The organism is Rathayibacter sp. AY1B8, assembly GCF_002932775.1.
Taxonomy (GTDB): domain Bacteria; phylum Actinomycetota; class Actinomycetes; order Actinomycetales; family Microbacteriaceae; genus Rathayibacter.
In genome coordinates this window covers 1-55,139 of the sequence record NZ_PSWJ01000003.1, presented here as the reverse complement: position 1 = coordinate 55,139, position 55,139 = coordinate 1, and the positions used below count along the sequence as shown (strand labels likewise).

Genomic DNA, 55,139 nt, shown 5'->3' with positions numbered 1-55,139 from the left:
TGACGCCGGATGTGGCGGAGGAGCGGTCCGCTTCGGGGCGCGACGTGGGCTCTCGGGCGTGTCCGGCCGGTCGATCGGGCGGACGACGGAGGACCCGTCGCCCGGCGGATGCGGTCTCGACGGGTCGGGTGCCAGGCTCGAGGGATGGACGACTCGACACGGAACTCCTCGGAAATGCCCTCTCCCACCACCCCGCCGGCCGTTGCGCCCCCCGGAGCCGGGCAGCCGCCCATCCCCGTCGCTCTCCTCCTCCTGCTGCGGCGGAGCGACGGGCGGCCCGCGGCTTCGTCGGGCGCTCTCGACACCGTCCTGGCCGCCTCCGTCCTCGCGGAGCTCTCCCTCCAGCGGCGCGTCGAGGTGGACGCCGGAGCCGTCGCCCTCGGGCCGGAGCGGTCCGCGCTCGGGGACGCCGTGCTCGACGGGGCACTCGGGTGGATCGCAGCGGAGCGAGCACCGCGCAGCGTGTCCTGGTGGATCGCCCGCCTCACTCGGAGGGAGCTGCATGCCGCCCTCCTCGAGCGGGTCGCCGCCGTGGAGCCGGCGGAGGACGAGCGGCTGCGGATCCGGGTCGCCGAGGTCCTCGCGGCTCGGACGGCGCCCCTTCCGTCGGACGCGGCGCTCATCGGCCTGCTCGACGCGGCCGGAGCGCTCTCGCCGAGGCCCGGCATTCCGGACCGGCAGGCGATCAGGTCGCTCGCGGCGCAGCACTGGGCAGGGCCGGCGGCCGCCGCCGTCCTCGCGGGAACCGCCGCGAGCGTCACGGGAGCCGCGGTGATCGCCGCGACGACGACGGTCACGATCACCGGCATGTGATCCGACGCGTGCGGCTCGCTGAAGCCGCGCGCCCCTACTCCGCCGGGTAGTCGGGCGCGACGAAGACGCAGAACGGGTGGCCGGCCGGATCGGCGAGGACGTGGAGCGCCTCCTCCGGGTCGTCGCTCCTGTCCTCGATCAGCTCGGCGCCGAGGGTGAGCGCCCGGGTCTTCTGCCGGTCGAGCTCGTCGGCGTCCGCGACCATGAAGTCGAGGTGCAGCTGCTGCGGGACGGGCCCCTCCGGCCCGGTCGCGCGCGGCAGGGCGGCCACCCGCTGGAACGTGAGCTTCGCGCCGTCGGCGGTGACGATCGCGACCCACTCCGCCTCGTCGTCGGAGCCGTCCGCGGGCGGCTCGTCGCCGGGGCGGTACTCGCCGCCGAGCAGGGCGAGGTAGAAGGCGGAGAGGGCGCGGGCGTCCTCCGTGTCGAGGACGACCTGGCGCAGGCGCATGCGGGCAGGGTACCGCCGGACGAGCACTGGAGGGGGATCACGTGCTGTGCGGAACGGCTGCGGCGGGCCGGGCGTCCGCGGGTCGCGCGCCGACGTCGGCTGAGAAGGGGCTCCCCGCCCCGACACGGCGGGCCGCCTCTCAGCGGAGGTCGGGCAGCTCTCTCGCTCCCGACCGCGCGGCCCTGCCACTCCGCGCCCGCTTCCTCAACCCCTCCCGGCTCCCGGCCTCGCGCCAGGGCCCGGCGCGTACTGTGGCCGCTGACTCACGACGGCTACGAGGGAGACACCATGACGGAGCAGATCGGAATCCCCGAGGCCGCGGCGCTGGGGAGCGAGCAGCGGAGCATCGCGATCCTCGGAGCGGGCGGCGACCTCACCGAGCGGCTGCTGCTGCCGGGCCTGGGCCGGGTGGCCGAGCTCGCGCGCGACCTCGAGCTCACGCTGATCGGGGCGGCGCGCACGCCCCAGACCGACGAGGAGTGGCAGGGCCTCGTCCGTCGCAGCCTCGAGGCGGCCGGAGTCGCCGCGCACACGGTCGAGGCGCTCGCGTCGCGCGCGCGCTTCGTCGCCACCGACGCCTCCGACCCGGAGCAGCTGAAGGCCCTCCTCGACGCCTGCCCGTCGACTCCGGTGCTCTACGTCGCCCTGCCGCCGGCGATGGGGCACAAGGTCGCCGCCTCGCTCGCCGAGCTCGACCTCCCCGAGGAGCTGGTCGTCGCCATCGAGAAGCCGTTCGGCGAGGACCTCGACGACGCGATCGCCCTCAACGCGGCGTTCGCGAAGGTCCTCCCCGAGAGCCGCCTCTGGCGCATCGACCACTTCCTCGGCAACGCGACCGTGCTGGGGATGCTGGGCCTGCGCTTCGGCAACAGCCTGCTCGAGGCGAGCTGGAGCGCCGAGTGGATCGAGAAGGTCGAGATCGTCTACGACGAGACGCTCGGCATCGAGGGCCGCGCCGCCTTCTACGAGAAGACCGGCGCGCTGCGCGACATGCTGCAGAGCCACCTCCTGATGGTGCTCGCGCTGACCACGATGGAGCGCCCCGACGAGGTCGCGCCCGACGAGGTCCACGCGCGCATGGCCGAGGTGCTCGGCGCCGTGCGGCTCTGGCGCGACGACCCCTCCTCCGCCCGCCGCGCCCGCTACACCGAGGGCCGCGTCGACGGCCGCTTCTTCCCCTCCTACGTCGACGAGCCCGACGTCGACCCCGAGACCGGCACCGAGACCCTCGCGCAGCTGCTGCTCCAGGTCGACACTCCGCGCTGGGCGGGCGTCCCCTTCGTCCTCCGCTCCGGCAAGGCGATCGGCGACCCGCGCCGGGAGGTGGCGATCCACTTCCGCGCCGCCACGCCCCCGCGCGGCCTGCAGGCGGCCGAGGGCGACGCCGGGACGGTCCTCCGGATCGGCCTCAAGGGCGGCGACGTCAGCCTCGACCTGGTCGTGAACAGCGCCGACGAGCTGACCGACCTCGAGCGAACCACCCTGACGGCGCAGCCCGGCGCGGCCACGCTCGACCCCTACGCGCAGGTCCTCGCCGGGATCCTGCAGGGCGACACCCTGCTCTCGGTCCCGGGCGACGTGGCCGAGCAGTGCTGGCGCATCATCACTCCGGTGCTCTCCGCCTGGGCCGCGGGCGACGCTCCGCTGGACGAGTACGAGGCGGGGAGCGCGGGGCCCGTGGGCTGGTGAGCGCGCGGTGAGGCGCAAGGGCTGAGGGGTCGGCGCCTGACGTGATGCGGGGTCGGGTCCGCCGACGCCGGTCGCGTCGCCTCCCGCCCGGCTCCGCTGCTAGCCGTCCCGCCGGTCGACCCGTCCCGCCGGTCGACCAGCGGGACGGTCGACCTTGCCGCCCATTGACCCTCCCGCTCGTTGACCCTCCCGCCGGGGGAGACGGGATGCTGGAGGCATGTTGGGCATCGGGGAGTACGCAGGCGTGACGGGTCTGAGCGTGAAGGCGCTCCGGCACTACGACGAGAAGGGCGTGCTGGTCCCGGCGGAGGTCGACGAGCGGTCGTCGTACCGCCGGTACGCCGACGCCCAGGTCCGGGTCGGAGTCGTGATCAGCGCCCTCCGGAGCGCGGGGGTGCCGCTGCCCGAGGTCGCGGCGGCGACTCGAGCCGGCACCGCGGCGGAGGCGCTGCAGGCGCACAGGGAGCGCGTGCTCGCGGAGCGGGAGCAGGAGGACCGGGCGTTCGAGGCCGCCGAGGTGGCGCTGCGGGCGCTCGCCGTGCCGGTCGAGGTCGCCGAGCGGACGATGCCGGCGCAGCCGTACGTCGGCCAGGTCCTCACGATCGCCCTGGACGAGGCCGACGGGCCGGGCGACGACGAGGCGAACGAGATCTTCGGCGCGCTCGCCACCCGAGTGCACGCGGCAGGGCTCGGGCCGACGGGACGTTTCTGGACGGCGCTCCGCGCGGGCGAGCCGGGTTCGGCGGAGCTCGTCTGCTGCTGGCCGACGTCGGCGGAGGCGGAGGGCGACCTCGCCGGTCTCGCCGCGATCCTCCCGGGGCGCACCGAGCTGGTCGCCACCTGGCGCCCCCGCGACGGGGAGGAACTGCCCGAGGGGACCCTGCATCCGGCGATCGTCGCGCTCTTCGACGCCGCCGGAGACCGCGGCCTCCGGCTCGACGCGGTCGAGGTGAGGCAGACGGTACTGGGGGAGGGGACGGAGGACGTGGCGGTCGAGGTGTCACTGACAGTCGCGGGGTGAGCGGAGGGCGGGGCGCGGGGGCGACCGCAGTCGCCCCCGCCTCCCGGTCCCGGTGCTGCTCAGTAGGCGAACTGCCACATGTAGCGGCGCCCCTCCAGCGCGTAGCCCCGGACCGCGGCCCAGTGGGCGGCGAGCCGGGAGACCAGCGTCGAGTACACGAGCGGTGCGACGAAGGCGCGCTGGGGCGCCGCGATGCCGGGCAGCTCGAGGTCGCGGGAGTCGACGTAGTGGGTCGTCCCGCTGTACTGGTCGAGGAAGTTCCGGGCGCGCTCGCCCATCGGCCGCGTCGCGTCCTCGGCGAGGAAGACGAGGCTCTGCGTCTCGCCGTCGAAGACCTCGAAGGGGCCCTGGAAGAACTCGTCCGTGTTGATCGTCGCGGCGTGCATCCACTGCATCTCCTGCAGGTAGCAGGTGGTGAAGGTCTGACCGGGGCCCATGAGCGACCCGGAGGTGACGAGGTAGGTCACAGGGACGTCCTTCATCGCGGCGGCCAGCTCCTCGGCCCTCGGCTCGAAGGCGGCGACCGTGGCGACCATCGCGGACGGCAGGGCGCGCAGCGCCTCGAGCCGATCCGTCACGTCCACCCCGTCGCGGCGAAGGACCGCGAGCGCGAGCAGCTGCAGCACGAGCTGCGTGCCCTGACCGGTCTGCGCGACGAAGGCGGCGTCGAGGGCGAGCGCGAGCGGTCCCTCCTGCTTGAGGGTCACTCCGACCACGGTGGCGCCGCGCTCCTGCGCCCACTCGCCGGCCCGCACGGTCTCGGGGGTCTCGCCGGTGCCCGAGAGCACGACGACGAGGGCGCCGGGGCCGACCGAGGCGGGCGCGCGGAAGAAGAACTCGTCCGAGTTGTAGGAGGCGGCGGGCGTGATCGCGGCCGTGTCGAGCAGGTACTGAGCGGCCTGGACGCCCATCAGCGATCCGCCCGCGCCGACCAGGAAGACGCGGTCGACCGCGGGGAGGGAGGCGACGTGGTCGTCGATCCGGCTCCTCCCCTGCCGGCCATCGGCACGGCGGACGTTGCCGGGGAGCGGAACCTCTGCGCCACTGACCGCGTCGGGGCGACCGGATGGATCGTCGGCTGCGCGGGAGTGTCGCGGCGCTCTCGGTGCCGAGGTCAGACGGGGCTCGGCTCGACCGCGCCGACGTCGCGGTCGTATGGCGCCACTCCGGGCATACGCGTATGCTGTCACGCATGATAGATGGAGTCGGGGCACAGCTTCGAAAGGGCGTAGCCGAGTTCTGCATCCTGGGGCTGCTCGACACCGTTCCCATGTACGGGTGGGAACTGTCCACGCGCTTGCAGGAGGTCGGTGTGATCGGGAGCATCGGCACCCTGTACCCACTCCTGGGTCGGCTGCGGGACCGAGGCTCGATCACCGCAGTCGTCGTCCCGAGTACGCAGGGTCCGGCTCGGAAGTACTACTCGTTGACCGACGTGGGGAAGGTCGAGCTCGGGCGGTTCAGGGCGGAGTGGCCGTCCTTCGTCGGGCAGGTGAACGAGACGATCGGAAGGGGAACGTCATGAGCACGACGACATCGCCGGCGGCGGCGCGCTACCTCGAGGAGCTGAGGATCGCATTGTCCGGCGTGCCCGCCGACCTCCGGAGTGAGATCTGGAGCGGGATCGGCGAAGAGCTGGACGGCCTCGACGACGATGCCGCCCGTGAGCGGATCGCTGAACTGGGAAGTCCCTCTCGGATCGCGCAGGCCGCCGGCGGATCGCTCGCTGGGGGCGGCGGGTCGATCTTCGACCGCCCCTGGTTCGCCGTCGTCGCCTCGCTGGTCTTCGCCTTCGGCTGGCTGGTGATTCCCGGATTCGGCTGGCTCCTCGGCGCCGTCGCGATTCTCCTCTGCTCGTCCTGGACCGTCTCGGAGAAGAGGGGGGCGCTGGTGATCCCCGTCGTCGCTGCCGTGGTGGTCGGCGGGGCGATCGGGCTCTACTACTGGCTGTCGGCGATGCCGAGTTCCGGTATGACGACGTGGACGGTCCTGGCTGGTGCGTGGCTGGTCGGGGGTGGCACCAGCCTTGTTCTCGGGACGCGACTGTGCGCCCGCTTCGTGAGGACGCGGCGGGCGCACAGCGCGTTGGAGTGAGCCGGATGAGCTCTGCTCGTCAGCTCCAGCTCACCGTCGCGGCTCCTCCGGAGACCGTCAGGCGCAACTCGAAGGTCGTGTTGTAGGGGACGCCGCACATCTGCGCGTTGATGAGCATCTGCGCGCGGTTGGCGAGCGGTCGGCCGAGGTAGTTGAGCGACGAGCCACAGGCTCCCCCGATCGTCCAGGCCGGGCCCCACGGGTTGGCGGTCACCGTGTTGCTCGACAGGTTGTAGGAGGTGTAGAAGCTCATGCTCACCAGTCCGACCCAGGTGTCGATCTTGCAGCCGTTCCGCGCGGACCCGCTCACGGAGCACTCGCTGATGCCGCGCGTCTTCACGTCGGCGCCTTCTCCTCCGATGCGGACGACACTGACGGATCCGTCCTCATAGGTGGAGATCGTGTAATCGCCATCAGGACGCTTCTCCTCGACCACCTTCCTTACCGTTATTTCCGTGGATCCGGGGCAGTTGTAGGCTCCGGAACGCGCCAGGGGTCCCGGGTATGGCTGACCGCCTTCAGCCGACTGATGGCACGCCGTGATTAGCCGCCCGGGACCCCGCAACGGCAGGACCGCTCATTGAGAAACGCGACCAGATCGCCCCGTAAGGACATGCCGGCAAGGTCGTTCACGGCGCACCGCACCCTCAACGGAAGGACCCTGCGTGCCCCAACTCTGGGCCGGTATCGACGCCGGCAAGACCGAACACCACTGCGTCGTCATCGACGCCAACGGAACCAAGCTGCTCTCCCAACGGTTCAAGAACCGAGAAACGGCGATCCTGACCCTGATGGGAGACGTCGCCTCCCTGCCAGGCGGCACCGACGTCGCCTGGGCAACGGACCTCAACCACGGCGGGACAGGGCTGCTGCAGACGCTCCTGCACTCGCATGCGCAGCCGCTGTTCTACATCTCAGGCCGCGTCGTGCATCACGCCTCGGGCGCCTACCGCGGCGAAGCCAAAACAGACGCGAAGGACGCGGTCATCATCGCCGACCAAGCGCGGACCCGGCGAGACGTGACGCTGATGCGCCAGGCCGACGAGGTCACGGCGGAACTGCGCCTGCTCTCGGCGCGACGAGAAGACCTGGTGCACGATCGCACCCGCGCCGTGAATCGCCTGCGCGCCATCCTGGTCCACTACTTTCCGTCGCTCGAGGGGGCATTCAACTACGCGACGACCAGGGGACCTCTGGTGCTGCTCACCCGGTACGCGACCCCCGGTGCGATCCGGCGCATGGGGGAGAGCCGGCTGGCGGCGTGGTTGAAGGGACAGGGCTGCTGGAAATCCGCGGCGGTCGCGAAGACGGCGGTGGAAGCCGCGCGCGAGCAGACATCGGTCGTCGTGGGGGAGGGGGCAGCGGCTCGGCTGGTGAGCCGGTCCGCGCGTGATCTCCTCCGCATCCGCGACGAGGTCGCCGAGCTCGACGGGGAGATCGAAGCCGCTTTGCAGGACAGCAGATCCGCGGATCTTCTGGTGTCGATTCCTGGGTTCGGGCGCAGGCTCGCCGCGGATTTCCTTGCCGCGACCGGTACTGACCTCGCCGCGTTCGAGACGCCCGACCGGTTGGCCAGCTTCGCGGGTCTCGCTCCCGTGCCGCGGGACTCCGGGAAGATCTCCGGCAACCATCACCGGCCACGTCGCTATGACCGGCGGCTGTTGAACGCCTGCTTCCAGGCGGCGTTCATCGCGTCGAGGAACTGCCCGGTCTCGCGCTCGTTCTACGATCGGAAACGCCAGGAGGGGAAGTCGCACAAGCAGGCTCTGATCGCTCTCGCCCGGCGCCGTATGAACGTCATCTGGGCGATCTTCCGTGACCAGACGACCTTCAACCCCACCCCGCCCCGGCCGAACGATCCCGTCACCCCGCTTCTGCAGCACGGTCCAGAGTCGCCATCGAGGAGCAGACCCACCATCGCCCTTGCGGCCGCCTGACGCGTCTAGGTGAGGAGTTCGGTCTGGATCCGGGCGGCGACGGCCTCGCGGAGGGGGCGGACGTTCTCGGTGCTCCAGTCGGTCGGGTCGGGGAACTTCCACTCCAGGAATCGGCCGGTCGGCGTTGCGGGGAGGGTGAGGCCGGGCTTCATGGTGATGACGATGTCCGCGTTCTCGAGGTCCTCGACGGTGACGGCGCGGGGGATGTGGTTCCTGATGTCGAGGCCGAGCTCGGCGACGGTCGCAGCGATCGCGGGGTTCACCGTCTCGGCGGGGGAGAGACCGGCGGAGGTGGCGGTGTAGCGGTCGCCGGCGAGGACTTCGAGCAGGCCTGCGCCGAGTTGGGAGCGGCCGGCGTTGTGCTGGCAGAGGAAGAGGACGGTGGGCTTCTCGGTCATGCGGGGATGCTGCTTCCGGTGGTGGTGCGGGTCCAGGTCTGGGTGGCGATCTGCACGGCGTCCCAGGGGGAGCCGAGCGGGGGTGTGTAGGAGAGGTCGAGGTCGGAGACCTGCTCGACGGTGAGCCCGGCGAACAGGGCGGTCGCGTACGTGTCGACGCGCTTGGCGGTCTCGGTGCCGAGGCGTCCGACGAGCTGCGCGCCGAGCAGACGTCCGTCGCGGGTGTCGCCGGTGATGCGGATCGTGATGGGCTGCGCGCCCGGGTAGTAGCGCTTGTGGTCGTCCGCGACCGCGCTCGTCGTCGCCGGCGCGAAGCCCGCGGCGAGGGCCTCGTGCTCGCGAAGGCCGGTGCGGGAGGCGACGAGGTCGAAGACCTTCACGACCTGCGTGCCGACCGAGCCGGCGAACCGGGCATCGCCGCCGAGAGCGTTCTCGCCGGCCACCCGTCCCTGCTTGTGGGCCGTGGTGCCCAGCGGCAGGTAGGTGCTGCCGAGCAGACGGTGGTGCGTGGTCACTCCGTCGCCTGCCGCGAACACGTGCGGCAGGCCCGTGCGCATCGCCTCGTCGACGACGACCGCGCGGCCGGCGCCGAGAGACGCTCCGGCGCGGGCGAGCAGGTCGGTGTTCGGCTTCACGCCGACGACGAGGAGGACGACGTCAGCGGTGCGGGTGAGAGGTGTGCCGTCGTGGTCGGCGTGCACGGCGAGGCCGGTGGCGGTCTTCTCGATCGAGGCGACGGTGGTGCGGGTGAGAACCTCGACGCCGCGCTCGGTCAGTTCGGTGTGGACGAGGGCGCCGAGTTCGGGGTCGAGGGTGGAGAGCACTTCCGGGCCGCGCTGGAGCTGGGTGACTCGGAGGCCGCGGACGGTGAGGGCTTCGGCCATCTCGAGGCCGACGTAGCCGGCGCCGACGATGATCGCGGTCTGCGGGTCTCGACTGTCGAGGAACCGCTCGAGCGCGAAGGTGTCGCCCATCGAGTGCAGCACGTGCACTCCGTCCTCCGGCCCCAGTGCGTCCACTCCCGCGATGCCGGCGGAGGAGGCGAGGGCGCCGGTGCCGACGATCAGCTCGTCGTACCCGATCCGGTCGAGCGAGCAGTCGGGGGTGCGGACGGTGAGCTGCTGCCCGGCGACGTCGATGTCCGTCGCGAAGGTGTCCAGGCGCAGGGTCATGCCGGTGGCTTCGAGATCGGCGTGGCTGCGGTGCGCAAGCGACTGCCATGGCTGCACCTCGCGGGAGAAGTAGTACGGGATCCCGCAGATGGAGAAGTTCGGGTACGAGTCGGCGACGACGACGGTCACGTCGACGGACGGGTCGAGCTCGCGGGCGCGCAGCGCGGCGGAGATCCCCGCGTCGCTGCCGCCGATAGCGACGAGATGCATCAGATGGGCCTTTCGAATCAGACGTGTGAAGAGGTCGAGGTGGCCGGGACCACAAGGTCCCCGGCGGCCCGGGCGGCGCCCGGGAAGAGGAACACGGCGATGCCGACGCCGATCGCGGCGCCGACGAGCTGCGCAGCGACGAACGGCAGGACGGAGGCGGGGGCGATGCCGGCGAAGGTGTCGGTGAAGACGCGGCCGAGAGTCACGGCGGGATTCGCGAACGAGGTCGAGGACGTGAACCAGTACGCGGCACCGATGTACGCGCCGACCGCGGCCGCCGCGAGCGGGCCTCGGTGCGTACGGGCGAGGGAGAGGATCACGAGGACCAGGCCCGCGGTGGCGACGACCTCCCCGAGCAGGTGCCCGGCAGTGACCCGCTCCGTCGTCGCGATCGAGGACGGGATTTCGAACATCGCATTCGCGAGGACCGCGCCGCCGATGCCTCCGAGCAGCTGCGCGCCCACGAACACCGCCAGCTCCCGCCCCAGCAGGCCGGTGCGGTCGCGACGACCGAGGACCGCGTCCACGGCGGAGACGAGCGGATTGAAGTGCGCCCCCGACACCGGGCCGAGAGTGAGGATCAGCACCGCCAGCCCCAGCGCGGTCGCGAGGGAGTTCTCCAGCAGTTGCAGACCGACGTCGTCCGGGGAGAGCGTCTGAGCGGCGATGCCGGAGCCGACGACGATCGCCACGAGCAGACCGGTGCCGAGGAACTCGGCCACGGCCCGACGAGCGAGCGGAGGAGGGGAAGTGGTGTCCATGTCGTCGGCCATCTTGACCGCTCACGATCACTCAGTCAAGATTGAGTCAATGAACACCGAGCGAACCGAACTCGAAGCGCGCGCCGCCCGGCACGCCGCCCTCAGCGACCCCGCGCGCCTGCGGATCACCGACCTGCTCACCCTCGGAGACCTCGCGCCGCGGGAGCTGCAGGACCGTCTTGGGATGCCCTCGAACCTCGTCGCGCACCACCTCGCCGTCCTCGAGCGCGAAGGCATGATCCTCCGTCGCCGCTCGGAGGCGGACCGGCGCCGCAGCTACGTCCATCTGATCCCCGGGGCGTTCGACCAGCTCGGGCCCTCGACCACCGCCGCAGCGCGGCGAGTGCTGTTCGTGTGCACCGCGAACTCCGCCCGCTCCAAGCTCGCCGCGCAGCTCTGGGCGCAGCGCAGCCCCATCCCCGTCGCCTCCGCCGGCACCCACCCGGCCGCCGCGGTGGCCGCCGGAGCGATTGCGACCGCCGAACGCCACGGCCTCCCGCTACCCGAAGGAGCCCCGCAGCAGCTCGCGGACGTCGCCGCCGACACAGACCTCGTGATCACCGTCTGCGACGCCGCGCACGAGGAACTCGGCTCGGACGCGCTGCACTGGTCGATCCCCGACCCGGTACCTGCCGGCACGGATGCCGCGTTCGATGCGGCCTACGACGAGCTCGCCGCGCGCGTCGACGCTCTCGCGGCGAGGGTCACGGCCGCCTGATCAGACGCGGGTGAGCATCCCGGCGAGGGAGTCGAGCGCGCCGGGGACGAGGGAGAAGTACGCCCACGTGCCGCGCTTCTCGCGGGCCAGGATCCCGGCGTCCACGAGGATCTTCAAGTGGTGCGACACGGTCGGCTGACTCAGCCCGACCGGCTCCGTGAAGTCGCACACGCACACCTCGCCCGAGCTGCTCGACGCCACGATCGACACCAGGCGGAGCCTCGCCGGATCCGCCATCGCCTTCAACGCTCGCGCCAGCAGCTCCGCGCCCTCGGCGCTCAGCGGCTCGCGCGCGAGCGGCGCGCAGCACGCGGCCGCCGCCGCGGTGAGAGTCAGCTCGGTCGTCGCCATGCCTCCACCCTCCCACACATTGACAGCCATCGATATGCCGGGGCAGACTCGATCCATCGATGACCGTCGATGTTGAGGAGTGCACCTGATGACCCTGCTGCTGACCGTCCCGCCCCGCACCGACGAGCGCCGCCTCACCGGCCTGCCCGTCGCCGTCATCGGCGCCGGCCCCGTGGGTCTCGCCGCCGCCGCGCAGCTGCTCGAGCGCGGCCTCGACGTCATCGTCTACGAGGCGGGTGAGAGCGCAGGTGCCGCTGTGCAGCAGTGGGGTCACACTCGCTTGTTCTCCCCGTGGGAGTTCCTGGTCGACGCGGCCGCCGGGCGCCTGCTCGACGCCGCCGGCTGGGAGGCCCCCGCAGCGAAGAAGCTGCCCACCGGGCACGAGTTCGTCCGCGACTACCTCGCTCCTCTCGCCGCGACCCCGGAGCTCGCCCCGGTCATCCGCTACCGCTCCCGTGTCACCGCCGTCTCTCGTGAGGGCATGGATCGCACCCGCTCCACCGGCCGCGCTGCGACCCCGTTCCTGCTGCGCCTGGACACTCCGGAGGGCGCCGTCGACGTCACCGCGCGCGCGGTCATCGACACCTCCGGCACCTACTCCACGCCCAACGCGCTCGCCTCCGCGGGCCTTGACCCAATCGGTGTCCTTGATGTCGCGGAGCACCTCAGCCACGCACTGCCGGACGTGCTCGGTGCGGACCGTGCCCGGTTCGCCGGGAAAAGCGTCCTCGTCGTCGGCGCCGGCCACTCCGCCGCGAACACCCTGATCAAGCTCGCTCGACTCGCCCGCGAGGAACCGGAGACGAGGATCACGTGGGCGATCCGCGGCACGAGCCCGGTGCGCGTCTTCGGCTCCGGCGACGACGAGCTCGAGGAGCGCGGCAAGCTCGGCGGCACCGTCCACCAGCTCGTCCGCGACGGCGCGATCACCCTCCTGGACCGCTTCGAAATCGACCGCCTCGAGAAGACCCCCTCCGGCGGCGTCACGGTGATGGGGCGCCGCCGGAAGGAGCGCGAGAGCGTGGAAGTCGATGTCGTGGTGCAGGCCACCGGGTTCCGGCCCGACCTCGACATGCTGCGCGAGATCCGCGTCTCCCTGGACGAGATCGTGGAAGCACCCCGCGCCCTCGCCTCGCTCATCGACCCGAACCTGCACTCCTGCGGCACCGTCGACCCCCACGGCGTCGCGGAACTCGCCCACCCCGAGCCGAACTTCTTCATCGCCGGGATGAAGTCGTACGGCCGTGCGCCGACCTTCCTGCTCGCCACCGGCTACGAGCAGGTCCGCTCCATCGCGGACGAACTCGCCGGCGATCACGCCGCCGCCCGGCGCGTCCAGCTCGTGCTCCCCGAAACCGGCGTCTGCTCCACCGACATCGGATCCGCCGGAGGGAGCTGCTGCTCATGACCGCGATCCGGCCGATGACCCCCGGAGACTGGGCGGCGGTCGAGACGATCTACCGCGAGGGGATCGCGACCGGGCACGCCACCTTCGAGGCCGAACCGCCCACGCGGGAGGCGTTCGACGCGGGGAAGCTCGACGTCGGGCGCCTGGTCGCCGTCGACGGAGAACAGATCCTCGGCTGGGCCGCGTTGTCGAAGGTCTCGGCCCGCCCCGTCTACCGGGGCGTGGTCGAGCACTCCGTCTACATCGCCGCCGCTGCACGTGGCCGCGGCGTCGGATCGAGGCTGCTGGCCGCGCTCATCGCCGCGGCGGACGACGCGGACCTGTGGACGATCCAGTCGAGCATCTTCCCCGAGAACACCGCCAGTCTCGCCCTCCACGACCGCGCTGGATTCCGGCGTGTGGGCATCCGGGAGCGCATCGCGCAGATGACGTACGGGCCGGAGGCTGGCCGCTGGCGCGACACGATCCTCATCGAGCGGCGGCGCCCGTGACGCCGTGACTCGTCCAGGATCCGCGTGTATCGTGATCGTCACAACGGGCCGGTTCCCGGAACGTTGCCAGCCGAAGACCCCGCCTAGCGGGGTCTTCGTTTTTAAGGCGTCCAGATCCGGTCGTGCGACGTCGACGCGTCGATCAGAGCGCCCAGGCGCGTCATCGTCGCCGCGGACTTCGGGTGCGTCTCCGTCACCGTCTGCCGACGCCGGTGCAGGTAGATCGCGAGGTCGGCCGCCTGCACCCCGGCGGCGTTCCTCGAGGACGCGAACTGGATCGGGGAGGAAATCAGGTTAAGGCGGCTCGTCAGGTAGCCCGGCGTGCCCAGTGACCGGTAGCTCTCGAACTGCCGCCGGTGCTCCTCCTGCGTCGCGATCTCGTCGGCGACGACGATCACCTCCTCGGTATCGAAGGAGAAGACGTCACGGCGGTACTCGTTCACCCGCTCGAGCAGGTGCTGCAGCACGATCTTGTGCGGCTGCTCCGGGTACCGGTACCGGGCGTTCAGGCGCTTCACGTCCACGCCCCGGAACAGGTAGCGGACTTCTGCCTCCTGCGCGATGCGCAGCGCGGCCGCGTAGATGCCCGCCGCCTCACGATGCTTCCCGCGCAGAGGAGCCCACTCGCCGGCGCCGCCCATCAGCTCGTGCCCGTGAAACTCGACATCCGCCGGCACCCCGTGATCCGCGGCGATCTGCTCCCGGAGAGCGGCGTAGCCGTGCTCGAGCTGCTCCCACTTCTCCTGTGTCGTCACGGCAGCGCCGATGAAGTAGAAGTCCTGTGTGTAGGACTCGTCCAGGTACGCGATCAGCACCCCGTCATCATGTCAGCGACCCCCGCCACCACTGGCGGCAGAACAGCCCGGACGGGCCGCTCCGGACAGCTCAAAGGCGCGAGCATGTCGCAGGAACACACATGCTCGGGGTGCATGGAGAGCACCCGATCGATCGGCTGTCACCGCTTGCGCGCGTCGGCGTCGAGGGTCTGCTGGAGAAGTCGGAGAGCCTTAGGTCCTACCCCATGGAGGGTCGCGAGGTGGTCCAGGCCCACCCGCCGCAGGTCGTCCGCATCGTGCACGCCCGCTTCCTCGAGCGCGCGGGAGGCCGGGGCGCCGATGGCGGGTAGCTGTCGAGACGGTTCCATAAGTCCGACCCTACGAACCGAACTGCTGCCCCGATAGCCGATGTCATCGCTCACCTCGGCACGCCTGCGCCAGGCTGCGGCGCTACTGCGGTCGTGTTCGTTCGCCTCATCCCACGGATCGCAGCGGATCGAACTGCCGTGAAGCCGTCGAAGGACAAGCGGGAACGCTTAGCCAGGGCGCCGGTATCCCGCTGCGTCGAGGACCGCCGGCGTCATTCAGGGCGGGTTGCGCACTTGAACGTCAGGAGCGGACGAGCCGCGCGATGGCGTCGGAGGCTTCTTGCAGCTTGATCTTCGCTTCGTCGCCGCCGGCTGCGGCGGCCTCGAGGACGCAGTGGTTCAGGTGGTCGTTCAGGAGACCGAGCGCGACGGACTCGAGGGCGCTGGTCATCGCGGAGATCTGGGTGAGGATCTTGATGCAGTACTGCTCGTCTTCAACCATGTTCTGCAGGCCGCGAGCCTGCCCCTCGATGCGGCGAAGGCGGCGGAGGTACTGGTCCTTGTCGGAGATGTAGCCGTGGGCGCCGGTGATGTCGGTCTGCTCGCTCGTCTGCTCGGTCACGGTGTCCTCATCCCCCGGGTGCTGGTGCAGCTCGTCCGCTGCTGCGCGGGGCGGACGGGTACGGAGGGGGTTTTCAGCCGCTCCGGCTGCTTTCTGCATACTCTAGGGGGGTATGCATGGGCGTCCCTTCTGATGCCCTCGGACGAGTGACGAGCAGTGTCGGAGGTGTGGATCATGAGCGACAGCGTCGTTTCTAAGCTGTCCGCGCCGCTGATGCGCGCGGTGGTCGTGGTGCTGACGTTGGCGGCTCTGCTGCTGGGCGTGTTCGCGATGCACTCGATGATGGGCAGCCATTCCGACGCGTCTGTGTCCGCAGGACACACGCATGCGCAGACCGATGCTCACGCCGACCCGGTAGCTGCGTCGACAGGCGGGATGGCTCTCGTGGCTGGCGCCGATCAGGGCGCGGTCGTGCCGATGGTGCCGTGTGATGACAGTTGCGCGATGGGGTGCGCTCTGATGGCGGCGACGTGCGTCATCGTCTTCTTCCTCGCGTCCCTGATCCTCCTGGCCCGGGTGCCGGCGCTGTTCGCGCGCGTGCTCGACGCGGGTCCGCGTCTTCTGCTGCTCGTTCCGCGCGCGAAGTTCCATGTGTATCTGCCGTCGTTGACGGTGTTGTCGATCAGTCGCACCTGATTCGCCTGTCGTCGCAGCGTCCGCTGCGACCTCATCACCCCGCCCGCAGGGCGCGGTTCCGGCGATTCCTGCTACCGACTGAACGGATACGACACTCATGAACAACAAGCGCACTCTTCTCGCCTCGACTCTCGCTCTGGCGACCGCAATTACTCTGGCCGCCTGCTCGGACAGCTCCGGCACGGGCGGCATGGAGGGGATGGACCACAGCAGCTCCTCCTCGTCCGCGTCCGCGTCGCCGTCTTCGACTGCTGCGGCGGAGGCGGACTTCAACGATCAGGACGTGATGTTCGCGCAGATGATGAAGCCCCACCACGAGCAGGCGGTGGAGATGGCCGACATGATCCTCGCGAAGGACGGCATCAGCACCGACGTCACCGACCTCGCGACCCAGATCAAGGAAGCGCAGGGTCCGGAGATCGCGCAGCTCGAGGAGTGGATCAGCGCGTGGGGCGCTGAGGACTCGATGTCGGGCATGGATCACAGCATGGACGGGATGATGTCCGACGAAGACATGTCCTCGCTGGAGAGCGCGACCGGCGCCGAGGCGGAGACGCTGTTCCTCGAGCAGATGATGATGCACCACGAGGGCGCCGTGGAGATGGCGCAGACCGAGGTCGACGAGGGCCAGAACGCGGACGCCATCGACATGGCGAACACGATCGTGCAGACCCAGACCGAGGAGATCGCAACCATGCAGGATCTCCTCGCGTCCCGCTGACCCGTCTTTCTGACGCCCCTTCCCCCTCCTGGGCAGGCGGAGCGCTGCTGCGTCGCGCCCGTGCGCGCTACCGCCGCGCCCCGGTGGGGGTCGCCGTACCTGGCGATCCCCACCCTCTACTTCTTCGCGCCCTCTGAGGGCGCTCGAACCAGAAACGTCCCCCTATGCACCGCCTTCCTCTTCACCCCCGTCCGCTTCGCTCGGGAGTCGCCCGGTGAGCGCCGCGTCGACGCCGACGAGCGACCCGCGCCGCCGCGACGTGCACCGCACCCGAACCCGCACCCGCGATGCCTCCCCGCGGCAGGCTGCGCTCACGCTCGGACGCCGGGTGACGTACACGGCGCCCTCGCGAGCCGACGCGCAGGCGTTGCAGCACGCCGCCCGCGTCGCGGCCCGCCCGCGCCCGGCCCCGCCGGGCACGGCCACGATGCGGCCGCGCCTGGCTGGGATGTCCGCGATGACTCTCGTCACGATGATCGCGGTGACCTCCTCCATGCCCGCGTTCGCCGTCGACGGCACCCCGACCAAGACCACGACCCTGGCCGTCAGCGAGGCGCAGCCGCAGACGTTCGTCGCGGCCGGCGCGGTGCAGCTCACCGTCACCCGGGACACGTTCGGCGCGGAAGCCAAACCCGAGGTGCTGGTGACCGCCGCCGTCGCCACGGAACTCGTGGACGACGCATCAGAAGAGTCCGCCGCATCCACTGAGGACAGCGAGGTCGCGTCCGCTACCTGGCGGGTGCCGGTCGCGGGGCGCATCTCGAGCACGTTCGGTCCTCGCCCGGATGCCCCGGTCGCGGGCGTGAGCGCGTTCCACAAGGGCACCGACCTCGCCGCCCCCTGCGGAACCCCGGTGGTCGCAGCGACTGGCGGCACGGTCGAGGAAGCCGGCTACGCCGGCAGCTACGGCAACTGGATCCTGCTGGCGAGCAGCGACGGCATCGAGACCGGCTACGCGCACAACAGCGACCTGCTCGTGGACGTGGGTGACACGGTCGCCGCCGGCGACCTGATCGCTCTCGTGGGCTCCACCGGCGCCTCCTCCGGCTGTCACCTGCACTTTGAAACGCGCGTGGACGGGAGCCCCGTGGACCCGGAAGGCTTCATGAGCGATCTGGGTGTCGGCCTTGGCTGAGCATTGCGGGCACCGCTCGCGCCGCACGCGGCGTCTCGCCGTCATCGTCGGCGCCGCCGTGACGGTGGCGCTGCTCACCGGCTGCGTTTCGTCAGGCCGCGTGGAGACGGGCGCGCTCGTGGCCGCGCCGGCAGGGTTGGAGCACGTGCACGGGCTGGGCTGGGATCCGGTGACCGGGCTCACCTACGCGGCTGCGCACTCGGGAGTGTGGGTGATCCCCACCGACACCCTCCCGGACACCTACCCGGCCAGCCCCACCCCGACCGACGACGAAGCGGGCGGAGGGCCGGTCGCCGGCCGGGCGCAGGACACGATGGGGTTCACGATCACCCCGGAGGGAGTGTTCTACGCCTCCGGGCATCCCGACCCCGCCGACAGGTCCGCGCCAGGACCCAACCTGGGTCTGATCCGCAGCATCGATGCGGCCGCGACCTGGGAGCCGGTGTCCCTGAGTGGGGAGACGGATTTCCACGACCTCGCGACCGTCGCTCTCACCGATGCGGCGACCCGCGTGTACGGGTACGACGCGAGCCGCGGCGTCATCCTCCGCAGCGACGACTCCGGCGCCGCATGGACCCCGTCTGCGCAACTGCCGCTGCGCGATCTGACCGTGGACCCTGAGCGTCCCGACCGGGTGTTCGCGACGACCGAGACGGGCTTACAGGTCAGCGAGGACGCCGCGGTCACGTTCCGGCCCGTCTCCGGCGCGCCCGCCCTGTTCCTCGTGGACGGCAGTGCCGGCGGGCAGCTGGTCGGTGTCGACGTCGACGGGACGTTGTGGACGGGAACTCTCGAGGGCTCCTGGCAGAGCCACGGAACCCTCGAGGGGCAGCCGGAGGCGTTCGCGCTCGTCGACGGCGAAGAACAGTGGGTCCTTGCCGCCGACGAGCGCGGAGTGGTCGCCTCCGGCGACTACGGGCGCACCTGGACGGTACTGCGGCCCTCCTCGTGACGGACTGGGCTGGTGTCGCGTTCGCGCGCGGCGCGGGTGCTGGCCTGCGGGGACAGCTCCAGGCGGCGCAGCAGCTGCGCGTTCACGGCGACGACGACCGTGGACGCGGACATCAGCAGAGCCCCGACCGACATCGGCAGCACGAACCCGATCGGCGCGAGCACTCCCGCGGCCAGGGGGACGGAGAGGAGGTTGTAGCCGGCCGCCCACCACAGGTTCTGCTTCATCTTCCGGTAGCTGGCCCGGGACAGCTCGATCACGGACAGCACCGACCGGGGGTCATCGGAGGCCAGGATCACCCCGGCGGATGCGATCGCGACATCGGTGCCTGCGCCGATCGCGATTCCCACGTCGGCCTGCGCGAGAGCGGGAGCGTCGTTGACGCCGTCACCGACCATCGCGACCCGTCGGCCCTCGCGCTGCAACTCGATGACCTTCGCGGCCTTGTCCTCCGGCTTCACGCCGGCGAACACCCGGTCGATGCCGAGCTCCTCGCCCACGGTGCGGGCGACCGCTTCCGCGTCGCCGGTGATCATGACCACCTGCACGCCGATCGCGTGCAGCGCGTCGACAGCCTGCCGGGACTCCTCCCGCACCTCATCCGCGAGCCCGAGAGCCCCGATGACCCGACCGCCGGCGAGGACGTGGAGGATGATCATCCCCTCCGCCTCCCACGCGCGCGTCTGCTCGAGCGCGGCAGCGTCGTGCGCGCGCAGCATCGACGGACCGCCCACGCTCACCGCACGCCCCTCGACCTGCGCCGTGACGCCGACAGCGGTCGACGCCTGGAAACCGGTCGCTGCCGGCACCCGCACGCCGCGGCTGTTCGCGGCTGCCACGATCGCCCGAGCGAGAGGGTGCTCACTGTCCGCCTCGACCGCCGCAGCGACCGCGAGCAGCTGCTCCTCGTTCACCCCGTCGACAGTGTGCACGGCGGCGAGCGTCGGCTCGCCCTTGGTCAGGGTGCCCGTCTTGTCGAACAGGACCGTGGTCACCGTGCGCATGCTCTCCAACGCGAGACGGTCCTTGACGAGGACGCCGCCCTTCGCGGCCCGCTCGGTCGCGATGGACACCACCAGCGGGATCGCGAGTCCCAGCGCGTGCGGGCACGCGATGACCAGAACCGTGATGGTGCGGATCACCGCCTCGTCGGGACTGCCCAGCAGCGACCACACGATCGCGGTGATCACTCCCGCGCCCAACGCGAACCAGAACAACCACCCGGCGGCAACATCAGCGATGCGCTGCGCCCGGGAGGACGAGTTCTGCGCCTCCGTGACCAGGCGCTGGATGCCGGCGAGAGCGGTGTCGTCGCCGACGGCCGTCACCTCCACCCGCAACGCCGTGTCCGTGGCGACCGTGCCGGCCACGACCATCGATCCCGGGCCGCGACTGACCGGGCGGGACTCCCCGGTGATCATCGACTCATCCACGTCCGCGGTGCCCTCCAGCACCCGGCCGTCCGCCGGCACCCGGCCGCCGGGACGCACGACCACGACATCCCCCTGCACCAGGTCCGCGGGAGACACCTTCTCCACCTCACCCTCGCGCACCCGCTCCGCCTCATCCGGCAGCAGCGCCGCGAGAGAGTCCAGCGCCGAGGACGTCTGCGCGAGAGAGCGCATCTCGATCCAGTGCCCGAGCAGCATGATCACGATCAGCAGCGCCAGCTCCCACCAGAAGTCCAGCTCGTGATCCAGCAGCCCCGCGCTCGCACCCCACGACGCGAGGAACGCGACCGTGATCGCCAGAGCGATCAGCAGCATCATCCCCGGCGTCCTCGAGCGCAGCTCCGACACCGCCCCCTGCAGGAAGGGCCGGCCGCCCCAGACGTACATCACCGTCCCGAGCACCGGCGAGATCCAGCCGACCCCCGCAACGTCGGGGAGGGAGTAGCCCAGGATCATCGAGAACATGCCGCTGAACACGACCACCGGCACCGCGAACACCAGCATGATCCAGAACAACCGCCGGAACTGGCCGACATGATCGCCGTGGCCGCCGTGGCCGCCGTGGCCGGCAGCGCCCGCCGTCATGTTGTGGCCTGCGTGAGGATCAGGCGCTCCGCGCATCTGGTGCCCGGCGTGCCCGTCAGGGGCCGTACTCACGTGATGACCTGTCCTTCCCGCGTCGACGTCGCGTGCTTCGACGGTGCGGTGAGCACTCTCGTGCTCGTCATCGTGCAGGTGGTGCTGCGCCATCATGACTCCTTCCGGCCGCTTCCGGCCTGATCCGACGGTATACCCCCCGGGGGTATCAGACAACGGGGTGATCGGGCGGAAGATTCCCGACTTGACCGAAGATGTCGGGGCAGGGGCAACGCACCACATCGATACGGGATGGGTTGGGCGGGTGCCTAGGCTGAGCGCATGAGTGACTCCAACCCGTCTGGCACGCCGTCGCCCGTCCCGGAGCGCCCCCGCTGGGTGAAGGTGTTCATGGTCGTCGTCGTCGTCCTCGCGATCGGCTTCATCGTCGTGCACCTGCTCACCGGCGGCGGGGCGCAGATGATGAATCACTGATGATGCTCGGCCCGCGAGCTCGCCGAGTCGCCCTCACCGTCCACGTCCTGGTGTCCGTGGGCTGGTTCGGCGCGGTGGGCGCGTTCCTCGCGATCGCGCTCGTCGGAGCGACCAGCAGCGACCCCTTCACGGTCCGAAGCGCCTACTTGGCGTTGGACCCGCTGGGGACGTTCGTCATCATCCCGTTCGCCCTCGCCTCCCTCGCCACCGGAATCCTGCAAGGCCTCGGAACGCACTGGGGACTGGTGCGCCACTACTGGGTGGCGATCAAGCTGTGGCTGAGTGTCTTCGCAACCGCAGTCCTCCTGCTGCACACGCGCCTCATCGAGACGATGTCCCTCGCCGCCCGCCACGGGCTCATCCCCTCCACGCTCGAGGGAACCCGCACGCAACTGGTCGTCGCGACCGCCGGCGGCGCCGTCGTTCTCGTGGTTATCACCGCCCTGTCCGTCCTCAAGCCTCGCGGCCGCACCCGGCTCGGGCTGAGAGCAACCCGAACGACCTGACCGGCGTTGAGTTCCGGCGTGTCAGCGCCGAGACAATGAGGAGGCGCGGGGGTGATCGCTGCCCGGGCGCAGCGCTATCCAGAGCCCGCACCGCCGGCACACGTACGCGGCGCCATCGTTGAGTGCGTGAACCTGACGTCGACGGCGGGCCCGTCCGCAGCAGGAACAGGTGACGGAGGAATCAGGGTTCACGGGCAGCGATCGCTTCCACGAGCTGCTCCGTCGTCGGAAGACCCGCCAGCCCGCTCGGCGTGAAGTAGATCCGACAGGCAAGATCCGTGGTCCGCCCGCCCGACGGGAACAGGTCTTCCCCGTCGAGGGTGATCGTCGGGGAACCCGCGAAAGCGACGCCGGCGGCGTCCTCCGGTGTCGCCAGAAGCCGGTAGGTGACGGGGATGTCGGAGTGGCCGGTGGACTTCAGCGCCTGGTCCAGGCGAGGGCCGACGTCCTTCCAGTTCGGGCAGTCGTCGATGTGAAGAACCTCGATCATCATTCTCCGATCATCCTCCCGCCGTGCGCGTCGCACCCGAGGAGAGCACTTCTGAGGTTGAGGGTGTCTGCCCCGGAACATCGATCGTCAGCCCGCTCGTGGCTCGCCTGTCGGCGCCCGCTCTAGTCATCGTCATCGTCGTCTTCTACGAGCTCGCCTTCCCAGGCCTCGCGTCCCTCGTGAATGGCGAAGAGAGCGATGACGAACCCTGCAACCGGGTCAAGCCACGCGGCTCCAGTGAGGGCGTAGAGGACGAGCCCGACGAGGGTGGAGACGCTCAACAGCACGCAGATCCGAGTCTCCGCTGCGTCCGCGAGGATCAGGGGGTCTCCGAGCCTCTTCCCGACACGCGTTTTCACCGCCGCAAGGACCGGCATGACGATGATCGAGAGGATCAGGAGCACGATGCTGACCGGGGAGGACTCGGGAGCGTCACCCGCGATCAGGCTGCGGATGCCCTCGATGCTCACGTAGGCGGCGAGGAGGAAGAACGTCACGGCGACGAACTTCAACGTGCGCCGCTCCTTCGCTTCGTCCGCCTCACCATGCCGCAGCCGCGCCGCCAGGCGCAGCCCTACCAGCACGGCGGCGATCGACTCGATGCCGGAGTCGATGCCGAACCCGATCACGGACACGAGTCCCGCGGCGATACCGGCCGCGATCGCGACGATGCCCTCGATGACGTTGTAGGCGACGGTGAACTGCGCCAGGCGCAGCCCGCGTCGGGTCAGCTGTTCGGTCTCGGCGGGGGTGAGTGCGCTCATTCGGTGGTCCTCTCGGGGCGGGGGTGACGGGTCAGATGGGGAGGACGAATCCGTTGATCAGGTTCTGGAGGCGGTAGATCAACTGGGTCCACAGGCCGCTGACCATGGCGGTGCCGATGAGGATGAGTAGCCCTCCGCCGAGGAGGTTGATGGTGCGGATGTGGCGTTTGAGGAAGCTGGTCGCGGTGGCGGCCCAGGAGAATCCGAGGGCGATCAGCAGGAACGGCAGTCCCAGGCCCAGGCAGTACAGCAGGCCGAGGAACGCGCCGCGGCCGGCGGAGGCGCCGTCCAGGCTCAGCGCGGAGATCGCGGCGAGGGTGGGCCCGAAGCAGGGTGTCCAGCCGAGCCCGAACACCACACCGAGCAGGGGTGCTCCGGCGAGTCCGGTCGCGGGTTTCCAGCGGGGGCGGATGGTGCGTTGCAGGAACCGGACCTGCCCGATGAACACGACGCCCATGAGGATCACGAGCACTCCGAGGATGCGGGTGACGGTGTCCTGCCATTCGAGCAGCCATGTCCCGAGGGCGCCGAACGCGGCGCCGTAGGCGATGAAGACGACGGCGAAACCGGCGATGAACAGGCCCACTCCGGCGACGAGGCGGCGCCGGCTGCCTGTGGCGAGGTCGGGGTTTCCGCCGATGTAGGCGAGGTAGCCGGGGACGAGGGGGAGCACGCACGGGGACGCGAACGAGACGAGGCCGGCGAGGACCGCGATGGGCGCGGCGAGCAGGAGTTGGCCGCTGAACACAGCCTCTCCCCAGTTCACGAGGCCGCCTCCGCGATGGTGTCCGCGATGAGGGTGTCGAGGATGGAGCGGGCGGTGACCCGGCCGAGGATCCGCGCGGCGGGTCGGCCGTCGACGTCGAGCACGAGGGTGGTAGGGACGGCGTTCGCGGCGAACTTCCCAGAGAACGCGAGGGCCACGGCGGCGTCGGTATCGATGATCGAGGGGTAGGTGATGCCGTAGGTGTTCGCGAACGAGGTGGCGGTGTCGGCTTGGTCGCGAACGTTGACACCGAGAAACGCCGCTCCGTTCCCGTCGTACTGCTCGTGCAGCGCTTGCAGGTCGGGTGCTTCGGCGCGGCAGGGGGCGCAGGCGGCGTACCAGAAGTTCACGACGAGCACCTGCCCGCGGTAATCCTCGGAGCTGATCGCGTCGCCCGTTTCGCTCGTTCCGGCGAAGTCGACCGGCTCGCCGCGGCTGCCGACAGGCCATTCGATGACGGTGCCGTCACCGGCGACGTAGTTCTTGTTCGACCCGCCGCGGTACTGCTCCGCGAGGTCGTCCCGCGCGCATCCGCTGGTCCCGATGCCGATCATCGCGAGCGGGGGAAGGGCCAGCAGGGCGCGGCGGCTGAGGGCGCTCACGAGGCGAGAGCGGCGTCGAGAGCGGCCTGGATGTCTTCGAGGCGTTCGAGCTGGATCGCCTCGTCGTTGACGAAGATCGTCGGCGTGCCCTGCACCCCCAGGTCCTTGCCCGCCTCGAAATCAAAGCGCACCCGCTCGAGCGTCGACGGGTCGGCCACATCCGCGTCGTACTGCTCCAGGTCGAGGCCGATCTCCTCCGCGAAGCCGCGGAACACGTCGGCCTTGGAGTCTTGGCTCTCGCCCCAGCTCGCCTGCGTCTGGAACATCCGGTCGTACATCTCCTCGAACCGGTCCTGCCGCGCTGCTGCCTCGACGGCGAGAGCGGCATTCTCGGAGTTGCGATGCGAGGGAATCGGGAAGTAGCGGGTCGCGAAGGTGACCCGGCCTGCGTACTCCTCACGCAGCTGCTCGATGGTCGGGTAGACGGCCGCGCAGACCTCGCACTCGAAGTCGAGGAACTCGACCAGCGTCACCTTCCCGTCCTCCGCCTGATCGAGCATGTGGGTGTTCTGCTCGAGGACGGGCGTCGCGGCGGCGACCTCTTCGCGGGAGGCGGAGAAGGGCCGGAAGATCGCGATCGCGGCGATGACCGCGACGACGAAGACAGCCGCGGCGATGGCGATCAGGTTGACCTTGGTGCTGGTTTTCACGGGTGGTGCTTTCTGTCAGGCCGGTGGTCGGCAGAAACAAGGGGACGGCGCCGTGATCCGGCGAACGGTGAGGCTCAGGGCTGCGCCTCGATCAGGTTTCGCTCGTCTGTGGTTGGGGCGCGTCCGCTCTGCCGAAGACCTGCAGGAGGGCCCAGCCGGCGATGCCGCAGGTGGTGAAGATGTCGGCGACGTTGAAGATCGCGAACCAGTCGACCGCGATGAAGTCGACGACCTCTCCGCCCAGCGGCGTGTCCGCGGCTCGGCTGATGCGGTCCCAGATGTTCCCTGCGCCACCGCCGGCGGCGAGAGCGAGAAGTGCCGGTCCACCCAGCGGAGCCCCGCGGATGGTCCGCACGAACACCCACACCGTGAGGGTCACAAGAATGACGATCAGTCCGACCGCCAGTGCAGGTCCCAGCTCGGAGCCCATCCCGAAGGCGACGCCGGGGTTGAAGATCAACTCGAACCGCGCTCCGAGAGCGAGCTCGATCGTGCGTCCGTCTTCCAGCGCTGTCAGGGCCCAGCTCTTCGTGAGCTGATCAAGACCGAACGCGGCCGCAATCAGCGCAGCGATGAAAGCCACTCGGAGGACGAGCCTGCGCGTGGCGGGCATCAGAACAGCTCGAGGAGTCGAGGCAGAACACCCGACTCGATCAGGATGAACAGACCCAGGCCGATGAATACGGCAGGCACGAGCCAGTGCTCGACCCTCTCCAACAGCTCGGTCACCGTCTTGTTCGTGCCGACGACGCGAGCGATCAGGCACCACACCGCGACGAGGAGGAAGAACACGATGATCGTGACCACCGTGTCCGCGATCGGGCTCGTGCGGAATACGGGCGTGTAGAGGGAGATGTTGTCCGCGCCGTTCGCGATCGTGATCCCCGCAACGCCCAGCAGCCCGACCGCACTGATCGAACTCTCGTCATCGTCGTCGTCATCATCGCCCCTGCTGCGCAGGGTGCGGATGAGCCCGTACAGACCGATCGCCAGCGGGATCAGGCCCAAAAGCCCCACCCACTCATCCGGGATGATCGTCAACCCGGCGGCGGCAACGACGCTGATCGCGACGAGAGTCGCGAAGCCGAGGTACTGCCCCGCCACAACCTTCCAGCCCGGCAGCGAGCCACGGGCGGACGCGAGGAACAGCACCGTCAGAACCACGATGTCATCGATGTTCGTCGCAGCGAACAGTCCGATTGCCGCCGCGATAGTGCCGATCACGGCGCCACTTCCACGCCCCGACGGACCTCCGATGCGGCAGCGTCCACGTCACGTGCGCTCCGTGCTTCCGCCCCGAACGTGCCGCACAGATCCGCTTGGAACCCCGTCGCCTCCAAAAGTGCCTCAGCGGACTCGAGAAGATCGATCAGCTCCGGACGGGCCAACGAGTAGAACACCTGCCGTCCCTCTGCACGCCCCACGACCAGGCCGCACTCGCGCAGGCAGCTCATGTGCTCAGAAGCCGTCGACTGCGCCACGCCCAGCTCCGCCACTAGATCACTGACCCGAGCCTCACCATGCTGAAGTCGCCGCACGATCTGGAGACGCTTCGGGTCGGCCAAAGAGTGAAAGAGGGAGACGGCGGCAGAGGTGCCCCGCACGTGATCAATCGGCATGCACCGATGTTATCGACAGAAATCGATTTGAGCGACCACTGCCGAGGTGTTCGCGAACGATCGTTTACGAGACGGTCGAGCAGCGCGGCGGTCCAATCGGCGCGCCGTGTTCCACGGCCCGTGTCCGAGAGCTATGACCCGCAACCTACGTTCGCAGTACAGTCAGGCCTATGGCTTCGATCGGATACGCGCGCGTCTCGACCAGAGACCAGAACCCCGACGCTCAGACCGATGCGCTCACGGCAGCCGGCTGCGAGAAGGTGTTCGTCGAGCACGCCTCCGGAGTACTCGCGAAGCGTCCCGCGCTCGAGGACGCTCTCGACTACCTCCGCGAGGGTGACTCCCTCGTCGTGACGAAGCTCGATCGCCTCGGCCGGTCCGTGCGGAACTTGAAAGAGGTAGCCGACGGCCTCCAGCAGCGCGGCGTCGGACTGAAGGCGCTGTCTCAGGGCATCGACACCACCACTCCGGGCGGCCGGCTGTTCTTCCACATGCTCGCCGCGATCGCGGAGTTCGAGCACGACCTCATCGTGGAGCGAACCCACGACGGCCTTGCCGCCGCTCGAGCTCGCGGACGTAAGGGCGGCGGGCGCTTCAAGATGACGCCGACGAAGGCGAAACAGGCGCGTGCGATGTACGACGAGAAGACCTACACGGTCCAGCAGATCGCCGACACCTTCGGCGTGTCTCGCGGCACCATCTACCGCCACCTCACCGAAGACCACTGAGAGCCGCCGCGACGAGCGTCGCGGTTCACAGACCCGAGCGAACACCGGCCTCTGGCCGGCGGCGGTGTTGAGCGCTGTGCGCATTTTTGCCTGGAAGCCTTCGGCAGCGTACGGGCCTCCAGTGTCCGCGCAAGCCGCTGCGCGGCCGGCTCCTCCGAGGTTCTCGGCACGCGGTCGCTGCGCTCCCTCACATCGCGCCGACAACCTCTCCTCCTCCGCCCTCCGGGTTGCGCTCCCGCCCCCGACCCTGCTCGGCACTACGTGCCTTCCAGGCAAAAAAACGCTGGGAGAGAAGGAAGAACAGGCGAGCCAAACCATCCCCGCTGGCTTGACAAATCTGATTGAGAATCACGGTCGGGTTAGCGCTCGACAGCGAGTCCCACGCCTCGCCGGCGAGGTACGCCTCGACCAGGTCGTCCTGCGTCTCGGAGGGAACGCCGTACTCCGAGAGGAACTCGCGGGCGATGACGACCTCCGAGTGCTCGGCTTCCGTGCTCGCGCTCGCAGGCGCGGCTCCGGTGAGAGCGAGTGCGAGGACGGCGATCCCCGCCATCAGCTTGGATCTGAATCCAGACATGAGTGTCTCCGTTTCTTGTTCCGGGTGGAACATTGCGTGACAAGGTACTGATGGCGTGCACAGGTGGCCAAGGCTTCGGAGTACGGTGGCGCGTTCGCTGCGCCACAGACGCGATTCTCGCCGCGCCGTGTGCCGGTGCGCGGGGGCCCTGCGCCAGTTCGTGCCGCGGTCCCGTCCGTCTCCGTAGGCTCCGACGCATGTCAGATCAGGTCCAGGCCGGAGTTCAGCACGGAAATGTGCGGGGGATTCTCGCCCGTCGGTGGTTCGCGGTCGCGGCCTCCCTGGTCTTCGCCTTCGGCTGGCTGCTGATCCCCGGAATCGGCTGGCCGATCGGCGCCGTTCTGGTCCTGTGGAGCTCGTCGTGGACCGCCGCCGAGAAGAGCTCGGCGCTCACGATCCCACTGGTCGCGGCCGCGCTGGTCGGCAGCGGAGCGGGGCTCGTATTCGGGCTGCACGCCGTGCCGAGTTCGAGCATGACGATCTGGACCGCGGTGTGTGCCGGGCTGCCGGCGGGAGGCGTGACGAGCGTCGTTCTGGGGGTCCGGCTGTGCGCCGGGGCACTCCGCAGGCCTGCAGCGTCGGGCGACCGCTCGCTGTCCGGGGCGGCCCCTGCGCCTCGCGCGCACGACGTCAGCTGACGGGAGGGGGCGTCGGCTCCTGAGGGAGGCCGCCCTGTCTCAGCCGGGGTCGTGCGCACCCCGGCGGAGGCGAGCGCCTCGACGGCTCGAAGGGCGCAGGTCCGCCGGCGTCCTCGCGCGTCGGCAGGTCCCGCTCAGCGCCCGCCGGCCCCGCTCGCGTCGTAGCGGAGCCGCACCAGCTCCGAGCCCGGCAGAACCGTCGCGTCGAGGAGGCGCAGCCCGTGCTGCGGCACCCCGGAGTAGAGCGGCGTGCCGCCGCCCGCGAGTCCGGCGCCGACGAGGACGATCAGCTCGTCCACCAGACCCTGCTCGAGGAGCGGATTCCAGGTGGTGCCGCTGCCGAACATCAGCAGGTCGCCCCCGTCGCCCTGCTTGAGCCGTCCGATCTCGGCCGGACCCTGCTCCCGCGGCACGATCCGCGTGGTGGCGGCCCACGGCGCCGCCGGATCGGGAGCCAGGGAGTCGCTGATCACCAGCGCGTCGAGCGACGTGACCAGCCGCGCGGTCTCGTGCTCCCGCTCGCCCGCCGTCCCGTCCGCGGCGACGGCGCTCCAGCTGTCCCAGTTGTCGCGGAACCAGCGGCCGCCGTAGACGAGCGTCCCCGCGCGGCGCAGCAGCTCGAGGTTGTGGTGGTTGAACGCGTCCTCGAACGGCAGCGCCGAGAGGTCGTGCCCGGGCCCCTCGAAGCGGCCGTCGAGCGAGGTGAGGACGGAGACGACGAGCCTGCTCATGCGGGGGATGCTACTCAGGCGGCGGTGCCGGGTGAAGGGGTGCGGAGGGCCGCGACCCGGAGGAGCAGTGGCGGGAGCAACTCATCCGGCAGGAGTGTCCGAGAAGCGTCGGCAGCGGTATTCCCGACCACTTCTCGATACGCGGCTGGATAGTGTCGAGCCGGGAAAAGGCGTCTACGGGGAACAGGTGAGGGTGATGGTCGAGCGACCGGAGTTGGCCACGGCGAAGGAGAGAGTCGCACAAGCTGCCGGCGATCTGAGCAAGCGTGCGCGGAGCGCTACGACGCAGGTGATGGAGCAGGCCGGCGATCTCCGCGAAGCAGCCGCCGAGAAGTTCGGCCCGCGGAGCCTCCAGTCGTACGAGGAGGTCACGGCCGAGTACAACCGCGCCTTCACGGCGATGAGCGACGACGGGCTCTCCCTCCTCCGGCAACGCGAGCGCTCCACCGACCTGATCGCTCTCGTCGAGCTCGTGGTGAACAGCATCGCCAACACGCCCAAGTCCTTCAGCAGGGACTTCGAGCAGATCGAGCTCGACAGAGCCCGGTTCCTGGACGCCGAGGAGATCGCCCGCGCTGATCTTGTCGCTGCACGGAAGTCCGCGGCGGGAGCGGGCGCCGGTGTCACCGCCGGAGCGGCGATCGCGAGCGTCGCGCCGACCGCCGCCATGTGGGTCGCCACCACGTTCGGCACCGCGTCGACCGGGACCGCGATCTCGACCCTGTCCGGTGCCGCTGCGAGCCAGGCCGCCCTGGCATGGCTCGGCGGCGGAGCCGTCGCTGCCGGTGGCGGAGGGACCGTCGCGGGAGGAGCGCTGCTCGCGCTGGCCGGCCCGGTCGGCTGGAGCCTCGCAGGCGCCGCCGTCCTCACCTCGGTCGTCCTGTTCACGAAGAAGAAGTTCGAGAATCGCGAGACGAAGCACGAGATGCTCACCGCCGTGATGCGGAACATCGCGCAGGTGCAGGCGATGGACGCGCAGATCGACGACCTCCTCCAGCGCACCGCCTCTACCCGAGAGCTGCTTCTGAAGGTCTACGGCGAGGCGCTGCCGTTCTTCGGGGCGGACTTCGCGACCCTGGCTCCCTCCCAGCAGTCGCAGCTCGGCGCGCTCGTGAACGTCGCGAAAGCGAGTGCGGCACTGCTGAGCGCCCGTGTGGAGCAGGCCGCCGACGATGCCTGATCTCGCCGACGTCGCCAGAAGCACTCACGAGCAGGCCGTCGCCGCCTGGGTGGGCTACCTGAACCAGGTGCGCGTCGATCGCCTCATGGGCGCCCTGAGCAGGCAGGACCAGAACCTCTCGATGGCTCTCGACCATCTGGATACGGCCCTCCTGCACATAGGCGACGTGGTCTCGTCGAACCGCGGTGGAGTGAAGGGCGCGCACGGATTCATCGCCGAGGTCGCCGAGGTCGGCATCGGCAACGCCCGTGCCGCTGTGCTCGGGGAGACCGGCGGCAACGCCTGGGTGAACGACAACGGCCCCGTCGATCTGATGCGGAACGGCCTGCTGATCCAGCAGAAGTTCTCCGCCGCCGGCGGGCGGTTCGGCCTCGGCGCGATCACGGAGCACCTCGAGAGGTACCCGGACTTCGTGAGGAACGGCGGCAGGTACCAGATCCCGAGCGACCACTTCGAGGTCATCCAGAAGCTGCACGCGATGTCCGCCGAGGATGCGGCGAAGGTCCTCTCTCGCAGCGGGGACGGCCCGTCCCTCCGCGACTGGAACCGGGTGAAGACGTTTTTCTCGAGCGAGACGATCGACATCGCGGCACTCGAGCCCTCCCGGCTGGAGTACCGCGACGTGCAGCTCGGTGCGTACACCGACACGTTCGCGGCGGAGGAGGGAAGGATCACGGCGACCGACGAGGCCGCCCGCACGGCTGCCGTTCGGGAGAACCGGGCGACGGTGCGCCAGGGCGCTCAGGTCACCGTCGTCGCCGCCGGGATCGAGGGTGGGACCGCGTTCGTCTCCGCGGTCCTCGCCAAGCGCCGCGAAGGCACGAAGCTCAAGGAGTTCTCGGCCGACGACTGGAAGGACATCGCGAACGCCTCCGGTCTCGGCGCGGTGAAGGGCGGTGTCCGCGGTCTCACGATCTACTCACTCACCAATCTCACTGCGACGTCGGCCGCCACGGCGAACACGGTCACGACCGCCGCGCTGGGGATCGCGGGCCAGGCGAGCAGGCTGCGAGCGGGCGACATCTCCGAGATCGAGTTCATCGAGAACTCCGAGATCCTCTGCCTCCAGGCCGGCATCAGCGCGCTGTCCTCGGTCGTCGGGCAGGTGCTCATCCCGGTCCCCGTCCTCGGCGCCGTCATCGGCAACACCGTCGGCTCCGTCATGTTCAGCGTCGCGTCGTCCTCGCTCTCCGCCCGGGAAGAAGCGCTCATCGCCGGATATCTCGAGGATCAGCGCTCACTCGATCAACAGCTGGCCGCCGACTACGCCGATCTCCTGGCGAAGCTCGAGACGAGCATGCTGCACTTCATCGACATCCTCGACCGGGCGTTCTCTCCCGACATCGAGGTCGCGCTTCTCGGGGCGATCGACCTCGCGGCCCGAGTCGGGGTGCCCTCGGAGGAGATCCTGGACACCGACGAGAAGGTGAACGCGTACTTCCTCGACTAGGTGCCTGCGGGGCGGGGCCGAACGTCGTTCGTTGGGGGGCGTTGTGCCGACCTGGTTCCACGGGTTCCGGATGGTGCTGCCGGTACGCCCGCCCCGCACCCGTCCTCACATCGCCGCCCCCAGCGCGTCCCGCAGCGTCGCCCGCGCCCGCGCGTGCCGGCTCCGCACGGTCGCGGCGCGGAGGGACAGGATCTCGGCCGCCTCGGCAAGGGAGAAGCCGTCCCAGTAGACGAGGGTGATGATCTCCTGGTCGACGGGCTTCAGCTGCGCGATCGCGGCGCGGACGTCCTCCGCCGCGTCGTCGGCGGGTGCGGGCGGAGTGATGCGGAGCTCCTCCGCCAGCCGCTCGACGAGCGCGCTCCTCCGGGTCGCGGTGCGGCGCTGGCCCGAGAGCACCCGCCGCGCGACGCCGAACGCCCACATCCGCGCGCGCGTCTCGTCCTCGGGGATCGACCGCTCCTTCCGCCAGAGGATCAGGAGGGTGTCGCTGAGAAGGTCCGCGGCGTCCTCGGGGCTCGCCGTCCGCCGCGCGAAGTAGCGGAGCAGGTCCGGCGCCTCCCGCTCGACCAGGGCCGTGATCTCGGCCTCCCGGTCGCGCGCGGGGGAGCGGACGACGCTGCGCGCCATGGACGGCGCCGCCTCGCCGGCGCTCATCACAGCTCTCCCGTGCAGTCGGTGCTGCCGCCCAGGCCGCCGTCGCCCTCGACGATCACGCCCTCGGGGATCGTGTCGAGGATGTGGTCGTCCGCGGCGGTGATCCAGGCCCGCCAGCGGATCGTCTCCTCCGAGAGGCCGGGGCCGTCGCTGTTCATGTCCGAGGCCAGCCAGGCGGGATCGGTCGTGTAGGCGAGCGCGTCGTCGTGGATCCGCTGGCCGACGCCGCTCCAGTCCTGCGCGCGGAGGTAGTCGGTCGCGGAGGTGGTGACCTCGCGGTAGTCGATCTCGCCGTTGAAGTAGTCGATCGAGCACGACACCGCTGAGCCGGAGTCGGTGGTGTAGGTGATCGGGATCGTGAAGTCGGGGACCGAGCGGACGTCGGTGCCGGCGCTGGTCGCCAGCACGAGACCCGGGACGAGGAGGACGGGAGCCGCCAGCCACCACGCCCTCGACCGCGCGGGACGGCGGGGCGCGCGTTCGCGGGTCTCGGCGATCACGCTGTGCAGGGCGGTGCGGACGCCGGGCGCCCGGTCGTCGGTCGCGGGGTCGCTGCGGGAGAGCAGGTCGTCGAGTGTGCGTCGCGTCATCGGGTCCATCCTTCGTCGGTCGGGCGTCTACCGAGTACGTGGCCGGGTGGGGCCCGAGCGTTGCACGGGACCTGACGGGAGGAGTGAGCCGAGCCGGTCGCGCGCGCTCACTTCTTAGAACTCCTTCGCGAGGACCCGTCAAAAGGCGCCATATTCGGCTTCACCCCGGTCCTTTTCTCATCGGTTATGGCCCCGACAAGGGGGGCTCACTTCTCTATGGCGAGAGGGAGGCCGACCTATACGTTCATCTTCGGAAGCCCGCGCGGAATGCGTGCTCCCCTCCGGAGTCTGGGGCCTCCGCACTCGCTGCGACATCCGTGTCGTTCGTCGTGTCGACGTTTCGCTCATCTCCACGACCGACTACACGACTGAGAAGCAGAACCATGGCTTTCACGACCCGGCGGCGCCGTCCCTCACGGCACCGTGCGCCGTCGCGCCTCGGAATGCGGGCCGTCGTCGTCGCGACGATCGGCGCTCTCCTCGTCGGCTCGTGGGGGCTCGGCGACGTCTCCGCCTCGTCTCCCGCTCAGGCCGCGAACCAGGCGGATCCGGTCGCCGGCGACGCCCCCGCTCCTCTCCCGACGCCCGTCGCACCGACACCGCCGGCAGCCCCCGAGGCCGATCCGGCACCCGCCCCCTCCGCATCTGCCACCTCGGCACCCACTCCGTCAGCGTCCGCCCCGTCGGCACCCGCCGAGGCCGCGGAGTCGCCGAGTGCGACGGCGGAGGAGCCCGCTCAGGACGAGCCCGATCCCGCAGCACCCCGCGGCGCCGCAGAGACGGAGCAGCCCGTCGAGCCGGCGCCCGCCGGATCGGCGCCCGCTCCCACGGCGGCCTCGGACGACGATCAGGAGTCGGACCGCGGACCACCCGCGACGGCACGAGCAGCGGGAGGCTTCTCCACACTCGCCGCCGGCGTCGCCGAGGCCCCGCGACAGGTGTGGACGGAGACCTTCGAGCAGGGTCTGACGACCGCACCGAGCGCGCTCACCGCCTACGCGAACGGCCGCTACACGGCAGCCACCGGCTGGTCGACCGCCACGAACTGCACCGGCGTCCTGGTCAACTACACGGCGCCCTACCCCAACTCCGTCTTCTGCCCGACCCGGCCCCTCCTCACCGTCGGCACGGGATCGTCGGCCGCGCGCGAGACCCGCCGCATGGCGGACGTCCTCGGCCAGGTGGCGGCCGGAGTGCAGGGGTCCACCTCCAGCACCGCACCGGCCAACGGCTCGAACACCGGCACGCAGGCGAACCACGCCCTGGTCGAGTACCCGTACGCCGCCGTCACCGGCGGCACGACCGTCGCCCAGAGCGCCGCGGGGATCGGCGTCTCCGCGCCCGCCGCCCGCTACTACGCCGTCGGCATGAACGCCGCCGGCGGGCAGTGCGGGACGAACAACGCGTCCCTCTCCCTCAACCTGGTCTCGGGCGGGTCCACCGTCCTCACCGGATTCGCGGCACCGGTCGTGCCCTGCGCCGCGACCGGCAGCGTGTTCTACACGTCCCCGACCCTCCCGCTGGTCGGCGGGCTCGGCGCGCTCGTGGATCCCGCGCTCCCCGCCTCCGCCCGCGCCGTCGCCTACACCGGCACGAGCACCGCGCTCCTCACTCCGGCGCAGATCGCCGCGGCCCAGGTGCAGCTCGTGAACACGGTCACCGGCACGGGAAGCGCCTTCGCCGTCGACGACCTCCGCGTGCTGGACGTCACCCCCGCTCTCGATGCGGCCTTCACGCAGGCCGTGCCGACCGCGACGGTGCCGACCACGCTGACCTACACGGTCACCAACACCAGCGACCTCCTCGCGAAGGCGGACTGGCGCTTCTCGACCGCTCTCCCGGCCGGCCTCGTCGTGGCCCCGACGGCGGCTGTCGGCGGGTCCTGCACCGACGTCACCGGAACGGCGTTCGCCGTGACCGCGGCCGCCGGATCCTCCTCCGTCTCGACGCTCGGCGGCGATCTCGCCGCGGGTGCGACCTCGTGCACGATCTCGGTGGACGTGGTGGCCGCCGCCGCCGGGACGTACAGCACCGGGACCACGACTCCCACCGGCCTCATCGCCTCCGCCCCCACCTCGGTGACGATCCAGGCCGCGACGACCCTCACCGTCCGGAAGAACCTGCCGGTGCGCAGCGCCACGGGCGACCAGTTCACGCTCTCGGTGCGCAGCGGCACGACCGTCCTCGCGTCGGCGACCACCACGGGCACCGCCACCGGGATCCAGGCCGCGCAGATCAGCCGCCTTACCGTGCAGTCCGGAGCGACGTACACGATCGCCGAGGCGCAGACCGCGGGCGCGGGCCTGGGGTACTCCAACAGCTACGAGTGCTCGCGCGGCGGCACGGTCATCGCCTCCGGAGCATCCGCCGCCGGGTCGATCACGATCCCCAGCGAGGCGGGAGCGGAGGTGCTCTGCACCTTCACGAACACCGTGCAGACGCCGCGCCTGTTCTGCGACACCGGCCGCTTCTACTCCCTCACGGCGGCCGGCGCCCTGCAGCAGGCCGACATCGTCACGGGATCCCTGACCTCGATCGGCAGCTGGTCGGGGACCGCCGAGGCCAACGCGCTCGGCGTCGGCGCGAACGGCGCCTTCGCCTACGCGCTGGACCGCTCGTCCGACGCGACGGACGTCGACGCCGTCCTCAAGTGGACGCCGGAGGCGGGCTTCCAGAGGATCGCGAACAGCGCGTACACGACCGTGGCCGGCGGAGCGCAGGTGACCGGCAGCATCGTCGCCGGCGCGGTCGACCTCCGGACGGGCCGGTACCTGTTCGGCAGCTTCGCGAGCGGCCAGTTCTACATCTGGAGCTTCACCGAGGCCAACCCCGTCGCCACCCGGTTCGCCCTCGTCGGCTCCTTCCCCACCTCCGGAACCCCCAACGGCAACGGCGACATGGCGTTCGACGCTCGCGGCAACCTCTACGTCGTCGGCGCGGGCTCGGTCAACAACGCCAGCAGCGCCGCGATCTTCACCGTGCCGGCCGACGCCCTGGCCGCGGCGACCGGCGGCACCCTCCCGGTGAACACCTCGATCGCGAAGGCCGTGACGGGGACCGACGCCGCCTTCGCCAACATCAACGGCATCGCCTTCTCGCCGCGCGGAACCGTCTACCTCGCCAACGGCGACGTCGCCGCCGCGAACGGTGTCCCCGCCATCCCCGGCAGCGCCTACGAGTTCGACGCCACCACCTGGACCCGCGTCAGCGGCACGCCGCGCGTGAGCGTCAACGCCGTCGACCTCTCCGGCTGCTCCTCGCCGGCCACGATCACCGTGCAGAAGAGCGTCGTCGGGCGCCTGGCCGCGGCGGACCAGTTCCAGCTCACGGCCTCCGCCGGCTCGCCGGTGACGCCGTTCGCCACGGCCACCACCACCGGCGCCACGACCGGTCGCCAGACCGCGCAGATCGGCCCCTTCCCGACGCCCATCAACAGCACCGTCACGGTCTCGGAGGCGATGGCGGCCGGCTCCGCCTCCCCGATCACCGCCTACACGAGCATCTACGAGTGCTACGCGGACGGCGTACGGGTGAGCACGGGCTCGAACCCGACCGGGACGGTCACCCTCCCGAACCGGCTCGGCGTCAACGTCACCTGCACCTTCTTCAACTCCCCGCGCCCGGCCTCCACCGTGCGGATCACCAAGACGATCCGGGACGCCTCCGGGACCACCCGCCCCGGCACGGACTGGACCGTCGGCACGACGGCGACGGCCACCGCCGGCACCGTCGCCCTGCTGCCGGAGCAGTCGCCCCGCCAGCAGACGGACGCGGCGGGTCAGGCCGCCTGGACCGTCCTGTTCGGCACGGAGGCGTCGCGGGCGACGCTCACCGTCTCGGAGGTGCAGCAGACGGGCTTCGCGTTCGTCAGCGGCGCCTGCACGGTCAACGGCGCCGCCCGGGCCACGACCTTCTCGCAGTCCGGGACCGTCATCAGCGCGAGCCTCACCGGCATCGCCTCCGCGGCGGTCGTCGAGTGCTCGATCGTGAACCGGCCCACCGCCTCCCTCACGCTCGTGAAGACGGTGAGCTCCGGCAGCGCGCTGCCCAGCGACTGGACCCTCAGCGCCACTGGTCCCGCCGGAGCCCTGCCCGGGCCGAACGGCCGCGCGGGCTCCTCGAGCGTGTCGGCGATCCCCGTCACCCCGGGTGCCGCCTACCGGCTCGCCGAGACGGGCGGCTCCGCCACCTACGTGCAGACCGGACCCTGGCAGTGCCGCACCGACACCGGCGCCGCCCTCACCGTGAGCGCGGCCGGAGACGTGACCCCGACCAACGGAGCCGCCGTCACCTGCACCGTGGACAACGCCAGCGCGACCATCACGCTGGTCAAGCAGGTCCTGCGCCCCCAGACCGGCTTCCGGGCACCCGACTGGCGCGTCACCGCGACGCCCGCCGCACTGGCCGGGGCGACGCTCCCGACCGAGACCCGGGCCGGCGCGGAGTACGTGGCCACGGGCAACCCCGCGAGCACCTTCGAGGTGCGACCGGGCCACGGCTACACGCTGTCGGAGGCGGCGACGGACCCGACCCGTCGCCTCGCCTACCAGGAGCTGCGTCTCGAGCGCCTGACCGGGACGACGTGGTCCCCGGTGGCCTCGCGGACCATCACGGCCCCCACGGCCGGGCAGACAGCGGTCTACCGCTTCGTCAACGCCCCCGTGGACCCCACACGCCTGCCACTGACCGGTGGCGCCAGCACCGACGCGTTTCTCCTGGGCGGGGGGTCGGTGCTCACTTTCGCACTCGGCCTCCTCCTCTGGGAGCGGCGCCGAAGGCTGCGAGGCCCTTCCCGGTGACGCCCCGACCGAGAGCCCCGGCGCTCTCCCGCAGACCCTTTCCCGCACACCCTCGACTCCACGACACCAGCACTCACGACCTCAGTAGGAGAGATCACATGTCCCGCACACTCACCAGGCGGCTCGCCGCCGCAGCCGGCGTCCTCGCGCTGAGCGCTGCGGCGGTGTTCACCGCCGTCGCGCCGGCGTCAGCGGTTACGCTGCCCGGCAACATCGACCCGACCATCAGCCGCACCCTCACCGTGCACAAGCTCGCGCTGGGCTCCAACAACGGCCAGGCGATCGGCACCGGCCAGGAGATCACGGTCCCCGGGGACGCGCTGCCCGGCGCCGTGTTCACCGCCGCGCGCGTCCAGGGCGTCGACCTCACCACGCCCGACGGCTGGAACCAGGTCGCGAACCTGACCCCGGGCTCCGCCGCGACCCGCGTCACCGCCGCCGACACCTTCACCGCCACCAGCGGCACGGACGGCGAGGCCGTGTTCAACAACGGCGCGAGCATGCCGCTCGGCCTCTACCTCGTGACCGAGACCCAGCTCCCCGCCGGAGCGACCAACGGCGCGGCGCCGTTCCTCGTGACCCTGCCGTTCCCGACGGGCCCGACCGGTGCGCCGGCGAACCAGTGGATCTACGACGTCCACGTCTACCCCAAGAACGCGGTCACGGAGCTCACCAAGACGCGCGTCCCCGCGGCGGCGAACTCGGTCGAGGCGCGCAACCCCGACCTCATCCGCTGGGCCATCGCCTCGGACGTGCCGGTGCTCGCCGCCGGTGACACGCTGGAGACGTTCTCCCTCACCGACACGCTGCCCGCCGAGCTGACCTACCTGCCGACCGGCCCGGCCGGCGTCGCGCCCACCGGCATCACGGTGACCAGCGCCGCGGGCACCGCGCCCGCACCTGCGTTCATCGCGAACACCGACTACACGCTCGGCTACGACGCCGCGACCCGGAACGTCACGCTGAACTTCCTGCAGCCCGGCCTCACGAAGCTCCAGGGTCTGCAGGGCGGCGACGTCACGCTCACGGTGCTCACCCGCGCCAACGCCATCCCGGCCAGCGGCATCATCATCAACTCGGCGACGAGCGTCGTGAACGGGGCCACGGAGACGGTCACCGGCAGCACCCCGATCGGTCAGCTGACCGTGTTCGCCTACCAGAACAACGGCGCCAACCGCGTGCCGCTCGCCGGCGCGGTCTACCAGGTGTTCCTCACCGAGAACGACGCCAACCTCGGCCAGAACCCGGTCTTCATCAACGGAAACCAGAACTGGACCACCGGAGCGAACGGCATCGTCGAGATCCCGATCATCACGCCGGGCAACTACTACGTCCGCGAGCTCACCCCGCCCGCCGGATTCCGTCTGCCCACCCCGGCCCAGGTGCTGACCCAGGTCGTCGCCGGACCGAGCTCGGCCACCGCGCCGGTCCAGAACTACGTCGAGTTCCTCCACACCCAGGTGCCGGCGTTCGCCCTGCCCCTCACCGGTGGCGGCGCGCAGTGGTTCACCCTCGGTGGAGGCGCGCTCCTCGCCCTCGCGCTCGGTTCGGGCCTGATCGCCTCGCGCCGCCGCACCGCGCTGGCTGCTCAGACCGCGGAGTAACGTCACACCATGACGAAGTCGAATGCGGGGCACCCGTCGGGTGCCCCGCATTCCTCTGTCTCCAGCCCATTTCCTCCGCGGAGGCGGATCCACCGCCGGCCGCGGTGGCGGCTCCCGATCGCCCCGCTGGTCATCGCGCTCATCAGCCTCTCGGGAGTGGCGCTGCTGCTGTACCCCGTCGCCGCGAGCTGGCTCAGCGCCGTCGAGCAGGCGCGCGAGATCGACTCCCTCGCGCAGGACATCACCGACCTCGGCGCCGAGACCCTCCGGCAGAACCTCGTCGAGGCCCGCGCCTACAACCAGAGCCTGAGCGGTGGCGGCGCGGCCGTCGCCGCGAACGAGCGCCTCCCTCTCGCCGACGACGAGCAGGTCGCCGACCGGGAGCGCTACTCCTCCCTCCTGCGCGGCGACGCCGAGGGACTGATGGCCCGGATCAGGATCCCCGCCATCGACGTGGACCTGCCGATCTTCCACGGCACCAGCGACGCCGTCCTCGAGCGGGGCGTCGGCCACCTCGAGGGCACCGCCCTGCCGGTCGGCGGCCCCTCCACCCACTCGGTGCTCACCGGCCACCGCGGCCTCGCCTCGGCCGAGCTCTTCACCCACCTCGACCGCGTCGACGTCGGCGACACCTTCACCATCGAGGTCTACGGCGAGGTGGTCACCTACCGCGTGCGCGAGACGCTCGTCGTCGAGCCGGAGGACACGCAGAGCCTCCTCGTGCAGCCCGGCCAGGACCTCCTGACCCTCGTCACCTGCACCCCGCTCGGGATCAACACCCACCGCATCCTCGTCACCGGCGAACGGGTGATCCCGACGCCGCAGTCGGACGTGGACGCGGCGGGGGAGTCGCCCGACGTCGCCGGGTTCCCGTGGTGGGCGGTCGCGGCCGGAGGCGCCGTGGTAGCCGCCGGAGTGTACGTGTGGTGGGCGGGGCGGCCGGCGCGCGGCGCGTGGGTGCCGGTGGTGGTCGCCGGTGAGGAGCGCGACAGGGTTCCTGCGGATCTGTGAGGAGAGGGGGTGTGGATCTCCACCGTCCTGCTCCGGTCGCCTCAGCGCCGTGCTCTCCCCGGGATCGCGGCTGTGCCGGCCCGGTCAGGCGGGGCGCCACTCCTCGAGGAACCCCGCGACCGTCTTGGTCTCGAGGTCGAGCTCGACCTGCCCGAGGAGGTAGTGGGGATCGGTGAGGTCGGCCTTCACGCGGATGATCTCGGCTCCGGTGTCGAGGCGGAGGACGACGAGGTCGTAGGGCGCGAGGATCCCGCTGCCCAGCGCCATGTCGATGGTGAGGCGGAGCCGGCCGAAGCGCCGCAGCTGCAACTCGGCGCGGAGGTGCTCGGCGGCGACCTCGGGAGCGTCGGGAGAGGGGTCGGGCATGGGGGAGACGGTATCGAATGGGGCGGAGGGGACTCCTGGTAGGCGCTTCGATCCGGCCGCACTCCGCGTTCCTCGTCCCCGGGAGGCCGAGGGACGCGGTCGTGCCGACCACGGTCCCACCGCCGCGGATCGACGCGGAGCAGGAGCCGATCTCGAAGATCGTTCTTGACAGATAGCGTTTTCAGACGCATCCTGATATCGCTTTCAGACCGGGGCTCGAGTGCACGAAGGAGTGGATCGCTCGCCACCGTGTCGCTCGTCCGCTCTCCCGAGAGTCTGAGAGCCGGCCATCCCCTTCATCTGGCGACCAGCAGCACATCACCGCTGCCGAGGTCGCCCGCGATCACTTCAAGGAAGACGAGATCATGACTTTTCGAACCCGGTTCGTCGTCGCCGCGCTCGCGGCCTCGACCGCCCTTCTGCTCTCCGGTTGCGCTGCAGGCGGCGACCTCTCCTCCTCGTCGGGGGAGGAGGTGCCGTGGAACGATCCCACCGCATCCCTCGAGGGCGTCACGCTGACGTACGGCGGCGGAGCGGTCGCGGACGCGGGCCTCAAGCAGGTGCAGGACGCCTTCGCCGAGGCCACGGGCGTGACGTGGAAGCAGGTCGCGTACCCGGCTCCCTACGAGCAGAGCCTCCTCACCAAGGTCGCCGCCGGCGACATGCCCGATCTCGCCGCATGGCAGCCCACGGCCAGCTCCCTGAGCGCTCTGCAGGCCGAGCGGAACCTCCTTCCGCTCGACGACGCTCCGTGGCTGGACCGTCTCGACCCGTCGGTCCGAGACGTCAGCGGAATCCTCGACGACACGCGCTACGCGGCGCTCGTCAGCTCTCCGTCCGTCATGGGCGTCTACTACAACAAGCCCGCGTTCGAGAGCGCCGGCATCACCAGCGAGCCCAAGAACTGGGACGAGCTGATCGCCACGGCCGAGAAGATCAAGGCGAGCGGCGGCACTGCCTTCTACGAGGCGGGCGGAGCCCAGTGGCCGACGCAGTGGTGGGTGCAGGTGCAGCTGGCCGAGGCGGCGGAGAACGGGCTCTGGGAGGACATCAACACCAACAAGGAGCAGTTCACCGGACCGACGATCACCGACGCGATCACGAACTACAACGATCTCTTCGCGCAGGGACTGTTCAACTCCGACTACAAGACCGGCACGTTCGAGGACCAGGCCGCGGCGCTCCTCAGCGGTGACGCCGCCATGTCGGTCCAGGTGAACGCGTTGCTCCTGCAGATGCAGCAGACCTCCACCACGGAGGACATCGACGCGAACATCGGCTGGTTCCCCATCTCGAAGGACGGCTCGCTCGCCACGTCGATCCCCGACAACAAGAACGGTGTCGTCGCGTTCCGCACGGGAGACGCCGAGCGGGAGGCCGCGGCCAAGCAGTTCCTGAACTTCTGGCTCACGACCGACTACCCGGACTACCTGGCCGCGGTCAAGGGCGTCTCGATCCAGACGGACGTTCCGACTCCGGACGGAGTCCCGGAGGTCGCCTCGACGATCGCCGCCTCCCTCGGATCCTCCGTCGGCTCCATGCAGTCGCTGGCCATCGCGAACCCCGACCTGTACATCAACCTGGCCAACATGCTCCAGGGAACGGTCACGCCGGAGGACGTCGCGAGCACCACTCAGAAGCAGTTCGAGCAGTTCGCTAAGGCGCAGGGAGCCGAAGGCTTCTAGCCCGGTACCGGGGTCGGGCACGCCTGCCGCGCCCGACCCCACCCTCTTGATCGGAGACTCCCATGGCACTGCCCACCACGCTCGTACGGCCGCCCACGCGCGGCGAACCGCGACCGCCCGCACGCAGCGGAACGCGACGGTCCGCCGACAGGGCCGCGGCGAGGAACCACCCGCTCTGGTTCCTGATCCCGGCTTTCGCGATCCTCGCCGTCTTCTTCCTACTCCCGACGGTTCTCAACTTCTTCTACGCCTTCACAAACTGGTCCGCCTACAACGACAGCGTGGACTTCGTCGGCTTCGACAACTTCACCTCCCTCTTCGGCGATGACGAGGTGCTGCGCGCCGTCCGCGTCACTCTCGTCTGGGCGCTCCTCGTGGCGGTCTTCCAGAACTTCTTCGGCCTGGCACTCGCCCTCTTCTTCGAACGGGACACGCGGATCAACCGCATCGGCCGAGCCTTCTTCTTCATCCCCGTCCTGATCTCGCCCCTCGCGGTCGGCTACATCTTCCAGGCGTTCCTGCAGCCCTCGGGAGCTCTCAACGGGATCCTCAGCGCGATCGTGGGCCAGGAGGTGACCACGGCCTGGCTGGGGAGCACGACCTGGTCGATCGTCGTGGTCTCCCTCGTGCAGTCCTGGAAGTGGATGGGCCTCTCCATGCTGATCTTCCTCGCCGGCTTGAAGACGCTCCCGGAGGACGTGCTCGAGGCGGCCCGCATCGACGGTGCGTCGTGGTGGAGGACTCTCCGCAGCGTCCGCTTCCCGCTCCTCGCCCCCGCCATCACCTTCAACGTCGCCACCGCTCTGCTGGGTTCGATGAACGGCTTCGACACCGTCCAGGCGACCACCCGCGGCGGGCCGGCGCAGACGACCGAAGTGCTGAACATCTTCATCTACCGGACCTTCGGGCAGGGGCTCTACGCCCAGTCCACGACGATGAGCCTGGTCCTGTTCCTCCTCGTGGTGGTACTGGCCTTCCCCGTCATCGGTTTCCTTCGACGTCGGGAGCAGCAGCTGTGAGCACGAGAAGCATGACCGGAACCCGTCCGCCGCGGACCGGGTACACCGTCTCCCGCCGCGCCGGGTCGGTCATCCACAACGTCATCGCCGTCATCGGGACAGCGGTCGTCATCGGCATCCCGCTGTGGCTGCTGGTGATCACCTCCGGCAAGAGCACCGCGGACTCGGCGTCACCGGATCTCTCACTGCCCACAACGTGGCACTTCGTCGAGAACTACGCGCAGGCCATCACACAGGGCGGAGTCCTCGCCGCCATGGGAGGCAGCCTCCTCGTGACGATCCCCAGCGTGCTGCTGGTCCTCGGTCTCGGCTCCGCCGCCGCATGGGTCCTCGCCCGCCGGTCGTCCCGCCTCACGTCCGTCCTCTACTCCATCGGCATCAGCGGGATCATCCTCCCTCCCGCCGTCATCATGATCGTCCTCACACTGAAGAGCATCGGGCTGGACGGCACTCTCGTCGGCGCGATCGGCGTCTACGGCGGCAGCTTCATGGCCACGGCGATCTTCTTCATCACCGGCTTCGTGAGATCCATCCCTCTCGAGCTCGAAGAAGCGGCGCGCATCGACGGCGCCGGCCCGGTGGGAGTGTTCTTCCGCGTGATCCTGCCGCTCCTGCAGCCCGTCCTCGCCACTGCCGCGATCCTCGTGACGATCAGCGTCTGGAACGAGGTGTTCTACGCCTTCTTCATCCTCAGCGGAGGACCGATCAGCACCATGCCGCTCGGCCTGTTCAACGTCGCCTCGCAGTCGGAGTACGTCAGGAACTGGAACCTGATCTTCGCCTACATCGTGATCATGAGCATCCCGATGGTCGTCGCCTTCGTCATCGGCCAACGCCGCATCATCGCCGGAGTCACCTCCGGCGCTGTGAAGTAAGCCGCATCCCCCACTCGCCCCGTCTGCGGCCGACCCGCCGCTCCCAGGAGGATCCATGTCCGCACTGACCCCCACGCTCCCCGGCACCGACGCCGGCACCATCCGCATCGACGCCGGTGACGACGCACTCGACCTCGTCCTCGCTCAGGACGGGGACGAGCCGCTCCGAGTGCTGCGATTCGGGCCCCGAGGAGCGACCGGCGACCTGGCGACCGGCCGGCCGGCCTTGGAGGTGGTCACCAGCGACTCCGGGCGGGCTCCGTCGACACCCCGTCTCATCGGGGGGCAGGCCGGCCTCGGCCTCCGCTACCGCAGTCACCGGTCGGTCGCGTCGGTCGGAGTCGTCTCGACGATCGTCCTGCTCGGGGACGACGAGGCCGGTCTCGAAGCGGAGCTGCGCCTCGAGGTCGTGCAGGGAGCCGCGGCGGTCCGCTGCACGACGGTCGTGCGCAACACCGGAACCCAGCGCCGCGTCCTGCGGTCGGTGACGTCGATGGCGCTCCGGGTCGGTGTCGGATCCCACGCGGAGACCCGGCCGACCCGTCTCTCCCTCACCTCGGGCCGCAGCGACTGGGTCGGTGAATCGCGATGGTCCACCGCTCCGCTGGACACGTTCCTCGTCGACCTGCGCAAGGACGCGCACGGCGGAGGCGCTCGGAACGGCTACGCCGTCACCTCCACCGGGACCTGGTCGACGGCCGGCGCGCTGCCCGTCGGCGTGCTCGCGCTGTCGGACCCCGCCGAGGAGGCCGCCCTCGCCTGGCAGGTCGAGCACAACGGAGGCTGGCGCTGGGAAGTGGGGGAGGACCCTGACGGGACCTACGTGGCGTTGTCCGGCCCCACCGATCAGGACCACCAGTGGCTGCAGCCGCTCGAGCCCGGTGGATCCTTCACGACCGTCCCGGTCCTGCTCTCCGCCGGACGAGGCTTCGACAAGGCTCTCGCCGCCCTCACCGACGGTCGCCGAGCGCTGCGGCGTCCGCATCCCGATTCCGCCACCCGTCCCGTCGTCTTCAACGACTACATGAACACCCTGATGGGCGATCCGACGACCGAGCGCCTGCTGCCCCTCATCGACCAGGCCGCCGAAGCGGGCGCGGAGATCTTCTGCATCGACGCGGGCTGGTACGACGACTCCGGCGACTGGTGGTACAGCGTCGGCGACTGGCAGCCCTCCACCGTCCGGTTCCCGGACGGAGGGCTGACCGCCGTCCTGAACCGCATCCGGGAGCGGGACATGGTGCCGGGGCTGTGGCTCGAGCCGGAGGTCATCGGCGTCAGCAGCCCCGCCGCCGAGCGCCTTCCCGACGACGCCTTCCTCCAGAGGCTCGGTGAGCGCCTGGTGGAGCACGGCCGCTACACGCTCGACCTCCGCCATCCCGCCGCGATCGCCCACCTCGACGGCGTCATCGACCGTCTGGTCGGCGAGCTGGGTGTCGGCTACTTCAAGCTCGACTACAACATCGACGCGGGGGCCGGCACGGACGTGGGCGCGCCCTCCGTCGGCGCCGGGCTCCTCGAGCACAACAGGGCGCATCTGGCCTGGCTGGAGGCGGTCCTCGACCGGCACCCCGACCTCGTCCTGGAGAACTGCGCCTCCGGCGCCATGCGGATGGACGGGGCGATGCTCTCGCGTCTCCAGCTGCAGTCGACCAGCGACCAGCAGGACCCGATCGCCTACCCCCCGATCGCCGCCGCGGCTCCGCTCGCCATGGTCCCCGAGCAGGCGGCTAACTGGGCCTACCCTCAGCCCGACATGAGCGACGAGGCGATCGCGTTCACCCTCTGCACGGCGATGCTGGGACGGTTCTACCTGTCGGGGCGCCTCGACGGCATGAGTCCCGCCCAGCGGATGCTCGTGGCCGAAGGGGTCGCCGCGCACAAGCGGCTCCGGCCGGGGCTCGCCCGTGCGCACGCGGCCTGGCCGCTCGGCATCGATCTGTGGACCGCGCCCTGGGTCGCGCTCGCTCTCGGAGACGAGGACGAGACGCACCTCACTCTCTGGCGCCGCGAGGGGGATCGATCGATCGACGTGCCGCTGCCCGCCTTCCGCGGCGGGCCGCTCGTCGTCGAGACCGTCTTCCCGCGCCGCCTCACGCCGTGGGTCACCGAGTGGGACCAGGAGCGGGGGGTGCTCACCGTCTCGCTCCCCGGCGGGGACGACGAGCCCGCCGCGCGGACCTTCCGGATCGGGCGCTCGCCGTTCGTCGAGCACGTGGTCATCGACGCGTCGGCCACCACCGGTGAGGTGCACGGCGGCGCGACCGGGATGCTGTACGGGCTCGGGAGTCCCGACGCGCCCTCGTCCGCGCTGCTCTCCGGCATCCGCCCGCGCACCCTGGCGCAGAAGGCCCCCGGGGGGCTCCAGCACCCGGGAGGCGACGCCCTCGAGGTCGCGGACGACTTCTTCGCCGCCGGAGGCGAGGAGATGGTCGTCTACCTGCAGGACCTCCTCGAGCAGTGGCCGTACGAGGAGATCGGGGTCGACCGCTACGCGGAGCTGGTGCAGGACACCGTCCGCACGATCTCCCGTCGTGAGGACCGGGGACGATTCGTGTACGTGCCCTTCAACGAGGGGGACTGGATCTGGTACGCCGCATGGGACGCGGCCGGCCGGGACAGGTTCCTCGCCGATTGGACGACGCTGCACCGCGCCATCCGCGCCGTCGACCCCGACGCGCGGATCGTCGGGCCGAACGAGTCCCACTACTACCCGAACCGCGTCCGCGACCTCCTCGAGTACGGCAAGGCCAACGGCGTCCTCCCCGACATCATGGCGTGGCACGAACTGCAGCCCTCCTCGCTCGAGCTGCTGCCCCGTCATCTGGAGCACTACCGCGCTCTGGAGGAGGAGCTCTCGATCCCGCCGCTCCCCGTGAACATCGACGAGTACGCGAACCGGCGGGACACCTCGGTGCCCGGACGGCTCATCCAGTGGATCGACATCCTCGAGACCGGGAAGATCGACGGCGACCTCGCCTACTGGACGATGGCGGGGAACCTCGACGACCACGCGGTCGGACGTCATCAGGCGAACGGCGGCTGGTGGCTCCTGCACTGGTACGCCGCCCTGCGCGGCGAGACCGTGCGCTCCGAGACGGCCGCCTCGAGCGTCCGCGACTCCCTCCACTCCCTCGCGGCGCGGGAGGGGGACATCGTGACCGCGCTGATCGGCGGAGGCCGTCACCCCGTGGAGGTGGAGGTCCGCGGGCTCGCGGCCGGCGGGCACTGGCGGGTCGCCGTGGAGCGTGTCGAGTGGAGCGGGTACGAAGGTCCGCTCAGCAGCACCACGACCGTCGTCGACGAGCCCGTCGGCACGAGCGACGGCGTCCTCCGCTTCGGGATCGCGAACGACGACCCCCTGGCGGCGTACCGCGTGACGATCGCGCCGGACGACGGCGCTCCGTCGACTGCTGTCCCGGCCCCCGTCATGGTGCCCGCGGACGCCGCCACGGGCGAAGGCCTGACGTGGACTCGGCACGACGACGACATGCAGCAGTACGCGGGAACGGGGCGATCCGGCATCTCGGGGACTCCGGACGCCGGCAGCCGGGCCGAGTTCCCGGTCGTGGTGGAGCAGGAGGGCGAGCACGTCCTCGCGCTGCACTACGGAACGGACTCCGTCCCGGCGACGGCCGAGGTCCGGATCGACGGACGCGACGCCGTCCGGATCGAGCTGCCGGCGACTCTCGCCCGCGGATTCACCGGACGGGTCGAGACGCCCGTCACGCTCGACGCGGGGCCGCACGTCGTCGCCGTCCGGCCTCTCGACGGTGCCGATCTGGCGATCGACCGCATCGAGCTCCACACGCTCGTGCCGGTGCGGCACTATCCGGCGAGCAGGGCGCTGCGCGTGGGAGGCGAGGTGCGGCACGGAGCCGACGGCGCCAGGACCGCGGTGATCGTCGGACCCGGCGACAGCCTCTCCTTCCACGTCGGGGTGCCCGACCGTGCCCGGTACCGCCTGAGCCTGGACAGCGACGCCGGAGCGACCGTCGAGCTCGACGGCACCGTGCTGACCCGGCTGGACAGCGTGGTGCTGCCGGCCGGCATCAGCGAAATCCAGATCACCGCTGACAGGGCGACGGCGATCAGGGCGCTGACCGTCGAGCCGTCGAGCCGGGGGACGTCCGAGATCCCGGTGTCCGACGAGCGGTGGCGGCTGACGGGCGGGGCTCGGCTGAGCAGCGATGCGGCCGTCCCCGTCATCGACGGTCTCGGATCGGCGGACGGGCGGCCCGCCGGAGCGGCGGAGCTCGTCGCGCCCTCCGCCGGGCGCTACCTGCTCTCGTTGCGGTACAGCAACGCCGACCGGAGGACAGGACACCTCTACAACACCGACGTCATCGACCGTCACCTCCAGGTCCGAGCCGGGGACGGACCGGCGGTCCCGGTGACGTTCCCCTTCACGCACGACTGGGCGAACTTCGCGACGGTGTCCGTCACGATCGACGTCCCCCGGGGCGCCGACGTCCTCCACCTGACCTCGACCACGGGGGCGGGCCCGCTCCTGGCCGGAGCCGCCCTCGATAGGGTCGAGGAGGGAGGTCCGGTCTCGTGAAGCAGCTGTCCGTCGGCGATGACGTCCCGGCCGCGAGCGACCGCGCGGCGACGATCTCGGACGTCGCCGAGTACGCCCGGGTGTCGGTGCCCACCGTGTCGCGGGTGCTCACCGGAGCGGCTCGCGTCAGCCCGGAGCTGACCCGGCGGGTGACCGACGCGATCCAGGCTCTCGACTACCGGCCGAGCGCGACCGCCCGGGCACTGGTGCGCGGCGGCGCCACCACGATCGCCGTCCTCAGCTCCGACACCACCATCTACGGGTACTCGTCCACGATCCGCGGCATCGAGCAGGCCGCGAGGACGGCCGGATACTCGGTGACCATCGCCGTCATCGACGACGAGGGGTCGAGCTCGGCCCGCGCCGCCATCGATGCGGCTCTCAGGCTGCCGCTCGCGGGAGTCATCGTGCTCAAGTTCGATCCCGCGGGCGTCGCCGCACTCCCGCACCTCCCGGAGCACCTTCCCGTGGTCGTCGCCTCGGGCGAGCTGGACGGCCTCCATCCGCAAGCCGCGCTGGACGAGGTCGCCGGAGGGCGGGCGATCACGGAGCACCTCCTGCAGCTCGGCCATCGCACCGTGCACCACGTGACGGTGCCGCCCTCCCGGTCGGGGACCGAGGACGGCAGGACGACCGGGTGGCGCGACGCGCTGCGGGAGTCGGGCGCCGTCGTGCCGGCCGTCGTCGCCGGCACCTGGGAAGCCGCGTCCGGCGTCGCGATCGGTGCCGAGCTCGCGCAGGCCCCCGACATCACGGCGATCTTCTGCGGCAACGACGAGCTCGCGATGGGGGTCATTGCCGGCCTCACGGACTCCGGCCGCACAGTGCCGGGCGATGTCAGCGTGGTGGGTTTCGACGACCACCCGCTCTCGTCGATCTGGCGCCCGTCGATCACGACGGTGTCGCAGGACTTCGACGACCTCGGACAGCGCGCCTTCTCGCTGCTCGAGCAACGCATCGCGGGCGACAGGACGCCGACCCTGTCGATGACGATCCCGCCGACAGTGCTCCGGGGCAGCTCGGGGCCACCGCCGCAGAGCCGTCACGCGGAGGGGGTGCGGGGGGCGTAGGAGCTGGTCTGCTTCGGCGGTGACGTGGGGGTCCTCGGTCAGTCCCGCAGGCCGACCGTCACCGCCCGGCTCTCCGGCGCCTCGATCAGGTTCTTCGCCACTGCGGCGGAGAGGTAGGACGTCGCGTCGTGCCGGCGCAGAGTGACGACCGAGGCGACGGCTCGCACCGCCAGGACGATCGGAGCGAAGCTCGGCCCAGAGGTCAACCAGTCTCCGACCGCGACGCCGACCTCGGTCATCGGGATCAGCAGAGTCATCGGATCGAGTCGCCCGCCGCCCTCGCCCTTCAGAGGGCCGGACGATCGATGCAGCTCCGTGACGCGCGCCTTGTAGGTGAGGAGCGCGTCCTCGAGCTCCCGGCTGTCCTCCGCCTCGGCGACGGCGTGCCGCACGTCCCGGAGACCGTCGATGTACCGGGCGAGCAGCTTCTCCTTGCTCTGACGGAAGGCCACGATGTCGTCGAAGGTCGCCTCCGGGTGCGGCTCGGGGATGTCGTAGAGCGTGAGGGCGAGAGCCCGTTGGTCGGTGGCGTCGTCGATCGCGAACAGCGCCTGCCGGGCCGTCGCGGTCGTGGCCACGCCGTACTGCCAGCCCTTCGCCTGGCAGAGGCGTCGGCCGCAGATCGCGAGGAGCGCGGGGACCAGGTTCTCCCTGGTCGCGCGGAACTGAGAGCCGTCGTGAGAAGCGGGCCGGAGGTAGTCGTTTGCAAGGAGCCAGTGCTCCAGTTCGTAGGGGAGCTTGCGGGCGAACAGCCGGTCGGACTGCTTCCAGTCGTCGGTCGTGAAGGTGTACCGCTCTGCGGCGCGGATGCACTCGCGGACGGCGCGTTCTCGAGCGCGCTCGTCGAGATCGTCGAGATGGGCGGGAATCCACCAGCCTCGCTCCTTCATCTCGGCCATGGCTTCGGTGGGTGGGAACCCGCGCGGAGCGATCGTCGAGAACCGCTCGCTCAGCAGCAGGGCCTTCTTCATCTCGGCCTCGGGCGGAACGATGAGCGGTGACAGCAGGAGGGTGTCGTCGACCGTGGGGCACCCTGCGCGTCTACTCGCAGGACGGCGCGCTCGTGAGCGAGACGTCGCCCTCCGGAGCCGTCTCCGTGCAGCTGCCCGCGCAGGGCTTCGCGGTGCTGGTGGGCTGAGGGCGGCCCTGCTGGTCGAGTAGCCGCTACTCGATCGGCAGGGGGCGGTGAGTCGGAAGTCGCGGTACTCGCGGTCGAGTACCGCGACTTCTGCGTTCTCGCGGGGGCGAGGGCGGCGGGGAGGCGCGCGGCTGGGCGCGGACCATCAATTCGATGAGAGCGCTCTCTCGAAAACGCTTGACCTCTCCGCGGGGGCGTGCGTAAGCTCGCCGCACACCTCGTGAGAGCGCTCTCACATACGCGGAACAGCACGCGTGAGAGCGCTCGCAGGGGTGCCCCACCACCATCACGAAGGAGTGACCGTGCCCTATTCACGACGCACCAGGATCGCCGCGGCGATCGCCGGCGCCTCGGCCCTCGCCCTGATCGTCACCGGATGCTCGTCGGGATCCGACGCCTCCGAGGGCGGCGAGATCGAGCTGACCGTCACCACGTTCAACGCCATGGGCTTCGACGAGCTCTACGGCGAGTACGAGGACGCCAACCCGGGGATCACCATCGTCCCGAACAACATCGACACCGGCGGCAACGCGCGGACCGACGCGTTCACCAAGCTCGCCGCCGGCTCCGGACTCGCCGACGTCGTCGCCATCGAGGAGGGCTGGCTCGGCTCCGTCATGGAGGTCTCGGACCAGTTCGTCGACCTGCGCGACCACGGCATCGAGGACCGCAAGGCCGACTGGGTCGACTGGAAGTACGAGCAGGCGACCGACCCCGAGGGACGCGTCATCGGCTACGGCACCGACATCGGACCCGAGGGCCTCTGCTACAACACGGCCGCCTTCGAGGCCGCCGGCATGCCCACCGACCGCGCCGCCGTCGCCGAGATGCTCGGCGGACCGGACGCGACCTGGGACGACTACTTCGCCGCCGGCCAGAAGTACCACGACGCCACCGGCAAGGCGTGGTTCGACCACTCCGGATTCGTCTGGAACGCCATGGTCAACCAGCTGCCCGAGGGGTACTACACCTCCGACGGCGAGCTGAACGTCGAGGGCAACCCGGAGCTCGAGGAGCGCTGGGGTCAGCTGACCGACGCCACCGCCTCCGGCCTCTCGGCCGCGCAGAAGGCGTGGGACTGGAACAAGGGCAAGTCGTTCACCGACCAGACCTTCGCCACCTTCGTCTGCCCGGGCTGGATGTTCGGCACGCTGAAGAGCAACGTCGAGGCCGGCGGCGGGAACGCCGAGGCCACCGGCTGGGACTTCGCCGACGTCTTCCCCGGCGGCCCCGCCAACTGGGGCGGCTCGTTCCTCTCCGTCCCGACCCAGTCGAAGCACCCCGCCGAGGCCGCCGCGCTGGCGTCGTGGCTCAGCGAGCCGGAGCAGCAGCTGAAGGCGTTCGAGGCGGCCGGACCGTTCCCGAGCACCCTCGACGCGCAGAAGGAGCTCGCCTCCGCGGCCGCTCCCGACCCCGGCATGAACGACTCCCCGACCGGCGCGATCCTCGCGCAGCGCGCCGAGGGCGTCGTCGCCCAGTACAAGGGCCCGGACGACTCGCTGATCCAGGAGAACGTCTTCGGACCGGTCCTGCAGAAGGTCGACCGCGGCGAGATCGACGGCAAGGAGGGCTGGAACGAGGCGCTCCAGCTCCTCGACGAGCTCGTCGACTGATCCGGTCGGGCCGACGCCCGGGGGCTGACCCCTCCGGGACGAGGCCCCACCATCACGGGAGGTCCGGCCGCCACCGGACCTCCCGGTCCCCGTGCGGCCGGGCCGCCCGCATCCCGGGCCACCTCGCCGCCGGGAGAAACGCTTCCGCCCGCCGGCCGAGGCCTCTCCGGCCCCGCTGCCCGCGACTCCTCCCGGCCGGCCCCGCCGCACGAGAGACTCCGGCCCCGCCGCATCCCCTCCGACTCCGACTCGACCTCGAAGAGAGCGCCATGACGAGCACACTCACCCCGCCGACCACGGCGACGCCCCCCGCGGGGAAGCGGCGCCCGGCGCCCCGACTCCCGCTGACCTTCCGCCAGCGCGCGAGCCGCTTCGACGTGAAGGCCTCGCCCTACCTCTACATCTCGCCGTTCTTCCTGCTCTTCGCGCTCACCGGAGCGTTCCCGCTGGTCTACACGCTCGTCGTGTCGCTCTACGACTGGCAGCTGCTCCAGGGCCAGGGCGACTTCGTCGGGTTCGCGAACTTCGCGGCCGTGCTCGGCGACCGCTTCTTCTGGAACTCGATCGTCAACACGCTGAGCATCTTCCTGCTCTCCACGATCCCGCAGCTCGCCGTCGCGCTGCTGCTCGCAGCCGCCCTCGACCAGGCGCTGCGAGCCAGCACCTTCTGGCGGATGAGCGTCCTGCTGCCGTACATCGTCTCGCCGGTCGCGGTCGCGCTGATCTTCTCGAGCGTCTTCAGCGACCAGGAGGGCCTGATCAACAATCTGATCGGCCTGGTGGGCATCAGCCCGATCGAGTGGACCAACGACCGCCTCGCCAGCCACGTCGCGATCGCGACGATGGTCAACTGGCGCTGGACCGGCTACAACGCCCTCATCCTCCTCGCCGCCATGCAGGCCGTGCCGCGCGAGCTGCACGAGTCGGCCGCGATCGACGGGGCGAACGCGTTCCGCCGCTTCCGCTCGATCACGATCCCCAGCATCCGGCCGACCCTGATCTTCGTGATCATCACCGCCACCATCGGCGGCCTGCAGATCTTCGCGGAGCCGCGCCTGTTCGACGTGTCGAACGCGGGCGGCATCGGCGGCTCGGACCGGCAGTTCCAGACCACCGTCCTCTACCTCTGGGAGATGGCGTTCTTCCGCCAGAACTTCGGCGAGGCGGCCGCGATCGCGTGGCTGCTGTTCCTCCTGATCGTGCTGATCGGCCTGCTGAACTTCGCGATCTCGCGGCGGATCGCCTCCGTCGAGAACCGGATCTCGCAGCGCTCGAAGCGGCGCTCCGCCCGCCCCGCGACCGCCGACGAGATCGCCGCCGCGGACCCCCTGCTCACCACCACCGGCCTCGGCCAGAACGAGAGCGAGCGATGACCGCCCCCGCCACCTCCGCCGCCTTCCCGGTGCGCCGCGTCCGCGCCTCCCGCGCCGGCCGCGTCGACCGGCCCGGCTTCCTCACGTACGGGCTGCTGAGCGCCTTCATCCTCGGCTCGACCTATCCGCTGTGGTGGTCGTTCGTCGTGGCGAGCGGCTCGAACGCGACCCGCAGCGAGACCCTGCCGCTCGTCCCGGGCGGCAACTTCCTCGCCAACGCCTCGCAGGTGCTGACGGCGATCCCGTTCTGGACGGCGCTGCTGAACAGCGTCATCGTCTCGGGGATCATCACGCTCTCGGTCGTGTCGTTCTCGACGCTCGCCGGCTACGCCTTCGCGAAGCTGCGGTTCCGCGGGCGCGACGGCCTGATGATCGGAGTGGTCGCGACCATGGCGATCCCGACGCAGCTCGGCATCATCCCGCTGTTCATCCTGATGCGACAGCTCGGCTGGACCGGCTCGCTCGGCGCCGTGATCGTGCCGACGCTGGTCACCGCGTTCGGCGTGTTCTTCATGCGGCAGTACCTGGTCGACGTGATCCCGGACGAGCTGATCGAGGCGGCGCGCGTGGACGGAGCGAACCAGTTCCGGACGTTCCTCACCGTCGCCGTCCCGGCGGCGCGACCGGCGATGGCGATCCTCGGGCTCTTCACGTTCATGATGGCCTGGACCGACTTCCTCTGGCCGCTGATCGTCCTCAGCCCGACGAACCCGACCCTGCAGACGGCGCTCGCGCAGCTGCAGTCGGGCTACTACGTCGACTACTCGATCGTGCTGGCCGGCGCTGTGCTCTCGGTGATTCCGCTGCTGGTGCTGTTCCTGCTCGCCGGACGCCAGCTCATCGCGGGCATCATGAGCGGAGCGGTGAAGGGCTGACGCCCGGAGACTCCCGCGG

The 55,139-nt window shown here is 70.6% G+C and carries 57 protein-coding genes (1 of these 57 running past the window's edge); 33 read left to right on the top strand and 24 right to left on the bottom strand.

All coding sequences use genetic code 11. The features are described 5' to 3' along the window. Together C5C63_RS03500 and C5C63_RS03495 are read left to right on the top strand one after the other, a co-directional pair. A protein-coding gene (locus C5C63_RS03500) for a nucleoside/nucleotide kinase family protein (RefSeq protein ID WP_208543338.1) crosses the window boundary here: on the top strand, positions 1–3 show its 3' portion. 684 nt of this gene lie to the left of the window's left edge; only the last 3 of its 687 coding nucleotides appear in the window; its start codon lies beyond the left edge, outside the window; the stop codon is at positions 1–3. A gap of 171 nt (positions 4–174) precedes the next feature. Further along, positions 175–813 carry a GPP34 family phosphoprotein gene (locus C5C63_RS03495; RefSeq protein ID WP_181110547.1) on the top strand — a complete coding sequence of 213 codons (639 nt, stop codon included), beginning with the start codon at positions 175–177 and terminating at the stop codon, positions 811–813. 34 nt (positions 814–847) lie between these two features. On the opposite strand, the gene C5C63_RS03490 is transcribed toward C5C63_RS03495, so the two are convergent. Next, positions 848–1,264 (bottom strand): VOC family protein, encoded by a 417-nt coding sequence (locus tag C5C63_RS03490; RefSeq protein WP_104257802.1) that lies wholly within the window; start codon positions 1,262–1,264, stop codon positions 848–850. A 288-nt stretch (positions 1,265–1,552) separates the two neighbouring features. Here C5C63_RS03490 and C5C63_RS03485 point away from each other — a divergent pair, with 288 nt between their 5' ends. Both C5C63_RS03485 and C5C63_RS03480 read left to right on the top strand, forming a co-directional pair. Continuing rightward, the gene (locus tag C5C63_RS03485) at positions 1,553–2,953 is read left to right on the top strand and encodes a glucose-6-phosphate dehydrogenase (protein ID WP_104257777.1); all 1,401 of its coding nucleotides are present in this window, start codon (positions 1,553–1,555) and stop codon (positions 2,951–2,953) included. 217 nt (positions 2,954–3,170) lie between these two features. After that, the gene (locus C5C63_RS03480; protein WP_104295100.1) at positions 3,171–3,974 is read left to right on the top strand and encodes a MerR family transcriptional regulator; all 804 of its coding nucleotides are present in this window, start codon (positions 3,171–3,173) and stop codon (positions 3,972–3,974) included. Positions 3,975–4,033: 59 nt separating this feature from the next. Here the strand turns inward: C5C63_RS03480 and C5C63_RS03475 are convergent, their stop codons facing one another. Then, a complete protein-coding gene (locus C5C63_RS03475; protein WP_258062843.1) occupies positions 4,034–5,164 on the bottom strand; it encodes an SIS domain-containing protein in 1,131 nt (376 codons plus the stop codon). A 2-nt stretch (positions 5,165–5,166) separates the two neighbouring features. Here C5C63_RS03475 and C5C63_RS03470 point away from each other — a divergent pair, with 2 nt between their 5' ends. After that, complete coding sequence (locus C5C63_RS03470; RefSeq protein WP_104223999.1) at positions 5,167–5,499, top strand: PadR family transcriptional regulator; 333 nt, start codon at positions 5,167–5,169, stop codon at positions 5,497–5,499. Beyond that, positions 5,496–6,068 (top strand): hypothetical protein, encoded by a 573-nt coding sequence (locus C5C63_RS03465; protein ID WP_104257774.1) that lies wholly within the window; start codon positions 5,496–5,498, stop codon positions 6,066–6,068. Before C5C63_RS03470 ends, C5C63_RS03465 begins: the two co-directional genes overlap by 4 nt. A gap of 19 nt (positions 6,069–6,087) precedes the next feature. Here C5C63_RS03465 and C5C63_RS03460 read toward each other — a convergent pair whose 3' ends face one another. Further along, positions 6,088–6,504 carry a hypothetical protein gene (locus C5C63_RS03460; protein ID WP_104257773.1) on the bottom strand — a complete coding sequence of 139 codons (417 nt, stop codon included), beginning with the start codon at positions 6,502–6,504 and terminating at the stop codon, positions 6,088–6,090. Between the two features lie 229 nt (positions 6,505–6,733). Between C5C63_RS03460 and C5C63_RS03455 the strand changes: the two genes are divergently transcribed. Then, the gene (locus C5C63_RS03455) at positions 6,734–8,005 is read left to right on the top strand and encodes an IS110 family transposase (protein ID WP_235577278.1); all 1,272 of its coding nucleotides are present in this window, start codon (positions 6,734–6,736) and stop codon (positions 8,003–8,005) included. A 5-nt stretch (positions 8,006–8,010) separates the two neighbouring features. Here C5C63_RS03455 and C5C63_RS03450 read toward each other — a convergent pair whose 3' ends face one another. Genes C5C63_RS03450 through C5C63_RS03440 form a run of 3 tightly spaced genes read right to left on the bottom strand, consistent with a single transcriptional unit; the run spans position 8,011 to position 10,546 of the window. Then, positions 8,011–8,403 carry a low molecular weight phosphatase family protein gene (locus tag C5C63_RS03450; RefSeq protein ID WP_055794495.1) on the bottom strand — a complete coding sequence of 131 codons (393 nt, stop codon included), beginning with the start codon at positions 8,401–8,403 and terminating at the stop codon, positions 8,011–8,013. Then, positions 8,400–9,785, bottom strand: coding sequence for an FAD-dependent oxidoreductase (locus tag C5C63_RS03445; protein ID WP_055794493.1), 1,386 nt, complete (start codon positions 9,783–9,785; stop codon positions 8,400–8,402). The genes C5C63_RS03450 and C5C63_RS03445 overlap by 4 nt, the downstream gene beginning before the upstream one ends. A gap of 17 nt (positions 9,786–9,802) precedes the next feature. Next, the gene (locus tag C5C63_RS03440) at positions 9,803–10,546 is read right to left on the bottom strand and encodes an MIP/aquaporin family protein (RefSeq protein WP_181028834.1); all 744 of its coding nucleotides are present in this window, start codon (positions 10,544–10,546) and stop codon (positions 9,803–9,805) included. 49 nt (positions 10,547–10,595) lie between these two features. Here C5C63_RS03440 and C5C63_RS03435 point away from each other — a divergent pair, with 49 nt between their 5' ends. Further along, the gene (locus C5C63_RS03435) at positions 10,596–11,264 is read left to right on the top strand and encodes a helix-turn-helix domain-containing protein (RefSeq protein ID WP_055794490.1); all 669 of its coding nucleotides are present in this window, start codon (positions 10,596–10,598) and stop codon (positions 11,262–11,264) included. Here C5C63_RS03435 and C5C63_RS03430 read toward each other — a convergent pair whose 3' ends face one another. Beyond that, complete coding sequence (locus tag C5C63_RS03430) at positions 11,265–11,615, bottom strand: helix-turn-helix transcriptional regulator (protein ID WP_055794488.1); 351 nt, start codon at positions 11,613–11,615, stop codon at positions 11,265–11,267. It lies immediately after the preceding gene. Positions 11,616–11,703: 88 nt separating this feature from the next. Here C5C63_RS03430 and C5C63_RS03425 point away from each other — a divergent pair, with 88 nt between their 5' ends. Together C5C63_RS03425 and C5C63_RS03420 are read left to right on the top strand one after the other, a co-directional pair. Continuing rightward, positions 11,704–13,023 carry an FAD-dependent oxidoreductase gene (locus tag C5C63_RS03425; RefSeq protein WP_055794485.1) on the top strand — a complete coding sequence of 440 codons (1,320 nt, stop codon included), beginning with the start codon at positions 11,704–11,706 and terminating at the stop codon, positions 13,021–13,023. Next, positions 13,020–13,514 carry a GNAT family N-acetyltransferase gene (locus C5C63_RS03420; protein ID WP_055794483.1) on the top strand — a complete coding sequence of 165 codons (495 nt, stop codon included), beginning with the start codon at positions 13,020–13,022 and terminating at the stop codon, positions 13,512–13,514. The genes C5C63_RS03425 and C5C63_RS03420 overlap by 4 nt, the downstream gene beginning before the upstream one ends. Before the next feature lie 101 nt (positions 13,515–13,615). Here the strand turns inward: C5C63_RS03420 and C5C63_RS03415 are convergent, their stop codons facing one another. Beyond that, positions 13,616–14,329, bottom strand: a complete 714-nt coding sequence (locus tag C5C63_RS03415) for a DUF3800 domain-containing protein (RefSeq protein WP_055794482.1) — start codon at positions 14,327–14,329, stop codon at positions 13,616–13,618. Between the two features lie 570 nt (positions 14,330–14,899). Continuing rightward, complete coding sequence (locus C5C63_RS03405; protein ID WP_055794478.1) at positions 14,900–15,220, bottom strand: metal-sensitive transcriptional regulator; 321 nt, start codon at positions 15,218–15,220, stop codon at positions 14,900–14,902. A gap of 174 nt (positions 15,221–15,394) precedes the next feature. Here C5C63_RS03405 and C5C63_RS03400 point away from each other — a divergent pair, with 174 nt between their 5' ends. The 4 genes from C5C63_RS03400 to C5C63_RS03385 all read left to right on the top strand — a co-directional run bounded on the left by C5C63_RS03400 (position 15,395) and on the right by C5C63_RS03385 (position 18,664). After that, the gene (locus C5C63_RS03400) at positions 15,395–15,856 is read left to right on the top strand and encodes a hypothetical protein (protein WP_146078443.1); all 462 of its coding nucleotides are present in this window, start codon (positions 15,395–15,397) and stop codon (positions 15,854–15,856) included. A gap of 97 nt (positions 15,857–15,953) precedes the next feature. Next, complete coding sequence (locus tag C5C63_RS03395; RefSeq protein ID WP_104257772.1) at positions 15,954–16,577, top strand: DUF305 domain-containing protein; 624 nt, start codon at positions 15,954–15,956, stop codon at positions 16,575–16,577. Between the two features lie 472 nt (positions 16,578–17,049). After that, a complete protein-coding gene (locus C5C63_RS03390; RefSeq protein WP_146078442.1) occupies positions 17,050–17,712 on the top strand; it encodes a M23 family metallopeptidase in 663 nt (220 codons plus the stop codon). Beyond that, positions 17,705–18,664 (top strand): F510_1955 family glycosylhydrolase, encoded by a 960-nt coding sequence (locus tag C5C63_RS03385; RefSeq protein WP_146078441.1) that lies wholly within the window; start codon positions 17,705–17,707, stop codon positions 18,662–18,664. Before C5C63_RS03390 ends, C5C63_RS03385 begins: the two co-directional genes overlap by 8 nt. On the opposite strand, the gene C5C63_RS03380 is transcribed toward C5C63_RS03385, so the two are convergent. Next, complete coding sequence (locus tag C5C63_RS03380; RefSeq protein WP_104325491.1) at positions 18,625–20,736, bottom strand: heavy metal translocating P-type ATPase; 2,112 nt, start codon at positions 20,734–20,736, stop codon at positions 18,625–18,627. The two genes, C5C63_RS03385 and C5C63_RS03380, sit on opposite strands and share 40 nt — an antisense overlap. On the opposite strand from C5C63_RS03380, the gene C5C63_RS17330 reads away from it, so the two are divergent. The 3 genes from C5C63_RS17330 to C5C63_RS03375 all read left to right on the top strand — a co-directional run bounded on the left by C5C63_RS17330 (position 20,650) and on the right by C5C63_RS03375 (position 21,692). Beyond that, positions 20,650–20,895 (top strand): hypothetical protein, encoded by a 246-nt coding sequence (locus C5C63_RS17330; protein WP_181110549.1) that lies wholly within the window; start codon positions 20,650–20,652, stop codon positions 20,893–20,895. The genes C5C63_RS03380 and C5C63_RS17330 overlap by 87 nt on opposite strands. A gap of 138 nt (positions 20,896–21,033) precedes the next feature. After that, a complete protein-coding gene (locus C5C63_RS16885) occupies positions 21,034–21,186 on the top strand; it encodes a hypothetical protein (protein WP_157603228.1) in 153 nt (50 codons plus the stop codon). Further along, positions 21,186–21,692 (top strand): DUF2269 domain-containing protein, encoded by a 507-nt coding sequence (locus tag C5C63_RS03375; RefSeq protein ID WP_219812359.1) that lies wholly within the window; start codon positions 21,186–21,188, stop codon positions 21,690–21,692. The genes C5C63_RS16885 and C5C63_RS03375 overlap by 1 nt, the downstream gene beginning before the upstream one ends. A 181-nt stretch (positions 21,693–21,873) precedes the next feature. On the opposite strand, the gene C5C63_RS03370 is transcribed toward C5C63_RS03375, so the two are convergent. The 8 genes from C5C63_RS03370 to C5C63_RS03335 form a co-directional block, all read right to left on the bottom strand. Beyond that, a complete protein-coding gene (locus tag C5C63_RS03370) occupies positions 21,874–22,185 on the bottom strand; it encodes a hypothetical protein (protein ID WP_055794463.1) in 312 nt (103 codons plus the stop codon). A gap of 119 nt (positions 22,186–22,304) precedes the next feature. Further along, entirely contained in the window at positions 22,305–22,946 is a 642-nt protein-coding gene (locus tag C5C63_RS03365; RefSeq protein WP_055794460.1) for a cation diffusion facilitator family transporter, read from the bottom strand. A gap of 31 nt (positions 22,947–22,977) precedes the next feature. After that, complete coding sequence (locus C5C63_RS03360) at positions 22,978–23,694, bottom strand: cytochrome c biogenesis CcdA family protein (protein WP_374952936.1); 717 nt, start codon at positions 23,692–23,694, stop codon at positions 22,978–22,980. A gap of 14 nt (positions 23,695–23,708) precedes the next feature. After that, a complete protein-coding gene (locus tag C5C63_RS03355) occupies positions 23,709–24,314 on the bottom strand; it encodes a TlpA disulfide reductase family protein (RefSeq protein ID WP_104233615.1) in 606 nt (201 codons plus the stop codon). Next, on the bottom strand, positions 24,311–24,964 hold the full coding sequence (locus C5C63_RS03350; RefSeq protein WP_082481720.1) for a thioredoxin domain-containing protein: 654 nt from the start codon (positions 24,962–24,964) through the stop codon (positions 24,311–24,313). Before C5C63_RS03350 ends, C5C63_RS03355 begins: the two co-directional genes overlap by 4 nt. Positions 24,965–25,055: 91 nt before the next feature. Continuing rightward, entirely contained in the window at positions 25,056–25,547 is a 492-nt protein-coding gene (locus tag C5C63_RS03345; protein ID WP_162238049.1) for a signal peptidase II, read from the bottom strand. A 29-nt stretch (positions 25,548–25,576) separates the two neighbouring features. Continuing rightward, complete coding sequence (locus C5C63_RS03340) at positions 25,577–26,188, bottom strand: cadmium resistance transporter (protein WP_055794455.1); 612 nt, start codon at positions 26,186–26,188, stop codon at positions 25,577–25,579. Beyond that, positions 26,185–26,583 carry a helix-turn-helix transcriptional regulator gene (locus C5C63_RS03335; protein WP_055794452.1) on the bottom strand — a complete coding sequence of 133 codons (399 nt, stop codon included), beginning with the start codon at positions 26,581–26,583 and terminating at the stop codon, positions 26,185–26,187. The genes C5C63_RS03340 and C5C63_RS03335 overlap by 4 nt, the downstream gene beginning before the upstream one ends. A 170-nt stretch (positions 26,584–26,753) precedes the next feature. Between C5C63_RS03335 and C5C63_RS03330 the strand changes: the two genes are divergently transcribed. Next, complete coding sequence (locus tag C5C63_RS03330; RefSeq protein ID WP_104256092.1) at positions 26,754–27,311, top strand: recombinase family protein; 558 nt, start codon at positions 26,754–26,756, stop codon at positions 27,309–27,311. A gap of 187 nt (positions 27,312–27,498) precedes the next feature. Here C5C63_RS03330 and C5C63_RS03325 read toward each other — a convergent pair whose 3' ends face one another. Next, positions 27,499–27,888: a hypothetical protein gene (locus C5C63_RS03325; RefSeq protein ID WP_104257770.1), complete on the bottom strand. Its 390-nt coding sequence runs from the start codon at positions 27,886–27,888 to the stop codon at positions 27,499–27,501. A 197-nt stretch (positions 27,889–28,085) separates the two neighbouring features. On the opposite strand from C5C63_RS03325, the gene C5C63_RS03320 reads away from it, so the two are divergent. Next, on the top strand, positions 28,086–28,526 hold the full coding sequence (locus C5C63_RS03320) for a hypothetical protein (RefSeq protein ID WP_146086344.1): 441 nt from the start codon (positions 28,086–28,088) through the stop codon (positions 28,524–28,526). Positions 28,527–28,660: 134 nt separating this feature from the next. On the opposite strand, the gene C5C63_RS03315 is transcribed toward C5C63_RS03320, so the two are convergent. Beyond that, a complete protein-coding gene (locus tag C5C63_RS03315) occupies positions 28,661–29,257 on the bottom strand; it encodes a dihydrofolate reductase family protein (protein WP_104325489.1) in 597 nt (198 codons plus the stop codon). Between the two features lie 292 nt (positions 29,258–29,549). Here C5C63_RS03315 and C5C63_RS03310 point away from each other — a divergent pair, with 292 nt between their 5' ends. Then, positions 29,550–30,437, top strand: coding sequence for a hypothetical protein (locus C5C63_RS03310; RefSeq protein ID WP_219812565.1), 888 nt, complete (start codon positions 29,550–29,552; stop codon positions 30,435–30,437). After that, positions 30,430–31,887 carry a hypothetical protein gene (locus tag C5C63_RS03305; protein ID WP_104295104.1) on the top strand — a complete coding sequence of 486 codons (1,458 nt, stop codon included), beginning with the start codon at positions 30,430–30,432 and terminating at the stop codon, positions 31,885–31,887. Before C5C63_RS03310 ends, C5C63_RS03305 begins: the two co-directional genes overlap by 8 nt. Before the next feature lie 105 nt (positions 31,888–31,992). Here C5C63_RS03305 and C5C63_RS03300 read toward each other — a convergent pair whose 3' ends face one another. Continuing rightward, entirely contained in the window at positions 31,993–32,541 is a 549-nt protein-coding gene (locus C5C63_RS03300) for an RNA polymerase sigma factor (protein WP_208543336.1), read from the bottom strand. Further along, positions 32,541–33,131, bottom strand: coding sequence for a hypothetical protein (locus C5C63_RS03295; RefSeq protein WP_104295105.1), 591 nt, complete (start codon positions 33,129–33,131; stop codon positions 32,541–32,543). The genes C5C63_RS03300 and C5C63_RS03295 overlap by 1 nt, the downstream gene beginning before the upstream one ends. Positions 33,132–33,514: 383 nt before the next feature. Here C5C63_RS03295 and C5C63_RS16880 point away from each other — a divergent pair, with 383 nt between their 5' ends. The 3 genes from C5C63_RS16880 (at position 33,515) to C5C63_RS03280 (ending at position 40,545) form a co-directional block, all read left to right on the top strand. Next, positions 33,515–37,930: a hypothetical protein gene (locus C5C63_RS16880; RefSeq protein ID WP_181110546.1), complete on the top strand. Its 4,416-nt coding sequence runs from the start codon at positions 33,515–33,517 to the stop codon at positions 37,928–37,930. Positions 37,931–38,028: 98 nt separating this feature from the next. Then, positions 38,029–39,534, top strand: a complete 1,506-nt coding sequence (locus C5C63_RS03285) for a SpaH/EbpB family LPXTG-anchored major pilin (protein ID WP_104325487.1) — start codon at positions 38,029–38,031, stop codon at positions 39,532–39,534. Positions 39,535–39,543: 9 nt separating this feature from the next. Continuing rightward, positions 39,544–40,545, top strand: a complete 1,002-nt coding sequence (locus C5C63_RS03280) for a class C sortase (protein ID WP_104325486.1) — start codon at positions 39,544–39,546, stop codon at positions 40,543–40,545. A gap of 84 nt (positions 40,546–40,629) precedes the next feature. Here C5C63_RS03280 and C5C63_RS03275 read toward each other — a convergent pair whose 3' ends face one another. Then, entirely contained in the window at positions 40,630–40,911 is a 282-nt protein-coding gene (locus C5C63_RS03275) for a hypothetical protein (protein WP_104325485.1), read from the bottom strand. 365 nt (positions 40,912–41,276) lie between these two features. Between C5C63_RS03275 and C5C63_RS03270 the strand changes: the two genes are divergently transcribed. The 5 genes from C5C63_RS03270 to C5C63_RS03250 all read left to right on the top strand — a co-directional run bounded on the left by C5C63_RS03270 (position 41,277) and on the right by C5C63_RS03250 (position 50,121). Further along, positions 41,277–42,596 carry an ABC transporter substrate-binding protein gene (locus C5C63_RS03270; protein ID WP_104304890.1) on the top strand — a complete coding sequence of 440 codons (1,320 nt, stop codon included), beginning with the start codon at positions 41,277–41,279 and terminating at the stop codon, positions 42,594–42,596. A 62-nt stretch (positions 42,597–42,658) separates the two neighbouring features. Further along, positions 42,659–43,615, top strand: a complete 957-nt coding sequence (locus tag C5C63_RS03265) for a carbohydrate ABC transporter permease (protein WP_181072738.1) — start codon at positions 42,659–42,661, stop codon at positions 43,613–43,615. 11 nt (positions 43,616–43,626) lie between these two features. Then, a complete protein-coding gene (locus C5C63_RS03260; protein ID WP_104325484.1) occupies positions 43,627–44,490 on the top strand; it encodes a carbohydrate ABC transporter permease in 864 nt (287 codons plus the stop codon). A 55-nt stretch (positions 44,491–44,545) separates the two neighbouring features. Next, positions 44,546–49,051 carry an alpha-galactosidase gene (locus C5C63_RS17220; RefSeq protein WP_219812567.1) on the top strand — a complete coding sequence of 1,502 codons (4,506 nt, stop codon included), beginning with the start codon at positions 44,546–44,548 and terminating at the stop codon, positions 49,049–49,051. Continuing rightward, positions 49,048–50,121 carry a LacI family DNA-binding transcriptional regulator gene (locus C5C63_RS03250; protein ID WP_104295110.1) on the top strand — a complete coding sequence of 358 codons (1,074 nt, stop codon included), beginning with the start codon at positions 49,048–49,050 and terminating at the stop codon, positions 50,119–50,121. Before C5C63_RS17220 ends, C5C63_RS03250 begins: the two co-directional genes overlap by 4 nt. Before the next feature lie 38 nt (positions 50,122–50,159). Here the strand turns inward: C5C63_RS03250 and C5C63_RS03245 are convergent, their stop codons facing one another. Beyond that, positions 50,160–51,092 carry a hypothetical protein gene (locus C5C63_RS03245; protein ID WP_104295111.1) on the bottom strand — a complete coding sequence of 311 codons (933 nt, stop codon included), beginning with the start codon at positions 51,090–51,092 and terminating at the stop codon, positions 50,160–50,162. A 26-nt stretch (positions 51,093–51,118) separates the two neighbouring features. On the opposite strand from C5C63_RS03245, the gene C5C63_RS16875 reads away from it, so the two are divergent. The 4 genes from C5C63_RS16875 to C5C63_RS03230 all read left to right on the top strand — a co-directional run bounded on the left by C5C63_RS16875 (position 51,119) and on the right by C5C63_RS03230 (position 55,120). Beyond that, entirely contained in the window at positions 51,119–51,259 is a 141-nt protein-coding gene (locus tag C5C63_RS16875; protein WP_181072740.1) for a hypothetical protein, read from the top strand. A gap of 302 nt (positions 51,260–51,561) precedes the next feature. After that, positions 51,562–52,872 carry an ABC transporter substrate-binding protein gene (locus C5C63_RS03240; protein ID WP_104232944.1) on the top strand — a complete coding sequence of 437 codons (1,311 nt, stop codon included), beginning with the start codon at positions 51,562–51,564 and terminating at the stop codon, positions 52,870–52,872. Between the two features lie 269 nt (positions 52,873–53,141). Continuing rightward, positions 53,142–54,245, top strand: a complete 1,104-nt coding sequence (locus C5C63_RS03235; protein ID WP_104247219.1) for a carbohydrate ABC transporter permease — start codon at positions 53,142–53,144, stop codon at positions 54,243–54,245. Then, a complete protein-coding gene (locus tag C5C63_RS03230) occupies positions 54,242–55,120 on the top strand; it encodes a carbohydrate ABC transporter permease (protein ID WP_104223961.1) in 879 nt (292 codons plus the stop codon). Before C5C63_RS03235 ends, C5C63_RS03230 begins: the two co-directional genes overlap by 4 nt. Positions 55,121–55,139: the final 19 nt, after the last annotated feature.

Bases quoted from the DNA above. Each gene is read 5' to 3' on its own strand.
- C5C63_RS03330 (WP_104256092.1), top strand. From the start codon at position 26,754: ATGGCTTCGATCGGATACGCGCGCGTCTCGACCAGAGACCAGAACCCC.
- C5C63_RS17330 (WP_181110549.1), top strand. From the start codon at position 20,650: ATGATCGCCGTGGCCGCCGTGGCCGCCGTGGCCGGCAGCGCCCGCCGT.
- C5C63_RS03380 (WP_104325491.1), bottom strand. From the start codon at position 20,736: ATGCGCGGAGCGCCTGATCCTCACGCAGGCCACAACATGACGGCGGGC.
- C5C63_RS03300 (WP_208543336.1), bottom strand. From the start codon at position 32,541: ATGAGCGCCGGCGAGGCGGCGCCGTCCATGGCGCGCAGCGTCGTCCGC.
- C5C63_RS17220 (WP_219812567.1), top strand. From the start codon at position 44,546: ATGTCCGCACTGACCCCCACGCTCCCCGGCACCGACGCCGGCACCATC.
- C5C63_RS03310 (WP_219812565.1), top strand. From the start codon at position 29,550: ATGGAGCAGGCCGGCGATCTCCGCGAAGCAGCCGCCGAGAAGTTCGGC.
- C5C63_RS03230 (WP_104223961.1), top strand. From the start codon at position 54,242: ATGACCGCCCCCGCCACCTCCGCCGCCTTCCCGGTGCGCCGCGTCCGC.
- C5C63_RS03390 (WP_146078442.1), top strand. From the start codon at position 17,050: ATGATCGCGGTGACCTCCTCCATGCCCGCGTTCGCCGTCGACGGCACC.
- C5C63_RS03320 (WP_146086344.1), top strand. From the start codon at position 28,086: ATGTCAGATCAGGTCCAGGCCGGAGTTCAGCACGGAAATGTGCGGGGG.
- C5C63_RS03245 (WP_104295111.1), bottom strand. From the start codon at position 51,092: ATGAAGAAGGCCCTGCTGCTGAGCGAGCGGTTCTCGACGATCGCTCCG.
- C5C63_RS03270 (WP_104304890.1), top strand. From the start codon at position 41,277: ATGACTTTTCGAACCCGGTTCGTCGTCGCCGCGCTCGCGGCCTCGACC.
- C5C63_RS03400 (WP_146078443.1), top strand. From the start codon at position 15,395: ATGAGCGACAGCGTCGTTTCTAAGCTGTCCGCGCCGCTGATGCGCGCG.
- C5C63_RS03450 (WP_055794495.1), bottom strand. From the start codon at position 8,403: ATGACCGAGAAGCCCACCGTCCTCTTCCTCTGCCAGCACAACGCCGGC.
- C5C63_RS03495 (WP_181110547.1), top strand. From the start codon at position 175: ATGCCCTCTCCCACCACCCCGCCGGCCGTTGCGCCCCCCGGAGCCGGG.
- C5C63_RS16880 (WP_181110546.1), top strand. From the start codon at position 33,515: ATGGCTTTCACGACCCGGCGGCGCCGTCCCTCACGGCACCGTGCGCCG.
- C5C63_RS16885 (WP_157603228.1), top strand. From the start codon at position 21,034: ATGAGTGACTCCAACCCGTCTGGCACGCCGTCGCCCGTCCCGGAGCGC.
- C5C63_RS03275 (WP_104325485.1), bottom strand. From the start codon at position 40,911: ATGCCCGACCCCTCTCCCGACGCTCCCGAGGTCGCCGCCGAGCACCTC.
- C5C63_RS03265 (WP_181072738.1), top strand. From the start codon at position 42,659: ATGGCACTGCCCACCACGCTCGTACGGCCGCCCACGCGCGGCGAACCG.
- C5C63_RS03470 (WP_104223999.1), top strand. From the start codon at position 5,167: ATGATAGATGGAGTCGGGGCACAGCTTCGAAAGGGCGTAGCCGAGTTC.
- C5C63_RS03305 (WP_104295104.1), top strand. From the start codon at position 30,430: ATGCCTGATCTCGCCGACGTCGCCAGAAGCACTCACGAGCAGGCCGTC.
- C5C63_RS03370 (WP_055794463.1), bottom strand. From the start codon at position 22,185: ATGATGATCGAGGTTCTTCACATCGACGACTGCCCGAACTGGAAGGAC.
- C5C63_RS03315 (WP_104325489.1), bottom strand. From the start codon at position 29,257: ATGAGCAGGCTCGTCGTCTCCGTCCTCACCTCGCTCGACGGCCGCTTC.
- C5C63_RS03430 (WP_055794488.1), bottom strand. From the start codon at position 11,615: ATGGCGACGACCGAGCTGACTCTCACCGCGGCGGCGGCCGCGTGCTGC.
- C5C63_RS03335 (WP_055794452.1), bottom strand. From the start codon at position 26,583: ATGCCGATTGATCACGTGCGGGGCACCTCTGCCGCCGTCTCCCTCTTT.
- C5C63_RS03280 (WP_104325486.1), top strand. From the start codon at position 39,544: ATGACGAAGTCGAATGCGGGGCACCCGTCGGGTGCCCCGCATTCCTCT.
- C5C63_RS03295 (WP_104295105.1), bottom strand. From the start codon at position 33,131: ATGACGCGACGCACACTCGACGACCTGCTCTCCCGCAGCGACCCCGCG.
- C5C63_RS03420 (WP_055794483.1), top strand. From the start codon at position 13,020: ATGACCGCGATCCGGCCGATGACCCCCGGAGACTGGGCGGCGGTCGAG.
- C5C63_RS03365 (WP_055794460.1), bottom strand. From the start codon at position 22,946: ATGAGCGCACTCACCCCCGCCGAGACCGAACAGCTGACCCGACGCGGG.
- C5C63_RS03490 (WP_104257802.1), bottom strand. From the start codon at position 1,264: ATGCGCCTGCGCCAGGTCGTCCTCGACACGGAGGACGCCCGCGCCCTC.
- C5C63_RS03480 (WP_104295100.1), top strand. From the start codon at position 3,171: ATGTTGGGCATCGGGGAGTACGCAGGCGTGACGGGTCTGAGCGTGAAG.
- C5C63_RS03435 (WP_055794490.1), top strand. From the start codon at position 10,596: ATGAACACCGAGCGAACCGAACTCGAAGCGCGCGCCGCCCGGCACGCC.
- C5C63_RS03260 (WP_104325484.1), top strand. From the start codon at position 43,627: ATGACCGGAACCCGTCCGCCGCGGACCGGGTACACCGTCTCCCGCCGC.
- C5C63_RS03285 (WP_104325487.1), top strand. From the start codon at position 38,029: ATGTCCCGCACACTCACCAGGCGGCTCGCCGCCGCAGCCGGCGTCCTC.
- C5C63_RS03465 (WP_104257774.1), top strand. From the start codon at position 5,496: ATGAGCACGACGACATCGCCGGCGGCGGCGCGCTACCTCGAGGAGCTG.
- C5C63_RS03375 (WP_219812359.1), top strand. From the start codon at position 21,186: ATGATGCTCGGCCCGCGAGCTCGCCGAGTCGCCCTCACCGTCCACGTC.
- C5C63_RS03440 (WP_181028834.1), bottom strand. From the start codon at position 10,546: ATGGACACCACTTCCCCTCCTCCGCTCGCTCGTCGGGCCGTGGCCGAG.
- C5C63_RS03235 (WP_104247219.1), top strand. From the start codon at position 53,142: ATGACGAGCACACTCACCCCGCCGACCACGGCGACGCCCCCCGCGGGG.
- C5C63_RS03445 (WP_055794493.1), bottom strand. From the start codon at position 9,785: ATGCATCTCGTCGCTATCGGCGGCAGCGACGCGGGGATCTCCGCCGCG.
- C5C63_RS03425 (WP_055794485.1), top strand. From the start codon at position 11,704: ATGACCCTGCTGCTGACCGTCCCGCCCCGCACCGACGAGCGCCGCCTC.
- C5C63_RS03395 (WP_104257772.1), top strand. From the start codon at position 15,954: ATGAACAACAAGCGCACTCTTCTCGCCTCGACTCTCGCTCTGGCGACC.
- C5C63_RS03485 (WP_104257777.1), top strand. From the start codon at position 1,553: ATGACGGAGCAGATCGGAATCCCCGAGGCCGCGGCGCTGGGGAGCGAG.
- C5C63_RS03325 (WP_104257770.1), bottom strand. From the start codon at position 27,888: ATGTCTGGATTCAGATCCAAGCTGATGGCGGGGATCGCCGTCCTCGCA.